At 69.9% G+C, this 57,671-nt stretch carries 47 protein-coding genes (2 of these 47 only partly in view); 20 read left to right on the plus strand and 27 right to left on the minus strand.

Annotated elements, in window-relative coordinates; genetic code table 11:
• The 3 genes from BHS09_RS36555 to BHS09_RS36565 form a co-directional block, all read right to left on the minus strand.
• Positions 1-168 carry the beginning of a hypothetical protein gene (locus BHS09_RS36555; protein WP_140800380.1) on the minus strand. Its footprint begins 210 nt before the window's first position, so 168 of the gene's 378 nt are visible here — the first part of the coding sequence; the start codon lies at positions 166-168; its stop codon lies beyond the left edge, outside the window.
• Between the two features lie 3 nt (positions 169-171).
• The gene (locus BHS09_RS36560; RefSeq protein ID WP_140800381.1) at positions 172-1,068 is read right to left on the minus strand and encodes a hypothetical protein; all 897 of its coding nucleotides are present in this window, start codon (positions 1,066-1,068) and stop codon (positions 172-174) included.
• Between the two features lie 121 nt (positions 1,069-1,189).
• On the minus strand, positions 1,190-2,011 hold the full coding sequence (locus tag BHS09_RS36565; protein ID WP_174260620.1) for a CheR family methyltransferase: 822 nt from the start codon (positions 2,009-2,011) through the stop codon (positions 1,190-1,192).
• Between the two features lie 133 nt (positions 2,012-2,144).
• On the opposite strand from BHS09_RS36565, the gene BHS09_RS36570 reads away from it, so the two are divergent.
• From BHS09_RS36570 to BHS09_RS36590, 5 genes are all read left to right on the plus strand, one after another.
• Positions 2,145-4,202 (plus strand): M3 family metallopeptidase, encoded by a 2,058-nt coding sequence (locus BHS09_RS36570; protein WP_201800545.1) that lies wholly within the window; start codon positions 2,145-2,147, stop codon positions 4,200-4,202.
• Between the two features lie 405 nt (positions 4,203-4,607).
• Positions 4,608-6,149 carry a DUF1592 domain-containing protein gene (locus BHS09_RS36575; RefSeq protein WP_237077818.1) on the plus strand — a complete coding sequence of 514 codons (1,542 nt, stop codon included), beginning with the start codon at positions 4,608-4,610 and terminating at the stop codon, positions 6,147-6,149.
• Positions 6,146-7,486, plus strand: a complete 1,341-nt coding sequence (locus tag BHS09_RS36580; protein ID WP_140795964.1) for a DUF1552 domain-containing protein — start codon at positions 6,146-6,148, stop codon at positions 7,484-7,486. The genes BHS09_RS36575 and BHS09_RS36580 overlap by 4 nt, the downstream gene beginning before the upstream one ends.
• Positions 7,487-7,564: 78 nt before the next feature.
• On the plus strand, positions 7,565-8,242 hold the full coding sequence (locus tag BHS09_RS36585) for a CAP domain-containing protein (protein ID WP_140800383.1): 678 nt from the start codon (positions 7,565-7,567) through the stop codon (positions 8,240-8,242).
• 96 nt (positions 8,243-8,338) lie between these two features.
• A complete protein-coding gene (locus tag BHS09_RS36590) occupies positions 8,339-8,914 on the plus strand; it encodes a CAP domain-containing protein (protein ID WP_140800384.1) in 576 nt (191 codons plus the stop codon).
• Here BHS09_RS36590 and BHS09_RS36595 read toward each other — a convergent pair.
• From BHS09_RS36595 to BHS09_RS36605, 3 genes are all read right to left on the minus strand, one after another.
• Positions 8,908-9,738, minus strand: a complete 831-nt coding sequence (locus BHS09_RS36595; protein WP_140800385.1) for a dienelactone hydrolase family protein — start codon at positions 9,736-9,738, stop codon at positions 8,908-8,910. The two genes, BHS09_RS36590 and BHS09_RS36595, sit on opposite strands and share 7 nt — an antisense overlap.
• 167 nt (positions 9,739-9,905) lie before the next feature.
• Positions 9,906-10,688, minus strand: a complete 783-nt coding sequence (locus tag BHS09_RS36600) for an FKBP-type peptidyl-prolyl cis-trans isomerase (protein ID WP_140800386.1) — start codon at positions 10,686-10,688, stop codon at positions 9,906-9,908.
• Between the two features lie 197 nt (positions 10,689-10,885).
• Positions 10,886-11,818, minus strand: a complete 933-nt coding sequence (locus tag BHS09_RS36605; protein ID WP_140795969.1) for a heme-dependent oxidative N-demethylase family protein — start codon at positions 11,816-11,818, stop codon at positions 10,886-10,888.
• A gap of 199 nt (positions 11,819-12,017) precedes the next feature.
• Between BHS09_RS36605 and BHS09_RS36610 the strand changes: the two genes are divergently transcribed.
• From BHS09_RS36610 to BHS09_RS36625, 4 genes are all read left to right on the plus strand, one after another.
• On the plus strand, positions 12,018-13,562 hold the full coding sequence (locus tag BHS09_RS36610; protein ID WP_174259004.1) for a parallel beta-helix domain-containing protein: 1,545 nt from the start codon (positions 12,018-12,020) through the stop codon (positions 13,560-13,562).
• Positions 13,563-13,583: 21 nt separating this feature from the next.
• Positions 13,584-14,852 (plus strand): SO2930 family diheme c-type cytochrome, encoded by a 1,269-nt coding sequence (locus BHS09_RS36615; RefSeq protein ID WP_237080055.1) that lies wholly within the window; start codon positions 13,584-13,586, stop codon positions 14,850-14,852.
• 117 nt (positions 14,853-14,969) lie between these two features.
• Positions 14,970-16,016 (plus strand): ABC transporter substrate-binding protein, encoded by a 1,047-nt coding sequence (locus tag BHS09_RS36620; protein ID WP_140795972.1) that lies wholly within the window; start codon positions 14,970-14,972, stop codon positions 16,014-16,016.
• Positions 16,013-17,686: an ABC transporter permease gene (locus tag BHS09_RS36625; RefSeq protein ID WP_140795973.1), complete on the plus strand. Its 1,674-nt coding sequence runs from the start codon at positions 16,013-16,015 to the stop codon at positions 17,684-17,686. The genes BHS09_RS36620 and BHS09_RS36625 overlap by 4 nt, the downstream gene beginning before the upstream one ends.
• A gap of 69 nt (positions 17,687-17,755) precedes the next feature.
• Here the strand turns inward: BHS09_RS36625 and BHS09_RS36630 are convergent, their stop codons facing one another.
• Entirely contained in the window at positions 17,756-17,959 is a 204-nt protein-coding gene (locus BHS09_RS36630) for a hypothetical protein (protein ID WP_140795974.1), read from the minus strand.
• Positions 17,960-18,169: 210 nt separating this feature from the next.
• Between BHS09_RS36630 and BHS09_RS36635 the strand changes: the two genes are divergently transcribed.
• Positions 18,170-19,276, plus strand: a complete 1,107-nt coding sequence (locus BHS09_RS36635) for a hypothetical protein (RefSeq protein ID WP_140800389.1) — start codon at positions 18,170-18,172, stop codon at positions 19,274-19,276.
• Positions 19,277-19,283: 7 nt separating this feature from the next.
• Here BHS09_RS36635 and BHS09_RS36640 read toward each other — a convergent pair whose 3' ends face one another.
• Complete coding sequence (locus tag BHS09_RS36640; protein ID WP_237077821.1) at positions 19,284-21,134, minus strand: hypothetical protein; 1,851 nt, start codon at positions 21,132-21,134, stop codon at positions 19,284-19,286.
• Between the two features lie 18 nt (positions 21,135-21,152).
• Entirely contained in the window at positions 21,153-22,607 is a 1,455-nt protein-coding gene (locus tag BHS09_RS36645) for an MATE family efflux transporter (protein WP_140800390.1), read from the minus strand.
• 221 nt (positions 22,608-22,828) lie between these two features.
• Between BHS09_RS36645 and BHS09_RS36650 the strand changes: the two genes are divergently transcribed.
• Positions 22,829-23,890 carry a gamma carbonic anhydrase family protein gene (locus BHS09_RS36650; RefSeq protein ID WP_140795977.1) on the plus strand — a complete coding sequence of 354 codons (1,062 nt, stop codon included), beginning with the start codon at positions 22,829-22,831 and terminating at the stop codon, positions 23,888-23,890.
• Between the two features lie 13 nt (positions 23,891-23,903).
• Here BHS09_RS36650 and BHS09_RS36655 read toward each other — a convergent pair whose 3' ends face one another.
• Together BHS09_RS36655 and BHS09_RS38955 are read right to left on the minus strand one after the other, a co-directional pair.
• Complete coding sequence (locus BHS09_RS36655) at positions 23,904-24,323, minus strand: 2TM domain-containing protein (protein ID WP_140795978.1); 420 nt, start codon at positions 24,321-24,323, stop codon at positions 23,904-23,906.
• 260 nt (positions 24,324-24,583) lie between these two features.
• Entirely contained in the window at positions 24,584-24,721 is a 138-nt protein-coding gene (locus BHS09_RS38955) for a hypothetical protein (protein ID WP_174259005.1), read from the minus strand.
• 198 nt (positions 24,722-24,919) lie between these two features.
• Between BHS09_RS38955 and BHS09_RS36665 the strand changes: the two genes are divergently transcribed.
• Positions 24,920-26,341: an ATP-binding protein gene (locus tag BHS09_RS36665; protein WP_237080056.1), complete on the plus strand. Its 1,422-nt coding sequence runs from the start codon at positions 24,920-24,922 to the stop codon at positions 26,339-26,341.
• 13 nt (positions 26,342-26,354) lie between these two features.
• Here BHS09_RS36665 and BHS09_RS36670 read toward each other — a convergent pair whose 3' ends face one another.
• The 4 genes from BHS09_RS36670 to BHS09_RS36685 are packed head-to-tail and all read right to left on the minus strand — an operon-like array spanning position 26,355 to position 32,845.
• A complete protein-coding gene (locus BHS09_RS36670) occupies positions 26,355-27,536 on the minus strand; it encodes an aromatic ring-hydroxylating dioxygenase subunit alpha (protein ID WP_140795980.1) in 1,182 nt (393 codons plus the stop codon).
• On the minus strand, positions 27,533-29,200 hold the full coding sequence (locus tag BHS09_RS36675) for a GH3 family acyl-acid amido synthetase (protein ID WP_140800392.1): 1,668 nt from the start codon (positions 29,198-29,200) through the stop codon (positions 27,533-27,535). Before BHS09_RS36675 ends, BHS09_RS36670 begins: the two co-directional genes overlap by 4 nt.
• 7 nt (positions 29,201-29,207) lie before the next feature.
• A complete protein-coding gene (locus BHS09_RS36680) occupies positions 29,208-29,981 on the minus strand; it encodes a hypothetical protein (protein ID WP_140795982.1) in 774 nt (257 codons plus the stop codon).
• Complete coding sequence (locus tag BHS09_RS36685; protein WP_140800393.1) at positions 29,978-32,845, minus strand: FG-GAP-like repeat-containing protein; 2,868 nt, start codon at positions 32,843-32,845, stop codon at positions 29,978-29,980. The genes BHS09_RS36680 and BHS09_RS36685 overlap by 4 nt, the downstream gene beginning before the upstream one ends.
• A 173-nt stretch (positions 32,846-33,018) precedes the next feature.
• On the opposite strand from BHS09_RS36685, the gene BHS09_RS36690 reads away from it, so the two are divergent.
• The 4 genes from BHS09_RS36690 to BHS09_RS36705 all read left to right on the plus strand — a co-directional run bounded on the left by BHS09_RS36690 (position 33,019) and on the right by BHS09_RS36705 (position 37,973).
• The gene (locus tag BHS09_RS36690; RefSeq protein ID WP_140795984.1) at positions 33,019-33,645 is read left to right on the plus strand and encodes a hypothetical protein; all 627 of its coding nucleotides are present in this window, start codon (positions 33,019-33,021) and stop codon (positions 33,643-33,645) included.
• A 99-nt stretch (positions 33,646-33,744) separates the two neighbouring features.
• A complete protein-coding gene (locus BHS09_RS36695) occupies positions 33,745-34,782 on the plus strand; it encodes a DUF2169 family type VI secretion system accessory protein (RefSeq protein ID WP_140800394.1) in 1,038 nt (345 codons plus the stop codon).
• Positions 34,783-34,898: 116 nt separating this feature from the next.
• Entirely contained in the window at positions 34,899-35,363 is a 465-nt protein-coding gene (locus BHS09_RS36700) for a DUF4150 domain-containing protein (RefSeq protein ID WP_140795986.1), read from the plus strand.
• 75 nt (positions 35,364-35,438) lie between these two features.
• Complete coding sequence (locus BHS09_RS36705; RefSeq protein WP_161605195.1) at positions 35,439-37,973, plus strand: TIGR02270 family protein; 2,535 nt, start codon at positions 35,439-35,441, stop codon at positions 37,971-37,973.
• Between the two features lie 8 nt (positions 37,974-37,981).
• Here BHS09_RS36705 and BHS09_RS36710 read toward each other — a convergent pair whose 3' ends face one another.
• From BHS09_RS36710 to BHS09_RS36730, 5 genes are all read right to left on the minus strand, one after another.
• Positions 37,982-38,725 (minus strand): Imm49 family immunity protein, encoded by a 744-nt coding sequence (locus BHS09_RS36710; RefSeq protein ID WP_140795988.1) that lies wholly within the window; start codon positions 38,723-38,725, stop codon positions 37,982-37,984.
• 46 nt (positions 38,726-38,771) lie between these two features.
• Complete coding sequence (locus tag BHS09_RS36715; RefSeq protein WP_140795989.1) at positions 38,772-39,374, minus strand: imm11 family protein; 603 nt, start codon at positions 39,372-39,374, stop codon at positions 38,772-38,774.
• Between the two features lie 16 nt (positions 39,375-39,390).
• The gene (locus BHS09_RS36720) at positions 39,391-40,077 is read right to left on the minus strand and encodes an AHH domain-containing protein (protein WP_140795990.1); all 687 of its coding nucleotides are present in this window, start codon (positions 40,075-40,077) and stop codon (positions 39,391-39,393) included.
• Between the two features lie 17 nt (positions 40,078-40,094).
• On the minus strand, positions 40,095-40,652 hold the full coding sequence (locus BHS09_RS36725; RefSeq protein WP_140800396.1) for a DUF6484 domain-containing protein: 558 nt from the start codon (positions 40,650-40,652) through the stop codon (positions 40,095-40,097).
• Positions 40,653-40,723: 71 nt separating this feature from the next.
• Complete coding sequence (locus BHS09_RS36730) at positions 40,724-41,218, minus strand: CinA family protein (RefSeq protein ID WP_140795992.1); 495 nt, start codon at positions 41,216-41,218, stop codon at positions 40,724-40,726.
• Positions 41,219-41,522: 304 nt separating this feature from the next.
• Between BHS09_RS36730 and BHS09_RS36735 the strand changes: the two genes are divergently transcribed.
• Positions 41,523-43,367, plus strand: a complete 1,845-nt coding sequence (locus BHS09_RS36735; RefSeq protein WP_237080057.1) for a penicillin-binding transpeptidase domain-containing protein — start codon at positions 41,523-41,525, stop codon at positions 43,365-43,367.
• 38 nt (positions 43,368-43,405) lie between these two features.
• On the opposite strand, the gene BHS09_RS36740 is transcribed toward BHS09_RS36735, so the two are convergent.
• Entirely contained in the window at positions 43,406-45,979 is a 2,574-nt protein-coding gene (locus tag BHS09_RS36740) for a glycoside hydrolase family 15 protein (RefSeq protein ID WP_140800398.1), read from the minus strand.
• Between the two features lie 219 nt (positions 45,980-46,198).
• On the opposite strand from BHS09_RS36740, the gene BHS09_RS36745 reads away from it, so the two are divergent.
• Positions 46,199-46,726, plus strand: a complete 528-nt coding sequence (locus BHS09_RS36745; RefSeq protein WP_140800399.1) for a hypothetical protein — start codon at positions 46,199-46,201, stop codon at positions 46,724-46,726.
• A gap of 3 nt (positions 46,727-46,729) precedes the next feature.
• On the opposite strand, the gene BHS09_RS36750 is transcribed toward BHS09_RS36745, so the two are convergent.
• The 6 genes from BHS09_RS36750 to BHS09_RS36775 all read right to left on the minus strand — a co-directional run bounded on the left by BHS09_RS36750 (position 46,730) and on the right by BHS09_RS36775 (position 54,747).
• On the minus strand, positions 46,730-48,073 hold the full coding sequence (locus tag BHS09_RS36750) for a sensor histidine kinase (protein ID WP_140800400.1): 1,344 nt from the start codon (positions 48,071-48,073) through the stop codon (positions 46,730-46,732).
• The gene (locus tag BHS09_RS36755; protein WP_237077824.1) at positions 48,070-49,491 is read right to left on the minus strand and encodes a sigma-54-dependent transcriptional regulator; all 1,422 of its coding nucleotides are present in this window, start codon (positions 49,489-49,491) and stop codon (positions 48,070-48,072) included. Before BHS09_RS36755 ends, BHS09_RS36750 begins: the two co-directional genes overlap by 4 nt.
• A 78-nt stretch (positions 49,492-49,569) precedes the next feature.
• Positions 49,570-50,247 carry an ABC transporter ATP-binding protein gene (locus BHS09_RS36760; protein WP_011557063.1) on the minus strand — a complete coding sequence of 226 codons (678 nt, stop codon included), beginning with the start codon at positions 50,245-50,247 and terminating at the stop codon, positions 49,570-49,572.
• 7 nt (positions 50,248-50,254) lie between these two features.
• Positions 50,255-51,016 (minus strand): ABC transporter ATP-binding protein, encoded by a 762-nt coding sequence (locus BHS09_RS36765; RefSeq protein WP_020478064.1) that lies wholly within the window; start codon positions 51,014-51,016, stop codon positions 50,255-50,257.
• A gap of 57 nt (positions 51,017-51,073) precedes the next feature.
• Positions 51,074-53,503: an ABC transporter permease gene (locus BHS09_RS36770; protein ID WP_174260665.1), complete on the minus strand. Its 2,430-nt coding sequence runs from the start codon at positions 53,501-53,503 to the stop codon at positions 51,074-51,076.
• Positions 53,503-54,747, minus strand: coding sequence for an HlyD family secretion protein (locus BHS09_RS36775; protein WP_140796000.1), 1,245 nt, complete (start codon positions 54,745-54,747; stop codon positions 53,503-53,505). Before BHS09_RS36775 ends, BHS09_RS36770 begins: the two co-directional genes overlap by 1 nt.
• A gap of 182 nt (positions 54,748-54,929) precedes the next feature.
• Here BHS09_RS36775 and BHS09_RS36780 point away from each other — a divergent pair, with 182 nt between their 5' ends.
• Positions 54,930-56,498, plus strand: a complete 1,569-nt coding sequence (locus tag BHS09_RS36780; RefSeq protein ID WP_140800402.1) for an AMP-binding protein — start codon at positions 54,930-54,932, stop codon at positions 56,496-56,498.
• A gap of 101 nt (positions 56,499-56,599) precedes the next feature.
• Positions 56,600-57,671 carry the 5' portion of an ATPase domain-containing protein gene (locus BHS09_RS36785; RefSeq protein ID WP_140796002.1) on the plus strand. It continues 473 nt past the right edge of the window, so 1,072 of the gene's 1,545 nt are visible here — the first part of the coding sequence; it begins with the start codon at positions 56,600-56,602; its stop codon lies off the right edge, out of view.

Raw genomic sequence — 57,671 nt, forward strand, 5'->3', positions numbered from 1 at the left:
CGTGGCCAGCAGCGGTGCCAGGACCTCGCAGTCGCCCGCGGGCAGTGCCGAGAAGAAGTGGCGCACCACTGTCTCCGCGGCCCGCGTCTTCGACGCGTCGGAGGAACACCCGAGCGCGGCCAGCATCAGCCACCCCATCCACCTCGCTGGCGCGGACCGTCGTGACATGGCTCAGTAGCAGTTGGGGGCGAACAGCTCGTCATCCACGGCGGCGACGAACTGGTCATTGCACCAGCCGCTCACCAGGATGTGGCCGTTGCGCACACAGCTGTCGTGGTTGGTGGCGTCCACCGTGTATTGGGTATCCCCGCCGCACGTGCTGCCGCAGCGCCCAAAGCAGTTGCCCACCACCTTCGGCCGGTGCCAGTGGTTGGGCGAACCGCAATGCCAGGTGTCGCCGGCCAGAAAGAACTCGTCTCCGTCGCAGGAATAGTGGTCACCAAGCTGGGCCAGTTGCTGATTGCCGGGCCAGTCGAAGCCGCCCCGGTCGCAGTCGTGCGTCGCGTGGGCGTACCAGTTGTAACGGCCCTCGCAGCTCCCCGAGTTGCGCCCGTTGCACTGCGCATAGCTGCACAACATCGTGTAGCCACGCCCCTTCTCGCCCATCACCGTGCGCCGAAGTCCCACGGTGTCCGGGTACTGGGACCACACGCTCACCGCGCGGCGCAGGTACATGGCCGCGGGGGCCGCCGCGTCTCCGGCGGGGAGCGCCGCATCCAGTTCGCGATAGAGGGCGGTGAGCAGCGCGCGGTCCGCGACGCCCATCTGCGCGTCCGCGGCGTTCGCCTCCGCGAAGCCATCCAGCGTGGAGACGCCGCTGGCCGGCTCCATCAACCCGGTGAGCGTCAGTCCGCGCAGCCGGACCTCCAGGCGGTACACCCCTGGCTCCACCTCGCGGGAGGAGAACGTCACCGCCTCGTCTTCATGGACGAAGGTGCCCCGGGCGCCTCCTGGCGCGGCGGAGAGCGACAGGCCCGCCTGCCGCGAGTAGAGCTCATCGCCCGTCTTCGCGGCGCCGCCACACGCACACGCCGCCAGTACCACGCTCCACCACAGGTTCGTGCGCATCCTCGGATTCCCCCCGGCCAGGAGCGGGCCCGAGTCCTCCTTCCTGCTCACGTCAGGGGAGCACGGCCCAGCGACGCAGAATGCTCGCACCGGACGAATTCGTGGATAGAGCCCGGCGGTCTCAGACGTCTGTCCGCGCGAAGACAGGCAGCGGGCCGGCGGCACGCGTCAGGCCGAAGTCTCCTTCGGGCAGGGACTCGTGGCCGCCAATCACCAGCAGCCCGCCAGGGACCAGCCGCGCCACCAACCGAGACAGGACCTCGCGCTGAAGCGGCGGCGCGAAGTAGGTGAAGGCGACGTTGCGGCATAGCACCAGGTGGAAGGGCCCGTCGGGCATCTGTGAGCGCAAGTCCTGCCGGCGGAAGTCCACCGCCCGCCGGTACTCCGGCGCCAGGCACGGTTCGTCGCCAGGCCCCGGAAAGGCGCGCTCCGCCCACGCACGCGGCAGCTCGCGCAACGCCCCACGTGGATAGCAACCCCGCGCCGCCCGCGCGAGCAGGCCCGCGTCCGCGTCGGTGGCCACCAACGACAGCCGTGCTCCCGGAAAGCGCGGCTCGAGTCCCAGGTGGAAGAGCACTGACAGCGTGTAGGGCTCCTCACCGGAGGCACAGCCCGCGCTCCACGCCCGCAGCGTGGCCTCGCCCCGCGCGCGCAGCGACGCCAGCCGGGCGGGCAGCAAGTCCTGGCACAGGACATCGAAGACGCGTGCGTCCCGGTAGAAGCGGGAGATGGTGACGCGGCACAGCGCGTCGAGCACGTCCCACTCCGAGGGCTCGGCCTCCAGCCGGGCGCGGTAGGCCCCGGGGTCTGACAGGCCCAGCGCCTTCAGCCTACGGCCGATGCGCTTGCACACCTGCCCCCGAACGCGCCGGAAGCCCTCCCAGCGAAGGCGCAGGCGGGGCGCGGCCCACTGCAACAACTCCACGCATTCACGGTCCGTCATCGGGTCGGCCTCCTCCTGGATGTCGGCACGGACGCCGCGCCCGGGCAAGGGAAGGCCGCTTGCACCGAGCGGAGGCGGACGGGATGTGGCATGACGCTCCGGCGTTGTCATTGGACCCCAGAGGAACCCACCCTTGAAGAGACTGAGCGCCCTCACCCTCTCCGCGGCACTGGCGTCTGCCGGCTGCACGCACACCCCCGCCGCGGCCCCCGAGCCCACCGCACAGCAGGCCCCGGCCGCCGCCGCGCCCAAGCCCGTGCCGCCTCCCGAAGGCGCCAGCGTCCTCTCCGGCACCCTGGCCGACTTCACCGCCGCGTGTGACGCGGACCTGGAGCGCACCCGCACGCAGGTGGCGGCCATCAAGGCGCTGGACGCGCGCGCGGCCGGCCAGGCCGTGCTCGCCGCCTATGACGAGGCCCAGGGCTCGCTGTTCGCCGCGGCCAACCGCTCCAGCCTCGCGCGCGAGGTGCATCCGGACGCGGCCTTCCGCGACGCCGCGCGCGAGTGCGAGCAGCGCGTGGACTCCGCCAACGTGGCGCTGTCCCAGGACCGCGGCGTCTATGACGTGCTGGCCTCGGTGGACCTGTCCAGCGCGGACGCGGCGACCCGGTACTGGATGGACCGCGCGCTGCTCGACTTCCGCCGCGCCGGCGTGGACCGCGACGACGCCACCCGCGCCAAGGTGAAGTCGCTCAACGAGGAGCTGCTCAAGCTGGGGCAGCAGTTCAGCAAGAACATCGCCGAGGACGTCCGCAAGGCGACCTTCAAGCCCTCCGAGCTGGACGGCCTGCCGGAGGACTACCGCAAGGCGCACCCGCCGGGCGCGGACGGGCTGGTGGTCATCACCACCAACTACCCGGACTACTTCCCCTTCATGACGTACGCGAAGAACGCGAAGGCGCGCGAGAAGCTGTGGCGCACCTACCGTCAGCGCGCGTACCCGGCCAACCAGGACGTGCTGGCGCAGCTCATCACCAAGCGCCACGAACTGGCCACGCTGCTGGGCTACGCGAGCTGGGCCGCGTACACCACCGAGACGAAGATGACGCGCACGCAGCAGGCGGCCGCGGACTTCATCGACCGGCTGGGCGTGGCCACCGAGGCCCGCGCGAAGCAGGAGTACGCGCAGCTCCTGGCGCGCAAGCAGCAGGACGTGCGGGGCGCCAAGGTGCTGGAGCCCTGGGACCAGGACTTCTACGAGGACCGGCTGCGCGCGGAGCGCTACAGCTTCGACTCGCAGGCGGTGCGGCCCTACTTCGAGTACGGCCGGGTGAAGGCGGGGGTGATGGACATCACCTCGCGCATCTGGGGCATCACCTACAAGCCGGTGAAGGACGCCCGGGTGTGGCAGCAGGAGGTGGAGACCTACGACGTGTTCGACGGCGACACGCTGCTGGGCCGCATCTACCTGGACATGCATCCGCGTGACGACAAGTACAAGCACGCGGCGCAGTTCGACCTCGTCGCGGGTCAGGCCGGCAAGCGCTATCCGGAGGCGTCGCTGGTGTGCAACTTCGCACGCCCCGGCGAGCTGATGACGCACGACGAGGTGGAGACCTTCTTCCACGAGTTTGGGCACCTGCTGCACGCCATCTTCGGCGGGCACCTGAAGTGGGCGGGCATCGCGGGCACCCGCGTGGAGTGGGACTTCGTGGAGACGCCGTCCATGCTGCTCCAGCAGTGGGCAGGCAACCCGGAGGTGCTGAAGGAGTTCGCGAAGCACCACGAGACGAACCAGCCCATCCCCGCGGAGATGGTGGAGAAGCTCCGCGCGTCGAAGGAGTTCGGCCAGGGCCTGTGGGCGCGGCGGCAGCTGTTCCTGTCCGCGGTAAGCCTGGACTACTACTCGCGCGAGCCGGGCTTCGACACGACCGAGGCCCTGGTTGCCCTGCAGACCAAGCTCAGCCCCTTCAAGCACGAGCACCGTGACGGCACGCACTTCGAGGTGGCCTTCGGGCACCTGGATGGTTACTCGGCGGCCTACTACACGTACCTCTGGTCCTCCGTCATCGCGAAGGACCTGGAGACCGAGTTCCAGAAGAAGGGCTTCCTCGACCAGGAGACGGCGATGAAGTACCGCCGCACCGTGCTGGAGCCCGGCGGCTCCAAGCCCGCCGCCGGGCTGGTGAAGGACTTCCTCGGGCGCGAGTACGGCTTCGACGCGTACCGCGCGTACCTCGACGCGAAGTAAACAGCCCGCGGCACCCACGCGAACGCAGCTTGCACGCCGTAGGCTGCGTTCGCCCGCGGTTCCCTCGCCGGGAACTTCGCTACCTACTCGCGCCAATCTCTTCCCAGCGCGCTTCCGGGTAGCCAACGCCGTCCTGCCCCCTGAAACGACGAAGAGGTCCACCAGGCTACGTTCCTGGGTGGAGAGCACATTGCTACGGCTTCGGCTGTCCCGGCTTCGGATGGGGCAGTGTGGAGGGGGGTAGCCGACGTGACACCCATGCATCGACGAAGAGGGGGCTGGCTCTTCCTTGCGGGCGCAAGTCTCGCCCTGCTGGTGACCAGCTGCACCGATGACGGCCCAATAGCTCGGATCAAACCCGACGAGGAGGTGCCAGGAGAACCGGGTCCACCGGGGCAGCCCCCGGTGGCAGGCGAGTGCGAGAACGCGCCCCAGACTCCGGGGCGCGTCACGCTCCACCGTCTCAACCGCGCGGAATACAACGCCACCGTGCGGGACCTGCTGGGAGATACCACCCAGCCGGCCAAGGACTTCCCTATCGACGACCACGGCTACGGCTTCGACAACATCGCCGACGTGCTCTCGCTGTCGCCGCTGTTGATGGAGAAGTACTCCACCGCGGCGGAACGGCTGGTGAATGACGCCTGGACGCGCGGCGCCTTCAACTCCTGCGCGCTGGACCCGCTCAACCCTGCGCCGTGCGCGCACGAAATCCTCTCCAACTTCGCCCGCCGCGCCTGGCGCCGGCCGGTGCAGCAGGAAGAGGTCGACAAGCTGATGACCTTCGTCAACCTGGCGAGCCAGCACGCGGACCCGCCCGAGGTGGGCGTGAGGCTGGCCCTGCGCTCGGTGCTCGTCTCACCGCACTTCCTCTTCCGGGTGGAGAAGAACGCGCCGCCAGGAAGCACCGAACCGTACACGCTCGACAACTTCGAGCTGGCCAGCAGGCTCTCCTACTTCCTGTGGAGCAGCATGCCGGACGACGCGCTGTTCGCCGCCGCCGAAGCGGGGAAGCTGAGCGACCCCGCGGAGGTGGAGGCCCAGGTGCGGCGCATGCTCGCGGACCCGAAGGCACGCGCGCTGGTGGAGAACTTCGCCGGCCAGTGGCTCTTCACCCGCGCGCTGGGTACCGCCGTGCCGGACGGCACGCTCTATGGCGCGTTCAACGAGGAGCTGCGCGCCGCCATGCGCACGGAGACGGAGCTCTTCTTCGCGGAGTTCATCTCCGGCGACCACAAGCTGAAGGACCTCATCGACGCGCCGTTCACCTACGTGAACGACCAACTGGCCGCCTACTACGGCCTGCCATTGCCCGGCAGCCCCACGCACAAACGCGTGGAGCTCACGGGCCACCCGGAGCGCAGCGGCATCTTCGGCAAGGGCTCGCTGCTCATCGTCACGTCCAACCCGGACCGCACCTCACCGGTGCAGCGCGGCGTCTGGGTGTTGGAGCAGCTGCTGTGCTCCGCGCCGCCGCCACCGCCGCCGGACGTGGAGAACCTGCCGCCGCCCATCACGCCGGACATGACGATGAAGGAGCGCATGGCGCTCCACCGCAGCGCGCCGGCGTGCCAGGGCTGCCACCGGCTGATGGACCCGCTGGGGCTGGCGATGGAGAACTTCGACCCCATTGGCCGCTGGCGCCTCCAGGAGGTGAGCGGCGCGCCCGTGGACGCCACGGGGGACCTGCCCGACGGCGCCATCCTCGCCGGTGTGCGCGACATGCAGAGCTACCTGAAGAAGGACCCGAAGCTGACCAACTGCATCACCGAGCACATGCTCACCTATGCCACGGGCCGTGGCCTGAGTGAGGCCGACCACTGCGCGGTGAAGGATGTCGCCGACAAGGCCGAGGCCCGCGGTGGGCGACTCGTCGACTACATCCTCAGCATCGTCTCGAGCAGCCACTTCACACAGCGTGGCGCCGAGGAGGAGCAGACGCCATGAGCAAGAAATTCAGACTCTCGCGACGGACCGTCTTGCGGGGGACGGGAGCGCTGATGGCGCTGCCCCTGTTGGAGCAGATGCTTCCCCGCAACGCGCATGGCGCGCCGGGCACCGTGCCCCGCAGACTGGCCGTCTTCTACACGCCCAACGGCATCCACATGCAGAAGTGGACGCCCACGATAGAGGGCCCCGCGTGGGAGCTGACGCCCACGCTGGAACCCCTGGCGGCGGTGAAGAACGACCTGCTGGTCGTCACCGGCCTGGCGAACCAGCCCGCCTTCCCGGATGGTGACGGACACCATGCCGCCGCCACCGGCGCGTTCCTGTCCTGCGCCAAGGTGTACAAGACGGAGGGCAACAACCTCCGCGTGGGCATCTCCATGGACCAGGTCATCGCCAACCACATGACGGCGACGCGAGCCACCCGCTATGGGTCCATGGAGCTGGGCATCGACGCGGGCCGCGGCATCGGCAACTGCGACTCCGGCTACGCGTGCCCGTATGCCAACAATATCGCGTGGTCGGGGCCTCGAACACCGGTGGCCAAGGAGACCAACGCGCAGGCCGCGTTCAACCGGCTCTTCGCGGGCGGCATCCCCGGAGAGACGCAGGCACAAATCGAGAAGCGGCGCGCGTACGGCAAGAGCATCATCGACGTCGTGCGCGATGACGCCACCGCGCTGAAGGGCCAGCTGGGCACCTCGGACCTGCAGAAGCTGGATGAGTACTTCACCAGCGTGCGGGAGTTGGAGAAGCAGGTGGAGGACGTGTCCGTCCCATCCATGACCTGCGCTTCGGGAGCCGCGCCCATCGTGTCCGAGGACCCGACGGCGAAGACCAAGGCGATGATGGACCTCATCATCCTCGCCTTCCAGTGTGACCTCACCCGGGTGGCCACCTTCATGCTGGCCAATGCGCGTGCCAACAAGGTCTACCCCTTCCTGGGGCTCAGCGGCGCACACCACACGTACTCACACCACCAGAAGTCGCAGTCCAACTACAAGGCGCTCGCCACCATCGACAAGTGGGAGGTGACGCTCCTCCAGTACCTGCTGGAGCGCATGAAGTCGGTCATCGAGGTCAACGGCCTGTCGCTGCTCGACAACTCGATGGTCTACTTCTCCAGCGAAATCGGCGACGGGGACTCTCACAACCACGTCAACCTGCCCATCATCCTGGCGGGCAGGGGCGGCGGCGCGCTCACGCCGGGCCGGCACATCGTCTACCAGCAGGACCCGCTGGCCAACCTGTACATCTACCTGATGCAGGCCATGGGCGTGCCCAACGTCACCACCTTCGGTGACGACGGGACGGGCCCGCTGCCGGGCCTTGTGTAGCCCCGGCAGTCCCGTGCGCGGCGGAGCATGCGAGGCGGGCGGCCCACCGCACGCAATGCCCCGCCGCGCACGCTTCACATGCATGAGCGGGCGTCCTGGCGCATCATCCCCCTCATGCCTTCCTTCTCCCGCGCCTCCCGCTGGTCCGCCTTGCTCCTGCTGCCGCCGCTGCTCGGCTGCGGGAGCGGTGGCACCCAACAGGGGCGGCGACAGAACGCCACCTCCCAGCAGGCCGTGGCCTCCAGGCAGCCCGCCGCGTCCGCGAAGCCGAAGGAGCCACGCGCGGCCCCTCCTGATGCGCAGGACTTCTCCCGGGACATGGTGACCGCGCACAACCTGGCGCGCTCCCGGGCCCAGCCCGCACCCAAGCCCGCGCTGCCGCCGCTGGCCTGGTCCACCCAGGCCGAGCGCAAGGCCGCGTCCTGGGCGAAGGCCTGCAAGTTCGAGCACAACCCGAACCGGGGCGACTTCGGAGAGAACCTCGCCGCCGCCACGCCCGGCGCGTGGACCACGTCCCAGGTAGTGAAGAGCTGGGCGGACGAATCCGCGGACTACGACTACCGGCGCAACACCTGCCAGAAGGGCAAGGTGTGCGGGCACTACACGCAGGTGGTGTGGCGCAAGACGGCGGCCGTGGGGTGCGCCACGGTGATGTGCAACAAGAACTCACCGTTCGGCGCGAAGTTCCCTACCTGGCAGCTCTGGGTGTGCAACTACGCGCCGCCGGGCAACTGGGTGGGTCAGCGGCCCTACTGACCGTGCCGCGCCCCGCGGGGCCGGTGCGTCCCGGGTGCCGGACACTCACGCGGCGGGGGGTGACGGCCCTCCGCCTGGCGGCGGATAATCCACCCCATGCCCCGCCCCACGCCCCGCCACCTTCGACCGCTTGGCCTGCTCATCCCCCTGCTCCTCACCGGCTGTGGCTCCGACACACCCGGAGAGGAAGACGGCGACACCGAGCCGCTGGTCATGACGCAGTTCGACCGCGACATGCTGGCCGCGCACAACGCCGCTCGGAGGAGCGTGTCGCCCGCGGCCTCCCCCGCGCTGGAGGACCTGACGTGGGACGAGCAGGCGACGCGCACGGCGAAGGCCTACGCCGCGCGGTGCCAGTTCTCGCACAACCCGAATCGCGGCAACCTGGGGGAGAACCTCACCGCGGCATCGTCCAGCGCCATGGGCGCCCAGGGCGTGGTGCAGGGCTGGGTGGACGAGGCCGCCCACTACGACCACACCGCCAACACCTGCGCGAGCGGCAAGGTCTGCGGCCACTACACCCAGGTGGTGTGGCGCAACACGCGGGCCCTGGGCTGCGCCGTCCAGGAGTGCACGACGAACTCGCCCTTCGGTTCCCAGTTCCCCAAGTGGTCGCTCTGGGTGTGCAACTACGCACCGCCGGGCAACTACGTGGGCCAGCGCCCCTACTGACGCAGGTGCTGGTCCAGGAAGGCCGCCACCTGCTGCCAGGCCCCCGCGGCGGCCTGCGCGTCGTAGCGCTCACTCGACGGGTTGGCGAAGGCGTGCTCCGCTTCGAACTCCAGGATGTAGTGCCGCACGCCCGCCTCATCCAAGGCCTGCCGGAAGGCCTGCACCGTCTCCAGGGGGATGGACGGGTCCTTCGTACCGAAGATGCCCAGCACCGGCGCGCGGATGGCGGCGAGCTCCCGCGCCTCCGTCACCGGGTTGCCGTAGTAGAGGACCGCCGCGTCCAGTTCCGGCATGGCCATGGCCGCGTGCAGTGACCAGCTCCCCCCGAAGCACCAGCCGATGGTGCCCGTGCGCGGCGCCTGCACCCGCGCGTCCTGCCGCAGGAAGGTGTGCGCGGCCGTCAGCGTCTCCTGTGCGCGCGCCGGATCCACGGCCTTCAGCAGCGCCAGCGCCTCATCCCGCGTGGTGGCCACCTTGCCACCATACAGGTCCACCGCCAGCGCGGCGTAGCCCTCCGCGGCCAGCCGGTCCGTCCAGTGGCGGATGTGGTCATTGAGCCCCCACCACTCATGGATGACGATGACGGCGGGCAGCGGCCCCTGGGCCCCCTGGGGCAGGCTCAGGTAGGCCTTCGTGCCGGCCACCTCCACCTCCTGGCCCTTGAGCGCTGGCGGCGCGTCCTCGCGCAGCGTGTGCAGCGCCTTGAACTCCGACTCGGAGACAGCGCCCGTGGCGGACGGCTCGCGGAGCACTTCCCGGGCACGGCCCTGGACGCAGGCGCTCAGCAGCAGCGCTCCCATCATCAACAGCAGGCCCTGGCGCATGATGTGTCGACCTCCGTGGTTGGCCCGTCCCCGAGGCGGAGACGCTGGCGACGGGTGGACTACCCCGAGGCAGCGCCCTCCGCCACCCCGGTGCCCGCGAACGCGAAGAGGGCTGGGAGGGAAGAATCCCCCGCCAGCCCCCTGGGCGTCCTGCGTGAAGATGGTGACTACTTCTTCTCGACCGCGGAGGGCTTGCCCGCCGGCGGCGTGCCGCCCATGGCCGGCATCTCCGGCGGCTTGACGATCTCCAGCAGCTCCACCTCGAACACCAGGGCGGCGCCACCCGGGATGTTCGGCGGCGCGCCGCGGTCACCGTAGGCGATGTCAGACGGGCACACGAGCTTGGCCTTGCCGCCCACTTTCATCTTCTGCACGCCCTCGGTCCAGCACTTGATGACGCCCTGGAGCGGGAACTGCGTGGGCTCGCCACGCTTGTGCGAGCTGTCGAACTCGGTGCCGTCCGGCAGCGTGCCGCGGTAGTGCACCTTCACGATGTCCGACGCCTGGGGCGACGCGCCCGTACCGGCGGTCAGCTCCTTGTAGATGAGGCCGGACTCCGTCTTCTGGGCGCCCTCTTCCTTCGAGGCCGTCTCCAGGAACGCCTTCGCTTTCTCCTTCTCAGCCTCCGCCTTGCGGGTGCTGCGAGCGCGCGCCAGCTCCTGAAGCTTCGGGCCGTACGTCTCCAGCTCCACCGCGGGCTTCTCGCCCTTCACCTGCGCGGTGATGCCCGACTTGACGTACTCCAGCTCCTCGGGAGTCATGTCGAACACGCTCACGCTGCGGCCAATGGACAGGCCGAGCGCGTACAGCGTCTTCTGGTCTTCCGTCTGCGGATTCGCGCTCGCGCCAGGCGCCGTCGCCGTCGCCGCCGTCGTCGTCGAATCCGTCTTGCCCTGCTGCTGGCAGCCCGCCAGCACCAGCATTCCCGCGACCAGCCACGTCTTCTGCATGTCGTTGCCCTTCCTTGCTTTTTGGAGCGGCAGTGAGACATCGCCGCAGTCAGTTCTGAGGGGCGACTTACTACAGAAATGGCCTGACTTCCGGTTCGACGGCACCCCGGAAGCATCCCTGTTCCTGAACGACACCCCGCCCGCCCCCAGGGCGACCTCGTGTCTCCCCCTGGAGGTGGGGCTTTTCATTACCCGCTTTACCCGGCGTCAGCCTCGCCCGCCTCCAGGTAGCCCAGCAGCGGCGCCAGCACGGGCGTGACGCGCTTGTAGGTCGCGGTGTCGGCGGGCACGGTGCGCAGCACGCGGGCCAGCCGCTGCCGCCGGCCGGGCGCTTCCACTTCCGAGGCCACCGGGGCCACGTAGGTGTGGATGGTGAAGAGGATGGCGCGCGTGCGGGGCAGCCGGGTGAGCGTCTGACGCTCCAGGCGGAGGAAGCAGCGCTCGCCCGCATTGTCCGGGGTGATGCCGTCGAACAAGTGCCGCCACTCCGGCAGCGTGCGCGGCTCCAGGTCCAGCCGCTCCGTGACGCTGATGGCCCAGTTGCAGCGCGTGACGGGACGCCCGGGCTTCAGGCCCTCCATCAACTTCAGCGTGGAGGGCCCCAGCTTCGCGTTGAACTGGGGTACCGGCTCGTGGACGGCCAACAGCGGCCGGCCCAGTTTGTCCCCCAGGCACCACCCGGAGGGGAAACACAACTGGCCCGCCACCAGCGGGAAACCCTCGCGCGTGCCGTCCAGCAGCAGCAGGTCCTCCTGAACCTGCCGGCCAAACCAGTCCAGCGGCGCCAGCGGCAGGCTCGCCGCGTCCCCCGGCGTGAAGTGCGTCCGAGTGCCCAGCAGGTGGTTGTGCCAGCACCAGCGCGTGCCCTCCACCTCCAGCGAGAAGTGCTCCGGCGATTGACGCGCCATGGCAGGCAGCAGCACCGTCAACGTCTCCCATTGGAGCTCCTCTGTTCCGGGCCCTCCTTGGAAGCGCTCGGCGTGCCCCGCCGCCAGCAGCGCCGCCTTCAACGCCACTTCGTCCGCATAGCGCGGCGCGTCTACCTCGATGAGTGTCTCTTCTGGCCTCAGCGCACGCACGCCCAGCGACATTGAAAAGACATCCTGCTCGAAGGGGAAGTAAGGCAGCACCGCGTCGACCTCTCATGAAGGATTGAAGTAATTTATCAACCGTGTCGCAGAACGCATCGCGTCACGAAAGCGTGGCTGTTTTTTGATGTCTCACCCTTGAGGTTGTCCATCTTCACGGGGAGGATTCGCACTCTGGGCCGCGCCCTGGAGCCTCGTGCTCAGAAGCCAGAAGGCGCAGCACTTCCACAGGAGATACCTGATGCATCCTCTGCCGCTGTCGCGCGCGCCCCGTGCCGTGCTTCTTGCCCTCGTGGGCCTGATTGTCCTTCCCGCCTGTTCGGATGACGGCGATGACCGTCCGGACGCGGGCCAGCCGGACTCTGGCATGCCCGCGGACGCAGGCAGTGACGCAGGCAGTGACGCCGGCAGTGACGCGGGCACCCCGGACGCCGGCGGCTCCATGGCCTGGCCGCAGGACTTCTCCTGCGAAGACACGGAGCGGACCGAGCTGACGTTCAACCCGGGCCAGGAGCAGGAGCTCCAGGACGCGGTGAACGCGCTGGGCGATTGCACCACCATCAAGCTGGGCGCGGGCACCTTCCAGTTCGACAACGCCATCACCATCCGCGCCAACGGCATCACCGTGAAGGGCGCGGGCAAGGGCACCCAGGGCGAGGGCACCGGCGGCGAATCCAGCACCGTGCTGGACTTCACCCACGCGGCGGCGAACACCAACGGCTTCGACGTGGTGGGCAAGCTCTTCACGGTGAGCGACCTGGCCGTCTGGAACGCGAAGAAGGATGGCCTGCGCATCGAGTCCTCCATCAACGTGAACATCCAGCGCATCCGCACCGAGTGGGCCCAGGAGAGCCAGGAGAGCAACGGCAAGTACGGCATCTACCCCGTGAAGTCGACGTACGTCCTCGTCGAGGACTGTGAGGCGTACAACGCCGCCGACGCGGGTATCTACGTCGGCCAGACGCTGCACACCATCGTCCGGCGGAACGTGGCGAAGAAGAACGTGGCGGGCATCGAAATCGAGAACACGAAGTACGCCCACGTCGCGAACAACATCGCCCAGGACAACACCACGGGCCTGGTCGTGTTCGACCTGCCGGGCAACCCCATCCGGGGCACGGACATCTACATCGCCCACAACACCATCACCGGGAACAACCGCCCCAACTTCGCCTCCGTGGAGAGCAGCAGCAGCACCGTGTCCCAGGTCCCGGCCGGCACCGGCACCTTCATCCTGGCCTCACGCCGGGTGGAGATGGAGCACAACACGTGGGGCAACAACAACACGGTGGACATCGCCATCCTCAGCGGTCTGGCCATCGAGTCCGACCCCATCCAGTGGGCGGCCGGCTTCTTCAACTACCCCAGCCAGGACATCTCCATCCACGACAACACCTTCACCGGTGGCAGCGGCCGAATGGTGGACAACGGCACGCCGGACCTGGAGTTCCGTCCGCTGGGCGCGCTGGTGGGCGCCGTCTACCAGTACGGCGCCGCGGCCCACGGCGTGACGGGCGTGGAGCACGTGCTGTGGGACGGCATCGACCCGGCGCCTCGCAATGAGAGCCTGGCCAACCCCATCAACATCTGCTTCACCCGCAACACGCTGCCGGAGGGCACGCAGGCCTCGGTGGTGGACTTCGACCTGCAGGCCGTCGGTGGCCACCTCGAGGCGGGCCCCTCCCCCGCAAACATGGCCGCCGCCTGGGGGGAGACGCGCCGCTATGTCCAGGACGCCGAGCCCTTCAACTGTTCGGGCTTCACCCCGGCCCTGACCATCCGCTGAGACATCGTGAAGAACGGACGCATGTACAGGCCGTTCATCCCAGGACTGGGCCTCGCCGCGGTGCTGATGACCGCGGCGTTGGCCTCGTGCTCGGGTGACGAGGACGGCGTGACGCCGACTCCGGACGGCGGAGGCGACCCCAGGGTCGACTCCGGGCTTCCGCCCGAGGACAGCGGCACCCCGGACGCGGGTTACGACGCGGGCACGGGTGACGCGGGCGCGGACGCCGGCACCTCAGAGGACGCGGGGACGAACGAGGACGCGGGGACGCCAGACGCGGGAGCTGCGTTTCCGCCCAATACCCTGTCGGGCTTCGGCCTCTTCACGGGGACGCCCGCGTCGGGCGGGCTGCGGCCGGTGGCGGGGAACATCCCCTACGAGCTGACCACGCCGCTCTTCTCCGACTACTCGGTGAAGTCGCGCACGCTGTACATCCCGCCGGACGCGCCGGCCGGGTACACGGCCAACGACGTGCTGAACCTGCCGGTGGGCACCATCATCACCAAGACGTTCGCCTTCCCCGCGGACCTCCGCGTCCCGGAAGAGAACGTGCGCGCCATCGAGACGCGCGTGCTGGTGCACAGGCCCGGGGGCTGGGAGGCCTTTCCCTACTTCTGGAACGAGGCCCAGACGGAGGCCACGCTGGCCAACGGCGGCCGCGTCGTCCGCGGCGTGAGCTTCATTGGCGAGGACGGCGTGGAGCGGACGCTGGACTACCTGGTGCCCAGCAAGAACCAGTGCCTGAAGTGCCACCATCTCCAGGACGCACAGGAGAACCAGGTGCTGCTGCCCATTGGCGTGAAGGCCCGCTACCTCAACCAGGACCATGACTATGGCGACGGGCCCATCAACCAGCTTCAGCACCTGGCCAACCTGGGCCGGCTGACGGGGCTGCCTCCGGTCGACCAGATTCCCCGCGCGCCGAACGCGTTCAACGCGGAGGATGGCACGCTGGAGCGGCGCGCACGCGCCTACCTGGACATCAACTGCGCGCATTGCCACAACCCCAAGGGGACGGCGGGCACCACCAGCCGGCTGTTCCTCAACGTGGACAACACGGAGGAGTTCACGATGGGCGTGTGCAAGCGGCCGGGCTCCGCGGGCGGTGGCGTGGGCGGTGAGTTCGACATCGTCCCCGGCAGCCATTCGGTGTCCATCCTCTGGTACCGCATGCACACCGAGGAGTCGGGGAAGATGATGCCGGAGCTGGGCCGCGTGCTTCGCCACGACCAGGGCTCACAGCTCATCGCCGACTGGATTGACGCCATGCCGGCGCGCGCCTGCAAGTAGGTCCGTGGTCAGACGAGCGGCCCCTCCGTGCCTGGTGCGCGGAGGGGCTTCTCGTTTCCGCAGCGTGACGGCCGCGCCGCGTGACAGGGCGCGCGCGTGCCGCATAATCGCGGGCCCATGTCCCTGCCCATGCTGCTCCGGGCCGCGGGGGTCGCCGCCGCGCTCGTCCTGCTCGCCGCCTGCCGCATCGAGTCCGCCGCGCCCGCGGCCGGGCCCACGCTGGCGCGCGAGGGCACGCCGTCCGGAGACGTCTGGGTCTACACGTCCATGTACCGGCACGTGTTGGACGCGCTGGACCCGCTGCTGAAGGCGCGGCTGCCCGACGTCCAGGTGCACTGGTACCAGGCGGGCAGTGAGAAGGTGGCCAGCCGGCTGGAGGCGGAGCGCGCCGCCGGGGCCATCCGCGCGGACCTGCTGGCCACGTCGGACCCGTTCCTCTACGAGCGGCTGGCCCGTGAAGGCGCGCTGCTCCGCTACGCCTCGCCCAACGTGCTTCGGGTGCCCCGCGCCCTGGTGGACCTGGACGCGCGCTACGCGGCCCTGCGCCTGTCCACCATGGTCCTGGTGCACCGGCAGGACGGGCCACCGCCGCCCACCTCCTTCGCGGCGCTCGCGGAAGGTCCGTGGACGGGACGCGTGGCGATTGGTGATCCGCTGACGTCGGGCACCGCCTTCACCTGGGCCGTGTTCTGCGACGCGAAGTACGGCGAGTCCTTCTTCCCCGGGCTGCGCCAGCGAGGCGCCATCGTCGCGGGAGGCAACGCGGCGGTGCTCCAGAAGGTGGAGAGCGGCGAGGCGGATACGGGCGTGCTGCTCCTGGAGAACGCGCTCGCGGCCCAGGCCCGCGGCAGTCCCATCCAGGTGGTGTGGCCCACCGATGGCGCCGTCGTCATCCCCGGCCCCGCGGCCCTCTTCGCGACGACGCCCAACCCCGTCGCCGCGAAGGCGGTGGTGGACGTGCTGCTGTCGCCCGAAGGCCAGCGCATCATCGTGGAGAAGGGAGACATGCACGCGGTGGACCCCAGGCTCGCGGGCCCTCGGGGAGAGGCCGGTGTCTCGGAGTTGCTGGAGCGCGCGCGCCCATGGACGCCCGAGTTGCTCGAACGCGGGCTCACACAGGGCGGCGCCGTGAAGGAGCGCTTCCGCCAGGCATTCTCACAATGAGCGCGGCGGCGCCCAAATCCCAGTGGCTGGGGCTCGGCCTGTGGTTGGTGCCGGTGCTCTGCTTCTCCGTGCTTCCGGTGGCCGCGCTGCTCTGGCGAGGCCTGGGTCCCGCCGGGACGGGCGGCTTGGACTGGTTGCTCGCCGAAGGTGGAGCGCTGGGGAACACGCTGCTCATCGCCACGGGCGCGGCGGTGCTGGCCTTCGTCCTGGGAGCGCCGCTGGCGCTGGTGCTGCAACGCACCGACCTGCCCCTGCGCGGGACCTTCACGGTGCTGTTCACCCTGCCCTCCGCCGTGCCCGCGTTCATCTGGGGCATGGGCTGGCTGTCGCTCGCGAGCCCTCGCGCGGGGTACCTCAACCGGCTGCTCGGCGATGACACCTTCGACATCTACGGCCCCGCCGGCATCGCCTTCGTGGAGGGCGTTTCCGGCCTCCCCCTGGTGCTGCTGGCGGGCGCGGCGGCCCTGCGGCGCGTGGACCCGGCGATGGAGGAAGCCGCGCGCGTCTGCGGAGCTTCGACGCCCCGGGCGCTGCTGACCACGACGCTGCCCCTGGCGCTGCCCTCCCTGCTGTCTGGCGCGGTGATGGTGTTCCTCATGGCGGCCTCGTCCTTCGGCGTGCCGTACCTGCTGGGCGTGTCGGCTTCACCGCCCACACGGGTGCTCACCACGCGCATCTATGAACTGGTGCTGATGGGCGGTGACGAGGGCCTGGCGCGCGCCGCGCAACTGGCGACGTCGCTGCTGCTGCTCGCCCCCATGGCGATGCTGGTGACCTGGGCGCTGGGCCGGGCCGGCCGCGTCCGCCTCAGCGCGGGCAAGGGCCTGTCGTCCCGTCCCTTCCCGTTGGGGCGCGCACGCGGGCTCGTCCTGGGCGCGGTGAGCCTGACGGCCGCGGTGCTGGTGCTGCTCCCGCTGGGGGCCATCCTCCTCACGTCGCTCCAGCGCAGCTTCGGCGCGGCGCTGACCTGGGAGACGTTGACGCTGACGCACTGGGCGGGTGTGCTGCTGGAGCCGCGCACGCTGCACGCCACGGGGCGCAGCGTCCTGCTGGCGGCGGGCGCGGGTGTCCTGGTGTGTGGGCTGGGGCTCGCGGCGGCGGTGCTGCGACGCGGGCTGCGCCGCCTGGGCACGGGCGTGGAGGCGCTGGCGGTATGGCCCTACGCGGTGCCGGGGACGGTGCTGGCCCTGGCGCTGCTGCTCGCGTTCTCCCGGGACTTGCGCTTCATCCTGCTGGACCGCGTCGCCTTCGTGCTCGCGCTGGCACACACGCCGTGGCTGCTGCTCATCGCCTACGTGGCGAAGTACCTCGCGCTGGGCGCGCGCAACAGCGAGGAGGCGCTCGCGCAACTGGACGCCTCGCTCACCGAGGCCGCGCGGGTCGGTGGTGCCGGCCCCTGGCGCGCGTTCGTGGATGCGCCCCTGCCCTTGCTGCGGCCGGCGCTCACCGCGGCCTTCGTCCTGGCGTTCCTCGCGTGCGCGACGGAAATCACGATGTCCGTCCTGCTCGTGCCCGCGGGAACCGAGGTGCTCGGGACGCTGCTGTTCGAACTCCAGAGCTACGCGGACCCCGCCGCCGCCGCGGTGCTGGCATGCGCCTTCATCGCGCTGGTGGTGGTGGGACAGGCCCTGCTCGCGCTGCTGACCCGGCGGACCTTGGACACGCGGTGATGGCGGAGGTGTCCGACATCGCCAGGGAGCCGGCGGCTTCCTGGCGATGTCTTCAGGACCTGCTCGCCATTACATGCACGCGCAGTACATGCCCCGGATGCAGTGCCCGAATCCCTCACCACAGAAGTGGTCACAGTCCGAGTTGCGCTCACAGATGGACTGCGTGAACTCAGGAGCATTGGCCTCCGCCGTGGACGGCATGAACGCCATTCCGAAACCCGCCGCCAGTCCCACACCCAGCGCCATCAGCATCGCAATTCCATTCTTCTTCATCGCGTGACTCCTTTCGGGGAGCCTCCAGCCTAACTCCAGGCTCAGACACGAGGCAGCCAATCCGCACGCCGCGTGCTTCCGCGACGCAATGACAGACGTCGTGACACACAGCGACATGGTGTTCCGGACACGACCTCGAAGCGTCGTCGCGCCAAAGCCGAGGGACTCACGGCAAACGGCGGCGGCCAGGGTAGGCTCCGCCACCGCCGCATGAGCGACTTCCGACGCGCCACCCGTGACGACAACACCGCGCTGCTCGACCTGTTCGGCGCGGTGCCCATGCAGGGCGACCTGGTCCTCTCCTCGCAGCGAGCGCCCGACTACTTCGGCCTCTATGCCATGCAGCGAGGAGAGACGGAGGTCTGGGTTCACGGCGAGCACGGCCGGCTGGACGGAATGGGCGCCGTGCACGTGCGCGACGGATGGTTGGAGGGCCGTCCGTGCCGGGTCGGCTACCTGGGTGACCTGCGCACCCGCTTCTCCGCGCGCCGGAGCCGCGGCCTCGCGCGCTTCTACGGGCCCATGCTCGAGGAGAGCGCCCAGCGCCTGGGCGTGGACACCTTCCTCACCGCCGTCATGGCCTCCAATGCCACCGCGCTCCAAGCGCTCGTGCGGAGGAGGCCCGGACGCGTGAGTCAGCCGCACTACGCCCTGCTCCGCCGCTTCTCCGCCGTGTCCATCCAGTTCCTGCATCGCCGCCGTCCCCGGCGAAGCGCCTTCGCCGTGCGGCGCGCCACGCCCGAGGACGTCCCCGCCGTCTCGGCGTTGCTGGCTGCCGACCACCGCGCCCGTCCCTTCGGCTACCGCTTCGACACGGGCGAGTTGGAGCACCGCCTCGCCCACTGGCCTGGGCTGCGAATCGAAGACACCTACCTGGCCTTTGACACGACAGGCGCGCTGGTGGGGTGCACCACCGCCTGGAACCCCGAGGCCGTGAAGCGCTACCGGGTGCACGCCTACCGCGGAAGCATGCGCTGGGTGCGGTGGGGCTGGAACACGCTGGCCACCGCGGTCCGCGCGCCGCGCCTGCCCGCGCCGGGCAGCGACTTCCGCTACTTCTACCTCTGCAACACCAGCGTGCGTGGAGAAGACCCGGCCGTCCTCCGCGCGCTCGTGGAGCGGGTGTACGCGGACTTCCACGGCCAGGGCTTCCACTTCTTCACGCTGTACCAGGACGAACTGGACCCGCTGGCGCCCGCGCTGAAGGGCTTCCTCCAGCGACGGCTCGACTTCCACCTCTACGCCGTGACGCCCGCCTCACGTCCTCGGGACACCTTCCCCGCCGGACGGACCGGCTTCGAAATCTGCCTGCCCTGACGCACGCTCACTCCGCTTGGAGCGTGAAGCGCCAGGGGACCTGATTCAGGCCGGAAGCACCGGCGAAGGTCAGCACATGAGGGCCGGAGCGGTCCGCGACGAACCGTCCGGCCCGCGGGTTCGACAGCAGGCCACCGGGAGCCATGAGCGACACCTGAAGCGCTCCCGCATCCAGGTCCAACCGGTAGGCACGGCCCGCCTCCAACCCGACGGAGAACACATCCGCGTCGATAGCCGTCTGAACCACGCCCGACACCGAGGCCGGCAGCGTCAGGGCATGGGCCGTCCCGCTGTGGTCGCCGTAGTCATCGACGGCCACGTGCTCCAGCAGCAAGGAGAACGACTCCGCGTCATTCAGGGGTTGGAACATCATCGTGACAGGCGCCGCGTTCCAGGCACTGAAGAGGTGGCGGCCGTCGCCCAGGTCCAGGATGCCCACCGCGCCTCGCGGGTTGAAGGACAGGTTCGGAGAGGGCGCGTAGGACGCGAGGTAGATGCCACGGTCCTCGGCCTGGAAGACGACAGCGTCCGTGTCTTGCGGTGTCTCGAAGAGGCCCGAGACCGGGGTTCCTGGCGTGATGAGCGTCGCCGTCTGCGGCGAGTCCCCGTGGTCATCCACCCCAGCGTCCACCAACGTCAGCAAGAAGGAGTGAGCCCAGAGGTCACCGCCATCGACGAGGAGGTAGTACGTCCCGGCGAGCTCCACCCGAGCCCGCAGCCGGTCCGTGTCCGACAGGGCCACATTCACCCCGTTCGCATCCACCACCTGGGCCGACCACCGCCCGGCCCCTTCCGTCCGCACGGTGTAGACATGCCCGGGCGCCCCGGTGAAGGAGAAGACATCCACGTCCTCACTCGACTGGAGGGTGACTGGCACCGGGATGCCCGCCGTCACGGCCGTGGCGGTGGCCAGTGTGTCGCCATGCTCATCGGGGCCCAGGTCCTCGAAGCGGCAGGTGGCATCCACCGGGGGGACGCCCTCCGGCCTCATCACCACGAACCAGTCACGCTCGGACGTCGAATGCAGGCTCACCGCGAGCTGCGCCCCTGACGAGCCCTGCGCAACATCGGTGACCGCGCCGACAGAGGACAGCAGCATCATCTGAGGAAGAAGCCCGGGAGCCTGCGCGCAGATGAAGCGGTAGCCATGCCCCACCCGCGAATGAAAGGTGAACACATCCACGTCAGCGGACGAGGAGAGCCGCACCGGGAACGGCGTGCCAGAGCCCTCCAGAAGGAGGGTGGCTTCTTCCAACGTATTCCCGTGGTCGTCCGCGCCCAACGACATCAGGTGATACGTGTAGCGGCCGTGTGAGCTCGCGCCGGAGACCTCGAAGTACCAGGTGCCCGCGGCGAGCGTGGGCAACCACATGGTCGTGCCACCCTCGACATCGACGGGCATGTCCTGCGGGTTCCCAGCCGCATCCAGCAACCGCACCCGGCACTCCGCCAGGGTCAGCCGCGTGCAAGCGAAGCGGTACATGCCTCGCTCCTCCACGGTGATGGCGAACACGTCCCGGTCCCGCATGTCCACGCGCAGGCCCTCCTCGATGCGGCCCTCGCGGGGCGACATGGGGAGCGTCAGCACCGTCGCGCTGTCAGGCGCCCCCCCATGGTCATCCGGCTGCTTGAAGGCGGCGACCGAGCACGTCACCCCCGCGGCCTGCTCCCACGGTCCGCAGCGGCACATGGGCTGCCCCGCGTTGGAGAAGCAGGTGCCCGCGGTGCACTGCAGTCCCGCGCAGGCCACGTCATCCCCGGGCACCTCCACGGTGTTGCACGAAGCCAGCCCCAGGACGAGGAGCAGGACCACCGGAAGCAGCCCCGGGGTCCGGGCGGAACGCCGTGCATGGGCCATGACGCTCCGCCCTCCCATTCAGACCACCCGGTGCTTCCAAGTCCCACGTCGGAACAGGACGACAGCCACCAGCGCCATCACCGAGAAGGCCACCGAGATGGACAGGAATGCCCCCGGCGGCCCCAAGCCCATGGGGCCAGAGAGCACCCACGCCAGGGGTAGCTCCAACAGCCAGAAGCAACAGATGTTGAGCACGGTGGGCGTGGTGGTGTCCCCTGCTCCGTTGAAGGCCTGCGTCAACACCATGCCGAAAGCATAGAACAGGAAGCTGGCGCTCAGGATGCGCAGGGCGAGCACCGCGTCCTTCATCACCGCGGCGTCGCTCGTGAAGATGCCCACCACCGGATTGGCCGCGAGGACGAACAGCAGCCCCAGCGAGCCCAGGAAGACGGCGTTGATGCGCCCCGCCGTCCACACCGCGTGCTCGCCCCGCTCCGGCTTTCCCGCGCCCAGGCTCTGCCCCACCATGGTGGCCGCCGCGTTGCTCAGCCCCCACGAGGGCAGCAGCGCGAACAGCACGATTCGCAACGCGATGGTGTAGCCCGCCACCGCCGCGCTGCCGAACGTGGCCACGATGCGCGCCAGCACCACCCAGCTCGTCGTGGCCACCAACGCCTGGGCCGTGCCCGCGCCCGACATCCGCAGCATGGCCAGCATCGTCCCCGGTTCCAAGCGCAGGTGCTCGCGCCGCAGCCGCAGCCGGCCGGAGCCCCGCGCCAACCGGTAGAGCTGGTACACCACGCCGCAGGAGCGCCCGAAGGTGGTGGCCACCGCGGCGCCCATGACGCCCAGCTCCGGGAAGGGCCCCACGCCAAAGATGAGGAGCGGCGCCAGCACGATGTTGATGGCGTTGGCCAGCCACAGCACGCGCATGGCGATGGCCGCGTCCCCCGCGCCGCGGAAGATGGCGTTGATGAGGAACAGCAGCAGGACGCTGCCCATGCCGCCCAGCATCACCTGCGTGTAGCGGATGCCGTGCTCCAGCACCCACGGCGAGCCGCCCATCAGCGCCATCAACGGCCGCGCGAAGTAGACGCCCGCCACCGACAACGGAATGGACAACACGACGCCCAGCCCCAGCGCCTGCACCGCCGTGCGCGCGGCGCGCTCCGGGTCCCCTTCACCGATGCGCCGGGACACCAGCGCCGTGGCGCCGATGCTCAGCCCCGCGGACGCCGCGTAGATGATGGTGAGCAGCGACTCCGTCAGGCCCACCGCCGCCACCGCGTCCGCCCCCAACCGGCCGACGAAGAAGACGTCGACGACGGCGAAGACGGACTCCATCATCATCTCCAGCACCATCGGCACTGCGAGCAGGAAGATGGCGCTGCGAACCGGAAGCCGGGTGAGGTCCCTCTCGGTTCCGTGAATGGCTTCCTTCACCGAAGCCCAGAACCCCTGAGGCCCCTCTTCGGGCGGACCTCCTGCTTCCGCCGGCACGGGTTCGAACCCGACCGGGGATGACTCAGACATGCCTGCCTCCGTTGGCGCCCTTCTGTCAGGAAGGCGGAAAGAGGTCCAGGGACGCCGCGCCCCATGACACCTGACGCCTCTCCCCTCCCGGTCCCCTGCGCGGCGAGCGGGCAACCGCGTCCAGGGCAAGGCCCGGCCCTGAGAGCGTCGGACGCTGGACAACCTACCTGCGCCGTCGGGCCGTCGGGCCGCCGAGCGCGTGGGTGTAGGGTGCCGCGTCAATGGTCATCAGCTTGCCGCACGGAAGTGCGCCCGCGGTGCCTGCCGGGGGGGACGCGCACTTCAGCCTCTCCAGCAGCGCGCGGGTGCTGGGAACTCTCCACCTGGGTCCTGGAGCCAACATCGCGCAAGGCGCGGTGGTGCGCTCGCATGACGGCGCCGTGCGGTTGGGCGCGGGCTCGGCCGTGTTGGAGAATGGTGTCATCATCGGACTGCCGCAGCAGCCCGTCACGGTGGGAGAGCGCACCTTCCTAGACCACCGCAGCCTCGTGCTGGGCGCGGAGGTCGGCGCGCTCTGCGATGTGGGAGGTGGCTCCATCCTCATGCCCGGCGCGCGCATCGGCACGCGCTGCCTGCTGGCGGAAGGAACGCTCATTCCAGCGGGCACCGTGGTGCCGGACGACTCCGTCGTCGTGGGCCGCCCCGGCCGCATTCTCCGTCGAACCACCGCGGATGACCTGGAACGGCTCCGGAAGCGCCGCGGCGGAAGCCTCGACCTCCCGGGCCAGCCACTCACCGCTTTCTCCGCGAGAGATCGCGCAGAGGACGCTCCCATGGGACAGCTCTATACGTTTCGCGACAAGCACCCACTGGTGCACCCCACCGCCACCCTCTTCTCCTCGGCCGAGGTGACAGGGGACGTCATCATCGGCCCGGGCTGCATCATTGGCCCCGGGGTCAAAATCCTCGGGGATGGCAATGGTCCAGTCCGCATCGGCGCGGGCGTGCAGGTGCTGGCCAACACCGTGCTGCACCGGCTGTCGGACCACACGCTGACGCTGGAGGACGGCGTCATCATCGGTCCGGGCTGCACGGTGCATGGCAGCTTCGTGGGCGCGAACACCGTGGTGGAGCCGGGCGCCATCCTCTGTGACGGGACGCGGCTGGGACGCGGCAGCTTCGTGGGCGCGGGCAGCCTGGTGAAGCAGGGCAGCGCCTTCGCGGATGGTGCGCACATCGAGGGCTTCCCAGCGACGCAGACGGGTACGTTGGCGTCGCTGCCGCCAGTGCCCCGCTGGGCGCTGCGGCCGGAAGACCTGCCGGGGCTGCGGCGCATCGGCTAGCGCGCCCGCCCGCTCACCGCTGCTTGTCCGCGTGATTGAAGGCCGCGAGCAGCGTGCCCATGGCATGGAACGCCAGTCCCATGCCCCAGCCGATGGCGGGGTACTGCACCCACCAGCCCGGCCCCGAAAACAGGTTGATGAGGGTGAGCCCTCCCATGACGATGGTGTAGCTCGTCGCGTGTGACGCAAGGCCCATGTAGGCCTTGCGCATGCGGCGCTGCGCCTTGTCGCGTCCCGCGCGCGCGGAGATGGCGCTCTCCACGGCGGCTTCGCTCACGCCCATCTCCCGGGCCATGGCGAGCAGGTCCTCCCGGGTGAGCGAGCGATCCACGCCCTTGCCCGCCAACGCGTGAGCCGTGGCCTCGCGGATGATGTCCGCGGCCTCGTTCTGGGAAAAACTCGGAGGTGCGCTGCGCTGCCGTGTGTCCGCCATGGGACTGGGACGCTAGCGCGGCGCATCCGCCACGAAAAGAGAAGGAATCCCCCCCACGCCCGTTCTCGCTGGCGGCCCACCTGCTTTCACAAATTGCGAAGGGGGAACTCATGCTTCATGGCATTCGCAGGTCCATGAAGCCTCGGCACGCCAGCCCGAGGGAAGCACGCGCGCCGCGGCGGAGGCACCGGCCCGGACGCGGACGGCTGGCACCAGGAAATCGGCTGCGACGGCAGCCCGGGCCAGAGCGGCTCGCCCATCTACTCGTATGACGCGCCCGTCTCGGGGCCGGTCGTGGTGGGCCAGTACAACCAGTACTCCTGCGACGCCACGGGCTGCGCGGGCAACGCCTTTCCGAACAGGATGGGGCACCTGACGCCCGCGTGGAACAAACCCATCAGCTACTTCATCCGTAAGTGACGCTCCGGGACACGCGTCCGTGGCAGGGGCGCGCGTCCCGCGGCCATGCGGTGAACCCGAGTCAAGCGCGCCAGCCCACCAGTGACGGCTTCCGTGCGCTCCGCTGCCCCCGGGGGTCGTTCCGCGTCGAAAGGCCCCGACAGAATAATGAGGCGCCCACGCACATGGTGAGGACGATGCCTCCATCCGACGCCGCGACTCTCGGGAGCAGCCACCGGCAGCCTGCCAGCGAAACACCCGTCGGGTATCCCCTGGAGCATGACCACACGGTCCAGTTCTATGAGGACGAGGCATTCGTCATCGACATCGTCGAGGCCTACATCACGGGCGGGCTCGAACGAGGAGACCCGCTCATCATCATCGCCCAGGCGAGCCACCGTCAGCAGCTCATCGCGCGGCTGGTGGCCGCGGGCGTGGACACCGCGGCGGCCATCGCGAGCGGGCAACTCACCCTGCTCGATGCCCGTGAGACACTGGCGCGCTTCATGGTGGGGGGACGCCCGGACTGGGAGCGCTTCCGCCAAGTCATCGGCACCGTGATTGAGCACAGCCTCGCGGCCACGCGCCCCGGCGCCAAGGTACGCGCCTACGGCGAGATGGTGGATGTCCTCTGCCTGGATGGGAAGCCGGACGTGGCGGTGGAGCTGGAGGCACTGTGGAATGACCTCAGCGTGCTCTACCCCCTGTCCCTCCTGTGCACCTACGCCATCGGCCACTTCGGCCAGGCGGCGCACGCGCGGCCCTTCCTCGATGTCTGCAAGGCGCACGCACACGTCATTCCCACCGAGCGCTACACACGGCTCGCGGATACGGAAGGACGGCTGCGAGAGGTCAGCCTCCTCCAGCAGCGCGCCCAGGCACTGGAGGCGGAAGTCCAGCAGCGGCAGCAGGCGGAGCAGGCCCTGCGCGAGGCACTCCATCGCCGGGATGAATTCCTGGCCCTGGCCGGTCACGAGCTGAAGACGCCCCTGACCGCGCTCCAACTCCAACTCCAATCACTCCCCTCCGCGGCGGCGCGGAAGGATGGCAGCGGACGCCTGCTGGAGCGGCTGGACAAGGCCATCCGCCATACCGAGCGGCTCGCCACGCACATCGACGGGTTGCTCGACGTCTCCCGCATCGGAGAGGGCCAGGTGCCCTTGATGATGGAGCCGCTCGACCTGTCGCGGCTCGTTCGGGAAACGGTTGCCCGCGCCATGACTCCGGCGGCCGAGGCGGACTGTCCCATCCAGTTGATGGCGGATGTCCCTATCGAAGGCGTGTGGGACCCGCTGCGGATTCAGCAGGTGGTGGGCAACCTCCTGGTCAATGCCTTCAAGTACGGCAAGGGCCGTCCCATCGAGGTGCGGGTGGAAGGCGCACCGGACCACGCGCGCATCACCGTGAGAGACCACGGCATCGGCATCGCCCCCGAGCACCAGGAGCGCATCTTCCACCGCTTCGAACGCGCCGTTCCATCGAGCGCCTTTGGAGGGCTGGGCCTGGGGCTCTACGCGGCCCGCCAGGTCGTGGTGGCGCACGGCGGCACCCTCCGCGTGGAGAGCGAGTTGGGCCAGGGCGCCACCTTCATCGTGGAGTTGCCCTACCGTCCGCAGTAGCGCGGCGGCGGCCTCAAATCCAGAAGGCCATGTCGCGCTCGGCGTCCTCGGGCCCCGAGCCCTGGCCGCCCTCCCGCAGCCAGCGGCGATACGCCTCGATGTCGGCGTGGTGCAGATCCGCCTCCGTGCCGGAGTAGACGCCTCCGCCCGGGCCGTCCAGCAGGGCCTCGCGCTGGATGTCCATGATGACCACGTCCTGCTGGATGACCTGCCGCGTGTACCACCGCACCAGCGGCATCATGGCGCGTCCCACCAGCGCACCGGGGACATCCACCGGCAAGCGATAGCTGATGGCCGTGTAGACAAGGCTGTCCGTGGGCCCGACGGGCGTGCACTGCGAGTTGATGACGAAGCCGTGCTCGCCCCACAGGTAGTCCACGCGCGTGACATTGGGGACGTAGAACTTGTCGGTGTGGAGCAGCGGCAGTCCGCGCGGATTGAAGAGCCGGCCCAAACCCGTGACGGTGTCCTGTGCCTGCTTGTACGTCACCAACACGCTGCCCGCCGTGCGCCGCACCGTGGCCGGCACTCGCTTGCTGGCGGGCCTGCGGAACCAGCCCGGATGCACGAAGAGCGTGTGCGGGACGTCCATGAAGTTCTCGACGAGGTTCGTCACCCCGTTCGGGAAGCGCGTCACCATGAAGTAGACGGTCCACCCCTCCTGGTCCCAGTAGGGCACGCGGAACGGCGCGGACCGCGCGGGCTCGGCGCCGCCCATGTAGACGAACACGAGGCCGTCCTGCTCCAGGGTGGGAAAGCGCGTCAGGCGCCCCAGCGCGCAGGGCGCGGTCGCCAGTCCTGCCCGTGCGCAGGCGTCGGCGTCGAGCAACTCGCTTCGCTGCGAGGGCCCCAACGATGGCACCTCCACCACGGCGCCCGAAGCGTCGTAGACCCAGCCGTGATACGGGCAGCCGATGCGGCCATCGAAGACCGCGCCCCGGGACAGCCGCGCGTTGCGGTGCAGACACCGGTCCCGGAGAGCGGTGGGCTGCCCATGTACGTCACGGAAGAGGACCACCCCCGTGCCGAAGAGGGTCCGCGCCAGGGGCTCGCCAGGCTTCAGCTCGGTGGAGAGACACGCGACGTACCAGAAGTCCTTCAGCGCGCCACAGCGCGTGAGGTCGGCTTCGGCCTCCAGGTCCACGTTGGGAGCGGGCGAGGTGTCGCGCGAATGCAGGCGCAGTGGCGGTCTCATGTGGCGGCTCCGGAGAAATGGTCCGACCAGCCCGTCAGGCGGTGCAGGTCCACGGGCTTGATGTCGCCCGCGCGCTGGCCCAGCGCGACGCAGCGAGCCTCGTAGCGGCGAGCCCCCTCCTCCACGCGCATGGCACGCACCGGACCGAGCTGTCCCAGGGCTCGCGCATAGCGGTAGTGGTGTCCCTCGCAGAAGGCGTGCTCCACGGCCTCCGCGGCGGCGGCGAGCCGTGAGGCGGGGGCGTCCGTCTCCAGGAACAAGACGTAGGACGGCGCGGGAGTCCACTCGGGCGCCAGCATGGAGAAGCCGGGGCGCGCGCCGCCAAAGAAGTCCGGAAGCACGGCATCCAGCACGTCTCCCACGCGCGTGCCGGCGAGCTTCTCGCCCACCAGGTCACAAACGGCGTCCGCTCGGCCGACGAAGCGAAGGCAGGGCGTCGCGTGTTGGAAGCCCTCCACGCGGACCAGGTCGCCCAGGCGGTAGCGCAGCAGGCCGCCCGAGGTGGACAACAGCACCGTGTACGTGCGGCCCTGCTCCAGCTCGTGTGCGAGGCGAGGTCGCGAGATGGGGTGCTCGCTGTCGATGAACTCGAAGAAGTGGCTGCGCACCGCGAGCACGGGGGCGGGCGCATCGAAGAAGGGCACGGTGACGACGCCCTCCGTGGCCAGCAGCCCCTTGCCCTGCACCTCCACGCCCGGAAAGCGGCGGCATGCGGCGGGAAGCGCGTGGGCTGCCTGTGCGTCCGTCCACATGCTGAGAAGCGACAGTCGAGGCCACAACGCGCGGGCGCTCCAGCCACCTCGCAGCACCTCACGCAGCAGCGAAGCTCGCTCCGGGCGCGGAGAGAAGCGCATCCGGGCCAGCACCGCTTGCAACGCGGCTTCATCGTGCGCGGCGCCGGACGCAGGCGGCCGGCAGCGCCCTCGCGTCAGGTCATCGGCCAGTCGCTCCCCGTGCCGCTCCAGCGCGTCCATGAGGAGCGTGAGGAAGCTGGGGTTCCACACGCTGATGAGAGCCAGGTCCTCGCGGGCGACGAGATGCCAGAGCGTCACGTAGCGGCAGGACTCCACGTCCGGCAGGGCCCCCACTTCACCGGGCACCGCGAAGATGCGGGACAGCAAGGGGCGCAGCACGCGCGAGAAGTAGGCGCTGTCCTCCGCGCTGCCCACGGGAATGCCGCCCGCCGTGCGGGCCTGCTTTCGCGCCAGTGGGGAGATGGACCAGTAGCTGGCGCCCTCGCGCAACGCGGGCCGGCGGTGGAGCAACTCGAAGAGCATGGGGGCCAGGGCGCGCTGGAACTCGGCCAGGAGACCGCGCGTCATGGGCACCCGCTTGCTGGCGCCCGAAGAGCCGCCTGAGAGTTCGAAGCGCAGCACCGGCTCACGCGTGAGCACCCGGGCCTCGCCCGCGGCGATGCGCTCCACGTCCGGACCCAGCGCGTCCGGCGTCACCCACGGCACGGCATTTTGGAAGTCACGGGCGTCGCGGATGCGGCGGAAGTCAGGGATGCGCTCCGCCTGCACGCTGCCCACGGCCGAACGAAGCACCCGCTGAAGACACACCGCCTGCGCGGCCTCGGGGTCGCGCAAGGCCCGGTGGAAGCGCAGCGCGGAGGGAGCGAGCACCACCCGCAGTCCCTCCAGCGGCAAGGAGGAAGCACTCACGTCAGCCTCACGTCCGCACACGGACGCCCGCGTGTCTCAACCCGCGCCGGGCCCAGCCGCGAAGCTGTCCGGACACGCTCCGCCCCAGTGCCAGGCAGAGGTCCCACCAGCGAATCTCCACCAAGCACACCAACTCCTCGCCCTCGCCATGGCGCGGATTGCGCTCGGCGAAGAAGGCGATGTCGGGGTGCAGTGCCGTCGCGCGGTCGATAGGCGCGACGCCATCCCGCACGCGATAATGCACGCCCTGGAAACGGAGCGTGCCCCGCGACGCGTCGTACTGCGCGCCGAACCAGCGGGCGGCCAGCGCGTGCAGGAAGTCGGCGCGTCCGGGGGGCGGCGTCCAGTCCCGCCGAGGCATCGTCCTGGGGAAGTAGTTCACCGCGAGCAGGTACGTCTTGAAGCCGGCGCTCAACAGCAGCCAGTGCACCGGCCGCAGGGGATGACGGAGCTTGCGTGACAACACGAAGCGCCCGAAGCACACCTGCAACACCTTGTGGCCCCACCAGTCGGGGTGGATGACCGTGTCGCCCGAATACACCACCTCCACCCGCTGCCCGCCCGCGAGCTCCTCGGCGACGCGCAGCGTGCTGAAGCCCACCAACTCCCCGCCTCGGCGCGTGTGGAGGAGGATGACGTACTGCTTGGCCTCCAGGTCCTCGGCGAAGCGCTCCGGCGACACGCCCGTGTAGCAGAGCTGCATCAGCGCCAGCATCTGCCCACGCTGCGCGTCCGTGAGCGCATCACGCCGCACCGTCGAGCCCTTGAGCGGCGACATCATGGCCGGGCACGCCCTTGCAACACCTCCGCGTCGGGAGGCTGCCGAAGCTCGTGCGTGCGGTCCGGCGTCAGCGACACCTCCTGCACGTCGCCCCCGTACCAGTGCACCCGCGCCGTCACGGGCCCCGAGTACCGGCCCAGCCCGAAGTGCAGCCGTGCGTCCGCCGCCGCGGAGAAACCGCCCATCAACCCCACCTCCTGCACCTGCTCCACGCGCTTCCCCGCCTCCTCGTAGGAGACGACCACCCGGGTGCCCACGGCGCTCCGGTGCGTGCGTCCACCGTGGCCCACCAACGTGAGTCCCACGAAGTGCGCATCCTGGCGTTCCTCCGAGCGCAGCGTGTTGCGATACAGCGACACCGGTCCGTGCTGATTGGTGATGAGCGCGTCCACGTCACCGTCCCCATCCAGGTCCGAGAGCAGCACGCCTCGCGAGTTGTCCGGGTCGTCCAACCCAAGCTCTCGCGCCAGGTCCACGAAGTGTCCGGGCTTCGCATCCCCCAGGTTGAGATACGCGCGGCGCGCTTCATTCGGATAGATGGTGCGGCCCCGGATGTCGCCCCACTTGTCCGCGTACGTGTGGATCTCCGGGCCGGACTGCATCAGCTTGTGGTTGACGTACCAGTAATCCTTGCGCTGGCCATCGGGGATGCGCCACCGCGCCGCATCCAGGCGTTCATCCACCATGCCATTGGCCTGCACCAGGTCCGGCCAGCCGTCGTTGTCCAGGTCTCCCGCCGCCGCGCCCCAGCCGAAGCGCCGCTCGTTGAGCGCGCCACGGAAGGTGGCCTCGTCCCGGAACTCCGGCGTGAAGGCGTCCTTCCCGGGGCCCACCATCCACAGCAGGCTGCCCTCCGCCTGGAGCGAGTGGTGGACGTTGGAGACGTACAGGTCCAACCAGCCGTTGCGGTCGAAGTCCGCCACGGAGGCATTCATCCCCTTGTATGTGTCCTTTCCAATCTCACCGAAGAGCCGGCCCGCCACGCGGCGGAAGTGCTTGCCGCCCTCGTTGAGGTAGACGTCGTCCGGCCCGAAGTCGTTGGCCACGTACAGGTCCGTCCACCCGTCGCGGTTGAAGTCCACCGTGCTCACCGCCAGCGACCAGTGCGTCTCCGGCATGCCCATGGCGGCGATGTCCACCTTCTCGAAGGTGCCGTCTCCCCGTCCCCGGTAGAGCGCGTTGAGCCCGCCGTTGGCCGCGTTGTGCCAGCCGTCATGCATGAAGCGGAACATGCGGCGGTCCTCTGCGTGCTCGGGCTCCGGCAGACGGAAGAGGTTGAGCGGCACCGGCGGCTCGTAGCCCGGCAGGTGCGTGGTCATCACGTTGAGGACGAAGAGGTCCAGGTGCCCGTCCCGGTCGTAGTCCAGGAAGGTGAGGCCCAGGCTCACCGCGTGGTCCGTCACGCCCGCGGCCTCCGTCACATCCTCGAAGCCCGCGGTGCCCGTCTCGCGCAGCGTGTTGCGCAGCAGCCGGACGGGCCCGAAGGCCACCGCCACCGCGAGGTCCAGGTCACCGTCACCATCCCAATCCACGAAGGTGCCGCCGCCCGGCAGCCCCTCTTCCTTGTAGCGCGTGGCGAAGCGCTCCAGCGCGGGCACGGGCACCCGTTCGAAGCGGAGGTCGCCCAGGTTGCGATAGAGGACCGCGTGGTCCTCGGGCCGAGCCAGCGGGTGCGTGAGGAACAGGTCCGGCCGACCATCCCCGTCGTAGTCCCCCACGGCGACCGCGTCCCCCACCGCCACCAGCCACTTCGCGACGTGCCCCAGCCGAGGGTCCAGCTCCTCGAGCGTGTGGCCCATGGTGGAGTCGAGCCCCGCGTCCCGCGCCTCCACGCGCTCCATGCGGAAGTCCAGCGGCGTGGTCCGGACTCCGGGCGTGGCGGCCAGGGTGTAGCCACCCACCATGAGACCTCCCAGCCCGCCCACCACCGCCGCGCGCTTCAGCCAGCCCGACGACACCAGCGTGTTCAAGGACTCGCGCCACCCGCGCTGCCAGGCGGCTCGCGCGTGGATGAACAGGAAGCGGACCGTGGCGCACGTGAGGGCCGCATAGAAGAACGTGTAGACGCTCTCCTTGAAGTGCAGCACCAGGTCCACCAGCGTCACCGCCAGCGCCAGCAGTATCTGCCCGCGCCGCGTGCCCGGAGACGTGGCCGGGTCGGTGAGCATGTAGAAGACGAAGATGAAGAACGACGGCGCGCCCAGCGTACCGAGGAAGAGGACCTCCGGCGGCAGGTGGTGCCGGAGCACATAGGCGCGCAGCGCCGTCTGGAGCGCGTAGAAGAAGAGGAAGCTGACCACCAGCCACCCGCGCCCCACCCGGAAGAAGAACAGCACCAGCGCCGCCATGAGGATGAAGGCGGAGAGGGCCACCTCGCCGTTGGCCCACTGATAGGCGGGCGCGGCGGTGATGAGCTCCCGGGTGAAGAGCAGCGACATGGCCACGCCGAACATGGACGGATTGAAGACGTGGCGGCCCTGGAAGGTGAGCACGTACTTCGAGCCGATGGCGATCCACACAGGAAGGAGGAGCAGCCAGCTCGAATGCGAGTAGTTGAGCAGCAGCGCCAGCGAGCAGCAGGAGATGTACGCGCTCAGGGGCACGACCTTCTGCCGCTTCAGCCCCCAGCCCAGCGCGACGTCCAACACGCTGCCCGTCACCACGATGGCGGCCATCTGCCACGGGCTGCGGTTGAAGCCGAAGAAGGTGAAGCCGAGCACGCCGTAGAGCGTCAGCAGGAAGGCGAAGGGCAGGCGCGGGTCGTTCCAGCGAGGCCAGACCCAGCCCCAGCGTTCGACACGTGGCGCCGTGTGCAGCGGGACATACACCTGTGCAGCCGGGCTCACCCCGGGACCAACGCTCATGGAAGCCCGCCTCCCGCCAAAGCGCGTCGCCGCGCGCGTGCGGAGCGTGCCCCGTGGAGCGCGCCCTGTCCAATCACGTCAGGGGCTTGCAAGAGCCCCTCCTGTCCATGCATCCATGCCATGTCCAGGACGCTGCAAACTCCGGGCGCAGGTCCTTCAGCGCGCGCTTTCCGATGCCCTCTCCGCACACCCGAGCCCTTCTCGCCATCCTCGCCGCTGTCTGCATCGTGGCGGCGGGCTGGTTCCGCCACGCCCAGAACGTGAAGGGCTCGCGAGGCGGACGCATCTCCGGCCCCAAGCTGGCGTGGCTCTTCTACGCGGTGTTCCTGTGGTTCCTCGCGTGCCCGCTGGTGGCGCTGGACGTGGCGGTGCCGGAGGAGGCGCGAGGCGTGCTGGGCGCGTTCGCCGCCTTCATGTGGCTGCGAGGCGTGGCGGAGCTGTACCTGCTCTACGGCGTGAAGCGCTGGCGGCCCCCGTATGGCGTGGCCCATGACGTGGCGTGCATCGCGCTGGTGCTGGGGGGACTGTTCTGGGGCCGGACGCGGTGGCTGGGCGTGCTCGGTCCTGAAGACTTGTGGGCCCTGGCCTTCCTGGGCCTGGTGCTCGTGAGCCTGTTCGTCGAGGTCGCCTACGCGGCCCTGTTCTTCCACGCGGTGGAGGGCCGCACCACGGGCGAGGACGGCATCTGGTTCGCGGACGAGGAGCAGGCCCGCTTCCGCCGCATCAACCGGTTGACGCTGGCGCTCAACGTGCCCCTGTACGCGGGACTGGCGGGCCTGCTCGCGGTGGGAGCGTGGTAGGCGCGGTGTCGACACGCACGAAACAGCCAGGGGCATGGCTGCTACACTGCGCGCATCCGCTGGCGCAGCCCGGACCTCATGCCGCCGGGTCGAAAAGACATGGGACATCCCACCCTCGAGAATGAAACGCCCTTTGCCTTCGACATGATGGGCCTCGCCGACGAGGACGGCAGGCCCCTGCTGTTGCTCGTCGTGAAGGCCACCTATGCCTTTGGCCCCTCCGGATTGAAGCTCGCCGACACGCAGGTGCCGGTGACGTGGAGCGGTGAGTCCTGGGGCAAGCCCGGCGAGTCCAGCGACAAGTTCGAACCCGAGAGCGCCTTCATCAAGCTGGCCACGGACGTGGCGCTGATTGGCCATGCCTACCCGCCCCAGAAGGGCGCCACCGAGGCGCTGGTGGCACTTCAGGTCGGGCCGCTGAAGAAGGCCGTGCGCGTCGTGGGCGAGCGGACCTGGTTCAAGAGCATGGGGCGTATCGCGGCCACCAGGCCGCTCCCCTTCGACAAAATCCCGCTCACGTGGGAGCGCGCCTTCGGCGGCTGGGACAAGACAGACACCGCGAAGCCGGCCTTCGAGCCGCGCAACCCCGCGGGCGTGGGCTTCCGCGCCAGTCCTCGCCACTTCGAGGAGGGGCTGAAGCTGCCCAACCTGGAGGACCCCGCCACCGAGCCCCTGCGCGACTTCGGCCAGAAGGTGGTGCCCGCGGGCTTCGGCTTCACGTCTCCCCATTGGCAGCCTCGCGCCCGATACGGCGGGACCTACGACGAGGCCTGGAGCAGGACGCGCAAGCCCTTGCTGCCCAAGGACTTCGACCGGCGGTTCTTCAACGCCGCCGCGCCGGGCCTCATCGCTCCTGGCTACCTGAAGGGGGACGAGCCGGTCATCATCGCTGGCGCGTCCCCCAAGGGCCGGCTGTCCTTCGCGCTCCCCGGGCAGTCCGCGCCGGGCGTCACCGTGGCGCTCGCGGGGGGCGAGGACGCGACACCCGTCATGCACCTGGACACCGTGACCCTGGACACCGACGAGGAGCAGGTGACGCTCCTCTGGCGTGGACACGTCACCCTGGTCGAGGGCCTCCACGACGTGCGGGGCCTGAAGGTCACCGCCCAGGGTGTGAGCGCGCCCAAGGCGGCCTGAACGAAACCGGCGTAGGGGCATGTATCCAGCGGCGGCGCCGCGCTCCAGCTTCGCGGTTGCCTGGCTCGCACCGCGTGGCCCCGCCGGGGTATTCTGTTCCCCTGGAGGTGGCTGGCATGGCGGTCAATACCGGTGTGAACAAGATGTCCGTGGTGACGAAGGACAGCGGCGGCGTCACCGTTGCCTTCCCGGACGTATGCAAGACACCCAGCCCGGCCGGGCCCGTGCCCATCCCCTACCCCAACGTGGCCCAGTCCTCGGACACCGACAAGGGCACGAAGAAGGTCTCCGTGGCTGGCAACCCGGTGTGCGTGAAGGACTCCAACTTCAAGATGAGCACCGGCGACGAAGCCGGCACCGCGGGCGGCGGCGTGGTCTCAGGCAAGACGAAGGGCAAGGCGGAGTTCGTCAACTTCTCCTTCGACGTGAAGTTCGAAGGGAAGAACGTGGCGCGCGCCTTCGACCTGATGCTCCACAACGACAAGAACACGCCGCCGTTCCCCGTCATGCAGGGGCCCGTCATCGCCATGGGTGGCAATGAAGGCACGCCCCAGTGCCTCGTCTGCGAAGAAGACATCTAACAACACGCCACGATGTCACCTCCTCCCGGTAGCCCCCTTCCCTCCGAGCGACACGACGCATCCATTCGGATGGACATGGCCAGAGACTTCCTCGCGGACGCGTCCTTCTTCTGGACGCTGCGTGAGCAAGGGCTCCTCGCCCCCGACTACTCTCTTCAAGAGTTCCAAACGGGGCCCGAGCAACGATTGCTCGCGTGCCTGGACGCGTTGCAGCTCGGAGGTCCCCGGGTCACCCGGGAGTTGCTGCTGCCGGCGCTGTCCTCGGACGAGCCAGAGCAGGTGGCCTGTGCAGCCAGCGTCCTCTTGTCGCAGCCCGGGCAGGAGCACCTCGACGCCGTGCTCTCCACGTTGGCGGACGAAGGCGGCGCCAATCCTTCGAGCCAGGGGGCCGCATGGGCACTGGAGCTCCACCCCAGCCCTCGCGCTGTTCCCCAGCTCCTCGCCTTGTTCGACGAAGGCGCCCCCGTCGTGCAGGCACGGGTGATGGACATCCTGACGGCGTGGGGGACGGCTCCTTCCCGGAACCTGGATGAGGCCGTTACGTCGAAGGACAGCGCCCTGGCCCAGGCGGGACTGCGCGCCGCCCGTCGCTTCCCTTCCCGACTGGAACGCGCCGCGCTTCAACGTGCCCTGGAGTCCAACGACGCGGAGGTCCGCAACACGGCGCTGGAGACAGCCTTGCGTCTGGGCCACGGCTCCGCATGGACCGGCTGTGTCGACGCCGTCCGTCGCAAGGATGCAGGCTGGGGGCCCTCCGCGGCGCTCCTCGCGATGGGGGGCGACCCCCAGGATTTGGACCTGCTCCTGAAGGCACTCCAGGAGCCAGCGCTGCGAAAAGAGGCGCTCTGGGCGCTGGGGCTCAGCGGGCGCGTCGCCGCCGTAGGTCCCCTCCTGGAGGCCATGAAGGACGAGTCGGTCGCGCAGGTGGCGGCGGAGGCCTTTTGCGCCATCACCGGCCTCGTCCTCACCGGACCGTTCGTGTCGGAGGCGGAGCCCTGGACCCCCGATACACCTGAAGATGAAGCAGCGCCGCCCCTGGGCCCGGAGCACGCCCTTCCCGTGCCCGCGCCGGAAGCCGTGGCGAACTGGTGGCAGCAGGTCCAGAAGGACTTCTCGCCCCAGGTCCGATACCTCGGCGGGAAGCCCTTCAGCACCGAGACACTCCTCGATGCTCTGATGACAGGCCCCATGCGCAGACGCTCAGCGCTGGCGCTCGAGCTGGCCATCCGGAGCCAGGGCGCATTCCAGCTTCGCGTCCGGGATTGGGCCCCGAGGCAATGGAAGACACTCCAGGCAGCGAAAGCGGGCTTGCAGGGGCGATTGCCGCTGGCGCCATTCCGCGCCTTCTCGCCCTCGACCGTCCTGGCCGACGAGTCCCCCGTCCAAGCGGACGCGCTCTTTCCGCGCGTGGTCTGGCAGCGCCCGCCCCCTCCAGGTGCGCTCGCCATCACGGGCCTGGGGATGGTGTCGTCGCTGGGCGATGGCGTGGTGGGGAGCTGCGCGGCGGCGCGCGTGGGCGTGGCCCGGCCAGGCGCGCTCGAGGACCTCACCTTCGTGGACGAGGACTCGGGTGAGTCGCTCCCCGTGACGGGGCATGCCATCCCGCATCTCACGCAAGGGTACGCGGGCGTGGGGCGCCTGGTGCGGCTGGGAGCGGTTGCCCTGGCGGACCTCCAACACCACTCCGGCATGCAGGCGGGGCCGCGCACGGGCATCTTCCTCAACCTTCCCAGCGGCTTCCTCCTGGAGGCCGCGGAGCGACAGGAGCGAAAGGCCGCCAGCGAAGAGGCGGAGCCCGACGGCGAGGCTGAGGACGCTGATGCATCCTCTGATTTCGACGAAACGCCGCTGCTCGCTGCGACGCTTCGCGAACGCTACGCAGAGACACTCCTGCCCCGGCTGCTCGCGCAGGCCGCCGTACCAGGGGGCGTCACCCAGCAGGCCGTCTTCTTCGGAGACTCCCCCGGCTTCGTCACGGCCCTGCGTGCCGCGGAACGCGCGCTGAGGTCCGGCGCGCTGGACCGATGCATCGTGGGAGGCATCGACAGCATCGTTGAGCTCGAGTGGCTGGACGCGCTGGACGCGCTCCGAATGCTGAAGACGCGCGAGCGGCCCACCGGGCTGATGCCTGGCGAGGGCGCGGCCTTCGTGCTCCTGGAACTCGCGGACGCGGCCTCTCGCCGGGGCACACCGGCCGTCGCCTACGTCGACGCCATGGCTGCGTCCTCCGAACCCGAACACCTGTTCGCAGGCAAGCCGCACGTCGGCGTGGCCCTGTCCTCCGTCATCGCGGAGGTGCTCGGGAGCCTCGAGGACCGTGGCCAGACGACGGGGCTCGTCATCGCGGACCTCGACGGCACCGCGCCCCGCTCCCAGGACTGGGGCTACGCGCAGCTACGACTGAACAGCGCGCCGCTGAAGGAGGCTGTCACCTGGTACCCCGCGGATGCGTGGGGAGGGCTGGGCGCGGCGACCGGTGCCGTCGCGGTCTGCATGGCGGCACGCGGGTTCGCGAGAGGCTACCTACCCACGTCCGGCGTCCTGACCTGGCTCTGGGGATGGAACGGGGAGCGGGCGGCCTTCCACCTGCGGCCGCCCTCCGCGCGCTGAGGCGGACTTCAGCGCGCGAGCCGAGGGAGCATCCGGTACTCGGGGTGGGTCCGCAATCCACGGCCCTCCGCCAGCCGGAGCAGGGCCAGTCCCTCGACGAAGATGTGGCGCTCGGTCTGGAAGCGCTCTGGGTGGGACGGCACGCCCGCGTCCTTGAACTCTCGCGCCCGTTCGACCAGCAACTCTTCTAGCGTCAGGTCGAACGCGTCCTGGTCCGCAGACGCGAGGGCTTCGCACACGGCGAGCCGCGTGGAGCCCGTGTCGGCGGAGCACTGCTGGAAAGCGGCGAGGGCACGCTCGGCCCCAGCGGAGAGCCCCTGGGTTCCCGCGAGCAGGAGTTCGTGGAGGAAGTCCGCGTAACGGAAGTCATCCTCGAACTCGTCTTTCTCCGACCATTGGCGGGGCGAATGCCGGGCGATTTCCTGCGCCAGGCCGGCCTCGCCCGTGGCGAGCGCATCGAACAGCGGATCCGTACGGCTGGCACACGCAAACCGCCCTGGAGTCACGTCCGAACGCGCGTGGGCTTCGACCAGCAAATCCCTGCGGGCGGTGGCGGACTGGCGCAGGCATCTCCGGAAGGCGGGCGTGTCCGCCTCCACCAGCAAGGTGCTGATGGCGGCGATGCGAAGGTACGTAGAGAGCCGCGTCAGGAGCGTCTCTCGCTGGATCGCTGTGAGCGGCTGCTTCAGCCCCTTCTCCAGCTCCTCAACCGCAAAGAACGCATTCTCGCGAATGAAGTCCATCTTCAGCATCGACGAGCTCCCGCTGACGGATCCAACCTCAAGGTGAGTACTCGACTCAGGCCCGCCCGCGGAACTCGGAGCCGAAGTCCTCCATCTCCTGGAACAACACGCCCAGGCAGTCCTCGTCCACGATTCGCTGGCCCAGGTCTTCACGAACCAGGATGAGACTGGTCTGCTCCGCGAGCCGGAAGATCTTCACGTCCTTGGGGATCTTCTTCTCATTGAGGACCAACCGCCGGAAATGCAGCACCTGATTCTTCAGGATGGCGTTCATGCTGAAGTCGGACTTCTTCGCATCCATGCACGCGACCGTCCCCAGCACGTTGGCGATGTAATAGGGCATGGTCAGGACTTTCTTACGGGGCGTCCGGAGACGAATGGGCAGGTATTCGATGGAATCCGCTGGCGTCTCCTGCTCCAGGATGCCCTTGAGCTTTTCGGAGACCACCAGCATCCCGAACGTGTTCGGGATGCTGTCCGTCAGCGTGCTGCCTCCCTCCTTCGACAAGTCGAAGACCAGGCCCTTCGGGAACCATTCCTCACAGCGGACGCCCTCCGTGAGGAGGTAACCGCGCCCATCCAGTTCTTCCTTGCGGGAAGAGTCCAGCCACGCGAAGGACTCATCCTCGTCGTCGTCCACCCAGGGGTAGTAGCTCACGGCAATCCGCTCCACTTCAGCGCTTCTTCGCGATACCCCGCTTCTTCGGAGCGGGCTTGGTGAACAAGTTGATGTTGATGGGGCCTGCCGCGGACACCATGTCCCAGTAATCCGCCTGGAGGCGCATCAACATATCCTTGACGTCTGTCGGAGGATTCCACTCCTTGTGCTTCTTGTCCTTCGCCAGCGCGGAATCCAGCGAATTGCGGACGATGCGCATATCGGCACTCGCCTGTTTCGAATAGGCCGGATGACTCCCCATGTGGTGGGGCAAGCTGTGGAACTCCGAGTCGCGCGCCACGGCGGGGAGGAAGATGATGTTCTCCCCATTGTTGATGTTGTAGTCCACGCCCCGAAGCATCCGCATCTGGTCACTGGTGAAGTTCTTATCGGAGAAGGCCTCCTCCGGAAGCAGATGGTGTGCCTGGTTGATGTACGGGGACTGGCCAATCTTGAAGTTCTGGCCGTGGACAAAGGTGTATCTGCGCGCATGCGTCAGGCTGCCAGGCTTGATTCGCTTGTCCCCGCGCACACGGGTGCCTCGCGCCTGGAGCACACCCTGGATGATCTCAAGGTTCGCGTAGATCTTGTTCCGGCCGCCATTGCCCTTGATGTGCTTGTGGCCTTTGTCCCGATAGTCACGCGAACGCCTGAGCCGGGCCTTCAGCTTGCCCATTCCAGAGAGATGATCTGCCTTCGCCATGCGTGCCCCCGTGGAGCTCAGTTCAACTCAATCTTACCACCGCGGATGAGCTGGAGCCCCGAAGCCCGGCTCTCTACTCGAACCCCTCGAAGAAGGATGGTGCCGTCTCGGCGCAGCGTGATGCTTGCCTCGCCTACACGCAACACGATTTCCTTCTCGGCGCCGAGCACCAGCCGGTCCTCCTTCGGGGTGTCCTTCGCCTCCGGCACAGAGGGCGCCGGAGCACCAGCAGCGCCCTCGGGACGGCTCGCCACCTCGAGCAACTGCTCCAGCAGCGAAGGAGCGCTGGGGGCTTGGGCCAGCGCGACCAGCAGCGGACGTGCGGGGTCACCGTCCTCGAACAGCAGCACGACCTCCCGGCGCTCTTCCACCGCCGAACGCAGTTGCTCGGCCCCGAGCGCGACGAAGCTCCGGGCCGCGACCGGCATGGACGTCGGATTGCCCGCGAAGTCCACCAGCGCCAGCCCCTCCGGATTCACTCCCATGAGCCTGCCAACACGAGCCCCGGTGATGGGCTCCCGGTGAGCGGCGTGGAGCGTCTTCTCGGGCTTGGCGCCATCATCATTCGAGGCCATGGGCCCTCCAATTCGACGTCATGACGCGCAGTGAGACCTTCGCCCCAAGGAGACGGCGGACCTGAACGATATCAGGCCCTTCCCAACCACTCCACCAGCAGCGCCAGGCTACGGCCCACGATAGCGCGCCGGACCTCGGCTCTGTCCCCGGGGAAGACGTGCCGCTCCACCGTCGCCTGTCCTCCCCGCTGGAGCACCGCGAGGTAGGCCAGACCCACGGGCTTTTGCGGCGTGCCGCCTCCGGGTCCCGCGATGCCTGTCTCCACCAGCACCCAGTCCGCCGTGGAGCGCGCCAGGGCGCCGTGGGCCATGGCCTCCACCGCCTCCGCGCTGACGGAGCCATGCGCTTGCAGCAACGCCAGCGGCACGCCGAGCTGCTCCACCTTGGACTCGTACGAGTAGGGAATGAAGCCACGCTCGACCACCGCGGAGGCGCCTGGCACCTCCGTCAACGTCGCGCCCAGCAGTCCTCCCGTGCAGGCCTCCACCAACGCCAGGCGAACACCCGCCGCGCGACACCGCTCCAGCGCCTGCCGCGCCAAGGCCTCCAGGGATGCTTCCGTCATGCGCCCCACTCCATCGCATCCGCGGCAGACCTGCACGCCCAAGAACGGTCGCGCCGTGCGTTCCCGGCCGTGTCCTCGCTCGGGGTGCGGCACCGCGTCCGAACCCACCGTAGCAGCCGAACGTGGAGCCCTGTGGACGAACCAGGGCGGGGGCACCGTCCACGGTCACGCAGTCCGTTGACCGCCATACCCTGGCCACACTCCGGGTGCCCTCGGCGGCGGATTCCTTGACCCATCCGCGCTCGTGCGCAACAGAGTGCCGCCCGTGTCCTGGCGAGCGTGGAAGGTTGGAGTCCTGGCCCTGATGGCCGCGTTCCTGGCAGCCTGTGCGTCCAGGCCGGTGGCCCCTGCCCCGTTGCCAGTCCCCGAACCCGTCGTCACGGGCCCGGTCGCCGAGGCCGAGGCCTATCTGCACGCCTGGGCCGCGGGGGATGTCGCCTCCATGCGGCGCGCGGTCGTCAACCCGCCCGCGTACTTCGAGGTGATGCACCAGCAGTTCCGCGACGGGCTGCGCATCGTCTCCTCCCAATTCGAGCTCGGACCCTTCCAGCGCGATGGCGACGCCCGGGTGGCCACCTACCGCGCAGTGCACCTGCTGCGCGGGCTCGGGGAATGGGAGCTGGATGGCGCGCTGCGCTTCGTCCGCCACCAAGGCCACTGGCGCGTCCAGTGGACTCCCGCCGCGCTGCACCCTGAAGCCCGCGAGGGTGACTTGTTCTCCCGCACCCGCACGGCCCCGCAGCGGGCCGATATTCTCGACGCGAAGGGGACACCGCTCACCCTGCAAGGCGAGGTCATCACCATCGGCGTCGACCCCTCCCGCGTCCGGAACCGTGCGGACGTGGCGGCGGCACTCCAGGCCCAGGCCGGCGTGAGCACCGCGCAGTTCGACGCTGCACTGAACGCGGCGGGCACGGCGACGAGCCGCTTCGTGCCCATCATCGACCTGCCCCCCGAGCGCTACCAACAGGTGCGCCCGGCGCTGGCCCCCGTGCCCGGCATCTTCTTCCGCCGCAAGAGCGCCCGTACTTCGGAGGACGGCTTCGCGGCGCACACCCTGGGCCGCATTGGTGATGTGACGGCCGAGCTGCTGCCCCAGATGGGTCCCACCTACCTGCCTGGAGACCTCGTGGGCCTGTCCGGCCTGGAGCGGGCATACGAGGTCCAACTCGCGGGCAGTCCTTCCGGCGACGTCCTGCTCATGCGCCCCTGGGGCAAGACGCAGGTCCTCTTCCACTTCGAGGGTGAGCCGGGCGCGCCCCTGTCCACCACGTTGCGCCGCGAGGTCCAGGCCGCCGCGGAGGCCGCGCTCGACGGCGTGGCCCACCCCGCGGCCCTCGTCGCCGTCGACAGCGCGACGGGGGCCATCCTCGCCGTCGCCAGCCGGCCGCTCTCGCAGCCGCTGCACCGTGCCCTCACCGGCCGCTACCCGCCCGGGTCCACGTTCAAGGTCGTCACCACGGAGGCGCTGCTCGCCCGAGGCATGCGGGTGGACTCCCCTGTCGCGTGCCCGCCGATGACGATGGTGCGCACCAAACCCTTCCGGAACTTCGAAGGGGAGTCCCTGGGTGACACCACGCTGCGGCAGGTGTTCGCCCACTCGTGCAACACCGCGTTCGTGACGCTCGCGACGGGGCTCGGCGGTGATGCGCTGAGTGCCGCGGCTCGCCGGTTCGGCTTCGATGTGCCCTACTTCCCCGGGCTGACTTCCGCCGGTGCATCATTCCCCACGCCCGCGGATGCCATTGAGCTGGCGGCCGCAGCCATCGGGCAGGGGCGGGTGCTCGCAACGCCCTTGCACATGGCCTCGGTCGCGGCGGCTGCGGAGTCAGGCGAGTGGCGCGCGCCCTATCTTGTCGAAGGGCTGGACGGCGGACCGAGCAGCCTGCTCTCGAACGGCGTCCGGGCGCCTTTGTCCGCGCTGATGCGTGCCGTCGTGATGGAAGGCTCCGGGAAGGCCGGCCGGCAGGTGCCCGGGCTCGGCGGCAAGACAGGCACCGCCGAGTTCGGCACCGTGGCGCCGCTGCCCACGCATGCGTGGTTCATCGGGTTCCGAAAGGGCGTGGGATTCGCTGTCCTGGTGGAAGGCGGGGGCGTGGGAGGGCGCGTCGCCGCGCCCATCGCCGCGAAGTTCGCTGGCGCGCTGTAACGCGCCTGAGAACCCCTCCCGCCGCGCGCCGCCAGCGCTCAGGCTCCGCGACGGCGCAGCGCCACTGCCAGTCCCGCGAACGCCAGCACCACCCACAGCGCCACCGCGCCCGGCCCCGTCGCGTTGCAGCCGCCACCGCCCACGTCCGCGCCGTTATCCCGCGACGTGCCCGCATCCGGCGTCTGCGGCCCGGCGTCCGGGTGCTGCGTACCCGCGTCCGGCGTGCCCGTACCCGCGTCCGGCTGCTTCGTCAGCGTGCTCTCGTCGAAGTACGCGCCACACGCCGGGTCATTCACCCCGGCCGCGCGGTGGTCCAGCGCCAGTGCATAGGCGCCCGCGCCGAAGCCCGCCATGGGTGTGTTGTACTTGTAGGTGCCGTTGAACTCGTCATACGTCTCCGCCACGGCCAGGTAGTTCTTCAGCGACTGGTCCGTCACCCACTTCAGCACGCGGTCAGCACGCGCCGCATCGCCGCCCATGCGCTTGGCCACCGCGCCGCGCAGGCTGACGATGACCCACTCCGCGCTGTCGTACTCGCCACCCCAGGGGCTCATGTCCGCGCCATCCGGGTGGTCATACCGGTCATCGTTGCGCTGCCAGCCCGCACCCGCCGGTGAGGACAGGCGCAGGTCCAGTCCACGATAGGTCGCCTGGGCAATCTTCCCCGCCGGGTCGAACAGCTCGAAGGCGAACGCGTCGAACACCGCCGCGTCCCAGTAGCCTCTGCCCTTCCTCAGTTCCTCCAGGTTCGAGGCCAGCGCGAAGTTGCTGTCCGTCAGCTTCTCCGCCATCGCCCGGCGCAAGGACTCGCCCGCCTGCCGGTAGCGCTGCGCGCGCTCCGTGTCCCCCACCCGCTGCGCCAGCTCCGCCGCGTCACACAGGCCGCGCGCCGCCGTGAGGCTGGTGTACGTCCACGACCGCTGCCGCCCCTTCCAGTGCGTCTCCCAGATGGACGAGTCCGGACGGATGAGCCCCGTCACCGGGTTGATGAGCGCCACCAGCGCGTCCCCCACCTTCGTGGACACCGTGGGCCAGGTCTGGTCCACCAGCGTGGTGTCACCCGTCGTCCGCTCGTAGTGCCGCAGCGCCCACAGGAAGAGACCGAAGCCGTCGAACTCGATGTTCGGCCCCGCCTCGTTGAAGTCCGTCTCCTCCACGCCGAAGCCGTGGTAGCGCGTGAGGGTGATGATGTACGGCGGCATCGAATACGGCTCCAGCTCACGCCAGTGCTGGAAGCGGCCACTGTCCGCGTTGAGGTAGTAGGACAGCCCGTCGCGGGCATCGCTCTGCATGCCCAACGTGGCCATGGCCGCCACCGCGTAGGCCCCGTCCCGAATCCAGGCGTACGTCCACTGCCCGGGCGGCAGGCTCGCCAGCACCGCGCCGTAGCCCGCGTGGCGCACCACGCCTGGCAGCGTCGCCGGCGTTCCGTCAGGCGCCTTGAAGCGCGTGCGGCGCGGCTCGCCATCCCGGGACAGCGACTCGCGCAGGTAAACGTCACGCGAACGCACCTGCGCCATGTGCAGCACCACCGCCGAGTGCCGCAGCAGGGACTCCTCGTCCGCCGACATGCCCGCCGGCACCTTCACCGTGTCCGTCTGGAACGCCGCCCACCGCGCCACTTCCGCGTCCACCAGCGCCTGGGCGCCGGACGCGCCCGCGTACTCCGTCAGCCACTGCCGCACCGTGGCCCCCGCCGCGGGGTCACCATGGTGCGCGAAGGCCACGCCCACCCACCGCTCCGCGCCCGCCGGGATGTCCCCCAGGTTGAACTGGTACGCCGTCGCCCAGCCCGTGCCCGCCGAGGGCTGCGCCGTGAAGTCCCGCAGGTCCTGCCCGCCGCCCCCATTCACCACCGAGTAGGCGTTCTGTGAGCCCGTCGTGGTGGACAGCCACGCCGACTTCCGGGCCACCGTGCCCAGCGGCCGCGCCACCAACACACCCGCGAAGCCCTTCTCCACGAAGTCGTTGCCGCTCAACTCCACCGTCTCGCCATTCTCATCCAGGTCCGCCATCACGCCCGGACGGCCGAAGCCCAGGTGGAAGTTGTGGAGCGAGAAGGCACTCACGCCGGTGACGGCCGACGTGCCGGTGTTGCGCACGCGCAGCGCCATGACGAAGGACGCGTGCGGCAGGCCCTGCGGCGCGAAGACGAACGTCGTCGCCTCCAGCGTTCCCACCCGCTGCACCAGCGCGCCCAGCCCCGTACCGCCCGTCTTCTCCGGCGCCCACGCCGCGTAGCCGCTGGCGTCCCGGTCCGCCTCCTGCGTGCTGAGCCAGCGCTGCGTGCCCCCGGAGCGCAGCCCGAAGAACGCGTCGAAGAGCAGGTCGCGGGAGTGAATCACCTTCGGATGGCCATTCTCGAAGACGTCATTGCCCGCCGCGTCGATGACGGGCTCCTCGGTGGCGAACAGGTGCTCGCGGAAGTGCGTCACCTTGCGCTGCTCCACATCCAACATCACCGCGCCATGCCCGTTGGACGACGGCAGGCGCAGGAAGGAGCGCTGGATGGGGACTTCCGCGCGGGCGCCAGCGCCCACGGCGCACAGCAGCGCGAGGAGCAGCACGGGCGGCTGGCCGCGTCGGTGAGACAGGCGGGGGGTGGGAATCATCCGGCGGATTCTGGGACCCTTCCCGTCTCAGTCCAACGGGTGTGAAACCACCCCTCTTGCTGACCTTCCCGGAAAAGGCTGTTTCGAACGGGGTTTCAGCCGGGCTTCTGGCGCCTCCGCGCAACCACCTGTCGCCACCCTCCTCCCAAGAAATGGGACTCATCACGTACTGACTGGTGACGCGGCACCGGACGACCCACCACCGCCGCAGGGGACCTCATGACTTCGCTCGCCCGGCCCGCGAGGCTGACCTGGCAGAACCGCGGCACCTTCCTTCGCGTCCTGCTGACGCAGGTGCTCTACGTCGCCCCGCTCTTCTGGTTCATGGAGCTGGCGCAGAACGTGGCCTGGCGGTGGATGAATGGGGACTGGGGTTGGGTGTTCCCCAAGTCGCCGTACCACTGGTTCTCCTTCGGGAGCCTCATCCTGTGGGCCGGCTGCGTGGCGCTCCTGTGGAGCCTGCACTTCTTCTGGTTCTACCCGCGTCGCGTGAAGGTCTGGCCGCGGCTGGCCATTGGCGCAGTGGTGTGCTGGGTGGGCGAATGGGTGGGCGGCTACGTCGCGGCCAACGTCTTCAACCATCCGCTCCAGGTGTGGCCCGGCTCACCGCTCGTCTACGTCCACTACAGCGCCCTGTTCTTCTGGGTGAGCAACTGCATCGTCTACCACCTGCTCACCAACGACGTGGTGGACCTCACGCCCGACTACGACGCGCCTCCGACGACGACGCGCGCACAGGTGGCCTGAGACTCACGCGCCCTGGGGCAGCTTCAAGCGCGCGCGGCAGCCCCTGCCCTCGGGGCGGTTCTCCAGGCGCAGGCTGCCTCCGTGGGCCTCCGCGATTTGCCGGCTGAGCGCCAGACCGATGCCGCTGCCCTGGGGCTTGGTGGTGAAGAAGGGCACGAAGAGGTTGCCCGTGTCCGTCATGCCGGGGCCCTCGTCCTCCACCCAGACCTCCACCGCGCCCGGCGACAGCACGGCCCAGGACACCCAGACGTCCCCCACGGCCTCCGGCGCGGACAGCACCGCGTCCACCGCGTTGCGCACCAGGTTGATGAGCAGTTGCTCCAGTTGGTCCACGTCGCCCCGCAGCACCAACCCGGGGCCCGCGCGCACGCCCACCCTCCGGCGCTTCTCCAGCGCGGCCACCCGGCGCACCCACGCGTCCACCTCCACGGCGCCTGGCGTCGGAGGCGGCAACCGCGCGAGGCTGGCGTAGGCGGACATGAAGCGCGCCAGTGATTGGGAGCGACGGGCGACGATGCCCAATCCGCTCTTCGCGTCCTCTTCCCAGTCGGACGGACGCGGCGCCATGAGCAACGTGTCGCGCAGCGCCTCCGCGATGGAGCCGATGGGCGCCAGCGAGTTGTTGATTTCGTGGCTCAGCACCCGCACCAGCCGTTGCCAGGCCTCGCGCTCCTGCTCACGCAATGCCAGCCGCAGGTCCGCGAGCACCACCAACTGGTGCGGCAGGCCGCCCTGCCGGAAGGAGCCTCGCCGCAACTCGTAGGGGCCGCCCTCCTCCGCGAAGGAGCGCGTCAGCCTGCGAGGCACGTCGCCTTCCAGCAGGTCCGTCAGGCCCAGGGCTCCGGCGCCCTTTCCCACCAACTGCGAGCGTGACGCGCCCAGCAGCCGCTCGCCCGCGCGGTTCACCAGCCGCAGCGTGCCCGCCACGTCGAAGGCCAGCACGCCGACGTCAATCTCCTCCATCACCTGCTCCAGGAGCGCGCCCGCCTCCAGCACTCCCAGCCGCTGCTCACGCAGGGTGTCCCCCAGCGCGTTCACCTCCAGCAGCACCTCGCCCAGCGCATCCCCCGCCCGCGCCCCCCGGCCGCGCACGGAGTAGTCCCCTTCGCGCAGGGCGGCCAGCAGGTTGGCCACCGCGTGCAGCGGCCGCATCACCCGTTCGCGCACCAGCAGGCCCACGCCCAGGAAGGTGCCCACCACCAGGGAGGTCAGCGTCCACTGCACCTTGGAAGAGAAGTCCCCCAACCACACCAGCACGAGCGCGGCCACCGAGCCCGGCAGGCCCGCGAGCCACGCGAGCCCGAGCACCTGCAGGTCATGCGGCGGTAGCCGGCGCTCCTCGCTCACCGAGCGCCCTTGATGCCGTAGTACTGGAGCCGCCGGTACAGCGCGCTGCGCGACAGCCCCAGTCCCTTCGCCGCCTCGCTCACGTTGCCTTCGTGCCGCGCCAGCGCCCGCTCGATGAGGTAGCGCTCCACCTCCTCCAGCGTCATCTCCTCCAGCCGCGTCATGCCCTCGCGGCCGGCCCGCTTGAGCAGCAGGTCCTCCTGCGTCACCTCGTCACCCGACGCCATCAGCATCGCGCGCTCCACCGCGTGCTCCAGCTCGCGCACGTTGCCCGGCCACGCATAGGCCAGCAGGGCCTCCAGCGCCTCCGAGGACAACCGGACGTTCGGCCTGCCGTAGCGCCGGCCCTGTTCGGCCAGGAAGTGCGCGGCCAGCAGCGGGATGTCCTCGCGACGCTCGCGCAGGGGCGGCAGTTGCACCTCCACCGTGTTGAGGCGGTACAGCAAATCTTCCCGGAAGCGGCCCTCCGCCACCGCCCGCGACAGGTCCACATTGGTGGCGCTCACCACGCGCACGTCCACCCGCCGCGTCTTCGACGAGCCCACCGGGTGCAGCTCGCCCGTCTGGAGCACGCGCAGCAGCTTGGCCTGCTGCGACAGCGGCATGTTGCCAATCTCGTCCAGGAAGAGCGTGCCGCCGTCCGCCAGCTCGAAGCAGCCGATGCGGTCCGTCTTCGCATCCGTGAAGGCGCCCTTCACGTGGCCGAACAGCTCGCTCTCGAAGACGCCCTCGGACAGGCCGCCGGAGTTGACCGCGACGAAGGCCCGCTCCGAGCGCGTGGAGCCCCCATGAATCAGCCGCGCCACCACCTCCTTGCCCGTGCCGTGCTCGCCCGTCACCAGCACGTTGGCGCCAGACGGCGCCACCCGCTCGATGAGCCGCCGCACCGGCTGCATGGACCGGGACTCGGACACCAGGGCGAGCTGATTGCCCTGCCCCCGGCGCAGGTGCTGGTTCTCCTCCTCCAGCCGGCGGCTGCGCTTCAGCGCCCGGCGCAGCTCCAGCTGGGTGCGCAGCGTGGCCAGCAGGCGCGTGTTGTCCCAGGGCTTCTGCACGTAGTCGCGAGCACCGGCGCGCATGGCCTCCACCGCGCCCTCCACGCTGCCCCACGCCGTCATCACCACCACCGGCAGGGACGCATCCTGCGCGCGGATGCGGCCAAGCAGGTCGATGCCCTCCTGCCCGGAGGTGGTGTCGCGCGCGTAGTTCAGGTCCATCAGGACCAGGTCCACGTCCTCGGCCTCCAGCGTGGCGAGCGCACCCGCGGGCGACTGCGAGGTGACGACGGTGAGTCCGTCCCGCTTGAGGAGCAGCCGGAGGGCCTCCAGGACGTCCGCCTGGTCGTCGGCGACCAGGACACACGGAGGCCGCGCGGCGGCGCTGGGAGCATTCGGGAGGGAGGGGGCGGATTCAGACACGGGGGACACCAATAGGGGGGGGAATGTGCCAGAAACAACCGGCGGCGGTCGCGCGGGAGTTGTGGGCGGCCGGGGACCTCAGGCGCCCTGCAACCAACCATCCGCGAGCTGGATGACGCGGTGGCCGTAGGCGGCGTTCGCCTCCGAGTGCGTCACCTGGATGATGGTGGTGCCGTCCCGGTTGAGGCCCTGGAAGACCTCCATGATTTGCTTCGCCTGCTGCGAATGGAGGTTGCCCGTGGGCTCGTCCGCCAGCAGCACCTTGGGGTTGGCGATGAGCGCCCGGGCGATGCCCACGAGTTGCTGCTGCCCACCGGAGAGCTGCGAGGGGAAGAGGTCCTTCTTCCCCACGAGTTGGAAGCGGTCCAGCATGTCGCCCACCAGGGCCTCGCGCTCGCCGCGCTTGAGGTCGCGGTAGGACAGCGGCACCTCCAGGTTCTCCGCCACCGTCAGGTTGTCCAGCAGGTGGTACTGCTGGAACACGAAGCCGATGGTGCGCCGGGAAAGCTCCCCGCGCGCCTTGGGCTTCATCGCATGTACCGCCTGGCCATCCAGCAGGTACTCGCCCGTCCAGTCCACGTCCAGCATGCCCAGGATGGACAGCAGCGTGGACTTGCCCGCGCCCGAAGGCCCCATCAGCGTGACGAACTCGCCCGGCTGGATGTCCAGGTCGATGCGGCGCAGCACCCAGGCCCGGCCGCCAGCCAGGGGGTAGGACTTCTCGACGTTCCTCAGGGAGATGAGCGGAGATGGCATGTCCGTCTCAGCGGCGCTGTTCGTCCTGGACGATGCGGCCGTCGAAGAGGCTCACCGTGCGGGTGGCCACGCGCGCGTGCGCCGGGTCGTGCGTCACCATGCAGATGGTGGCGCCGCCCTTGTGGAGCTCCGTCAAGAGCTGCATCACCGCCTCGCCGTTCTTCGAGTCCAGGTTGCCCGTGGGCTCGTCCGCCAGGAGGATGAGCGGGTCGCCCGCCACCGCGCGCGCCACCGCCACGCGCTGCTGCTGACCACCGGAGAGCTGCCCCGGCATGTGACGGGCCCGGTGCGCCATGCCCACCTTCTCCAGCGCGCGCTCCACCCGCTGCTTTCGCTCGGCGGCGGGCATGCCCCGGTACGTCAGCGGCAGCTCCACGTTCTCGAACACCGTCAGGTCGCCGATGAGGTTGAAGCTCTGGAAGATGAAGCCGATGTGCCGGTTGCGCACCAGCGCCCGGTCCGTCGCGGACAGGTCCAACACGCTGCGCCCGTCCAGCAGGTAGGCCCCGCGCGTCGCCGTGTCCAGCAGCCCCAGCACCGCCAGCAAGGTGGACTTACCCGAGCCCGACGGGCCGACAATCGCCACCCACTCTCCCTTGCGCACGTTGAGGTGGATGTTGGAGAGCGCGTGCGTCTCCACGTCCTCGGTCTCGAAGACCTTGGTCAGTCCGTCCAGGTGGATGAGCGCCTTGCCGGGCTCCGCGCCCGCGTCCTCCTGCGCCACCGCGCCTTCCGGGGAAGCAGCCGTCTTCGTATCGTTCGTCATCATCGCAGCCTCACCCGCTCCACCGCGTTCCACGCGGTCATGTCTGAAGTCTCCATCGGGCTACTCCGCTCGCAGGGCGATGGCCGGGTCCACGCGCGTGGCCCGGCGCGCCGGAAGCCAGGCGGCCAGCACGGCCACCGTGCCCAGCAGCAACGCCACGCCCGCGAACGTCCACCCGTCGTACGCCGCCACCCCATACAGCATTGCGTCCAGCAGCCGCGCCAATCCCAGCGACAGCCCCAGGCCCAGCACCACGCCCAGCGCGGTGAGCCGCAGGCCCTGCCCCAGCACCAGCGTCAGCACGCGGGTCCGCGAGGCCCCCAACGCCATGCGGATGCCCATCTCCCGCGTGCGCTGCGCCACCGAGTAGCCGATGACGCCGGAGATTCCGAGCGCCGCCAGCAGCAACGCCGTGCCCGCGAACAGGCCCATCAGCAGCGCCGACACCTGGCGGGAGCTGATGGACTCATCCACCAACCGCGTCAGCGGCGCCACCGCGTACAACGCCAGGTTGCCATCCACGGCGCGCAGCTCCGCTTCGATGGCGGTGCGCAGCGCCTCCGGGCTGCCGCCGGACTTCGCCCGGACCGCGAGCGCCAGGAAGGGCGTGGGCACCTTCGCCGCCGGGTAGTACGCGGCGGGCCGCGCGGGCGTATCCAGGCCCCATTCGCGCACGTCGTCCACGATGCCCACCACGGTGGTCCACTGCACCGCGTCCCAGTGCAGCTTCAACCGCTGGCCCAGAGCATCCCCCTGGGGCCAGTAGAGGTCCGCGAAGGTCTTGTTGATGACCACCTGCCAGGGCGCGTCCGGCCCCTCCATCCCGTCTCCCTCCAGGAGGTGTCCCTGGCGCGGGGTGACGCGCAGCGTGCGCAGGTAACCCGGGCTGACGGCGCGGAACTCCACCGCGGGCCAGACTTCATCCGGCGCCCGCGGCCGTCCCTCGATGTCGAAGCTGCTGTCCGAGCGCCCTCCCAGCGGCAGCAGGTTGGTGACCCCCACGGCCTCCACGCCCGGGAGCGCCTGGAGCCGGCCCAACAGCTCCCGCTGGAAGGCCACCTTGTGTGCCGCGTCCGGGTAGCGCGCGGAGGGCAGCACGAGCTTGCCCGTGAGCACGCCCTCGGGCGTGAAGCCCGCGTCCACCGCGCGCAGGGCCAGGAAGCTCTTGGTGAAGAGCCCCGCGCCCACCAGGAGCACCAGCGCCACCGCGACCTGCCCCACCACCAGCCCCGCGCGCATCCGGCCCGAACCATGGCCCTCCGTGCCCCGGCTGCCCTCGCGCATGGCGACGCTCAAGTCCTCCCGGCTGCCATGCAGCGCCGGACCGAGCCCGAAGAGCACGCCCGTGAGGAGGCTCACGCCCATGGTGAACACCAGCGGCCGCGCGTCCAGCCGCACCTGGCTCGCGCGAGGCAGCGCCTCTCCCACCAGTGCCACCAACGCGTCCGTGCCCCACAACGCCAGCAGCATCCCCAGCACCCCGCCCGCCAGGGACAGCACCAGGCTCTCGGTGAGGAACTGCGCCACCAGCCGGCTCCGGCTCGCCCCCAGCGCGGCACGGATGGACACCTCGCGTCCGCGCGCCGCCATCCGAGCCAACAGCAGGTTGGCCACGCTGCTGCACGCCGCCAGCAGCACGAAGCCCACCGCGCCCAGCAGCAGCCACAGCGTGCCGCGCACGTTGCCCACGACCTTTTCGTCCAGCGACGTCACCGAGAAGGACCAACCCACCTTCCGGTACCGCGAGGGGACGGCCTCCTCCATCTCCAGCGCCACGCGCGCCAGGTCCGTGCGCGCCGCGGCCTGCGTCACGCCGGGCTTCAACCGCCCCACCACCGACAGGAACCGGGCGCCGCGCTGGTCCTCCTGCCGCTGTGTCTCGGTGGGCACGAAGGGCACGTACATCTCCGCCCAGGCGGGGTAGGCCACCCCCGCGGGCAACACGCCCACCACCGTGTACGGCTCGCCATCGAGCTGCATCGTCTGGCCCAGCACGTGCGCGTCCCGGGCGAAATGCACGCGCCACGCCGTGTCGGTGAGCACCACCACCCGCTCACGCCCCTGGACGGCCTCCGCCTCCGTGAAGGCGCGGCCGAGCACCGGCGACACGCCCAGCGTGGCGAAGAAGGACGGTGTGGCCGCCACCGCGGCGAGCTGCTGGGGGGTGTCCCTGCCCGTGAGCGTCAGGTTGCCGCCCCGGTAGGCCGCCACCGATTCGAAGGCGCGCGACAGCGTCGCCAGGTCGAAGTACTCCGGCACGGACAGGGAGATGTCCTGGAGCTCGGCCTGCGCGATGTTCCCCTGGAGGTGCACCACCCGCTCGGGCTCCGAGAAGGGCGGCGGCGTGAGGAGCACCCCGTTCACCACGCTGAAGACGGCGCTGTTGGCGCCAATCCCCAGCGCCAGCGCGAGCACCGCCACCAGCGCGAAGCCGGGGCTCTGGCGCAGCGAGCGCAGCGTGTACCGCACGTCACGACGAAGTGCGTCCATCATCGCAGCCGCACCCGCTCCACTGCGTCCCACGCGGCCATGTCCGACAACACCACCTGGTCACCTTCTTGAAGGCCCTGCAGCACCTCCACCGCGTTCACCGAGCCCCGGCCCAGCTGCACCGGCACGCGGACGGCTTCATCACTGCCCGGCATCAAGCGGAAGAGGGCCATGGTGGCATTGGGCTGCGCGCCAGCCGGGCGCCCCACGGACAGCACGTCGCCCAGCCGCTCCAGCTCCACCGTGCCCTCCACCGTCAAATCCGGCCGCGCGCCGCGGGGCAGCTCCGCGGGCAGCGACACCTCCACGCGCACCGTGCCCTGGCTCGCCGCGGGCGCCACCCGCGCCACCTGGCCTTCCACCACGCCGTTGCGGGTGTCCACCAACGCCTTCAGCCCAGGCTGGATGTCGCGCGCCTGCGTCTCCGCGATGCGCAGCTCCGCCTTCAGCCGCTCCGGCTTCACCACCTTGGCCAGCAGCACGCCCGGCGTCACCCACTGCCCCAGCTCCAGCGGCAGGTCCTGGAGCACGCCATCCTCGCCCGCGAGCACCTTCATCGACTCCACCTGCGCGCGGCGGAAGCGGGCCACCGCCTTCAGGCGTTCCACCTGTCCCTGCTGCGCGGTGAGCTGCTCCTTCATGCTGGACGCCACCACCTGGAGCTTCTTGCGCTCCAGCTCCAGGCGACGGCTCAGCTCCGCGGCCTTCTCGCGCGTCTGCTGCATCTCCAGGTCGCCGATATGTGCCTTCTGGTGTAGGGCCTCGTTCGCGGCGGCGCGGCGTCCCGCCTCGGAGGACTCGTTGATGAGCGCCGCCACGGTGGCCTCCTGGGCCAGCCGCTGCGTCTCCAGCTCCATGCGCACCTGGATGAGGTCGGCCTCCACGCTGGCCAGCTGACGCTCGGCCTCCAGGGCCTGGAGCTGCACGTCCGGGTTCGACAGCTCCAACAGGAGCGTGTCCGCCGTCACCGTGGCCCCAGGCCGCACGTGGATGCGCTCCACCCGGCCCGCCGTGTCCGCGGTGAGCCAGCGGATGTACTCCGGCACCAGCGTGCCCGCGCCCTTCACCTGGCGCACCATGGGTCCGCGCTTCACCGTGTCCAACCACACCGAGGCCCGCTCCACCGTGGGCGCAGCCGGGCGCAGCCGTGACAGGCCCACCGTCACCAGCAGGAGCGCGCAGGCTCCACCGATGGCGAGCACCCAGGGCTTGCGACGCGGCTTCTTGGCTTTGGGAATGTCCACGCCCCTGCCCAGAGCGAGGCTCGTGCCAAAGCCATCTCCCACGTCAACCCCCTGGAATTGCTCGGGATGAAGGACTGCCTCGCGAAGGCCGTGCCCACTTGCGGAAAGTGCCGTCCCAGAAGCGGACAGCGGCCGGAAGGGGGTGGAGGCCCCCGGGGGCGCCGGCGCTAAGGTGCGCGCCCATGTCGGCCTCCCTTCTCGAAGTGTTCCTGGACCACGCACACCGCGCGCCCGAGCGGCCCCTGCTGACGTTCGAGCAGGAGCGCTTCACCTACGGGCAGTTCGCCACGCACGTCACGGCCTTCGCCCGGGGCCTCAAGCAGCGCGGGCTCCAGCCGGGGGAGCGGGTGGCGCTCTTCCTGGAGAACAGCGCCCGCTTCGCCATCGCCTACCTGGGTGTGCAGGCCGCGGGCGGCGTGGTGGTGCTGGTCAACACCGCCTACCGGCAGGTGGAGCTGGCCCACATCCTGTCCGACGCGGAGGTCTGCGGCTGCGTCACCGGCGCGGCGGGCGCCGCGGAGCTGGTGCCGCTGCGGGCCCAGCTGCCCTCGCTCCAGTGGCTCCTCACCGTGGAGCGCCCCACCACCGCGCTGCCCGAGTCGCTCACGGAGGTCCCCTTCGACACGCTGCTCGCGGAGGGCACCTCCGCCGCCGCGCCGCTGGTGATGCCGCGTCCGGAGGACCTGGCGGTGCTGGGCTACACCTCTGGCACCACGGGCCGCTCCAAGGGCGCCATGCTGATGCACCGCAACCTGCTGGCCAACGTGCGAGCCGTCACCGAGGCGTGGCGCTGGACGGAGCAGGACCGGCTGCTGCTCACCCTGCCGCTGTTCCACACCCACGGCCTGATGGTGGGCCTGCACGGCACGCTGTTCACCGGCGCCAGCGTGGACCTGCGCCGCCGCTTCAACGCCGCCGAGTCCCTGGCCGCGCTGCGCGATGACGCCTCGCTCACGATGTTCTTCGGCGTGCCCACCATGTACAGCCGCCTGCTGGAGGAGGCCCGCGCGTCACGCGTGAAGCCGCGCGCGCTGCGCCTGTGGGTGTCCGGCTCGGCGCCGCTCAGTCCCCAGCTCTTCGCGGACATCGAGGCGGAGCTGGGCGCCCGCATCCTGGAGCGCTACGGGATGACGGAGACCATCATGAACACCACCAACCCCTACGAGGGCGAGCGCCGCCCCGGCACGGTGGGCGTCCCCTACCCCGGCCAGGAGGCCCGCGTGGTGGACGTGCGCACGCGCCAGCCGCTGCCGCGCGGTGAGACGGGGGAAATCGAGGTCCGGGGCCCCCACGTCTTCGCCGGGTACTGGCGCCGCCAGGACGCCACCACCGAGTCGTTCGACGCGGACGGGTGGTTCCGCACGGGCGACCTGGGGGATGTGGACGCGGACGGCTACCTGCGCATCACCGGGCGGGCGCGCGAGCTCATCATCAGCGGCGGCTTCAACGTGTACCCGCGCGAGGTGGAGGAGGTGCTCGCCATGCACCCGGGCGTCGCGGAGGTCGCGGTGCTGGGCCTGCCTGACGCGGACCTGGGCGAGCAGGTGGTGGCCGTGGTGGTGCCTCACCCGGGGGCGACCCCGCCGGAGTCCCAGTCCCTGGTGGACTGGTGCAAGGACCGGCTCGCCAGCTTCAAGAAGCCGCGCCAGGTCGTCTTCACGGATGCGCTGCCGCGCAATGCGTTGGGCAAGGTGCAGAAGCACCTCCTCCGGGCAGCCCTGGTGACACCCGGCACGCGCGAGTCACGGTGAGCCGCGCGTCCACAGCACGGTTCCGAACAGACGCCGCGCAATTGCGTGGCGTGGGCACCTTGCTGGCCTAGGGTTCGCGCCCTGGACGGAAGGAGCATCGTGTGACGGACACCTCTGAGCGGCCGGACGAACCCGACGCGCGGGTTCCCAGCGGCGTGCCAGGGCTGGACGCGCTCCTGCGCGGCGGCTTTCTTCGCGGGGGCACGTACATCATCACGGGGGCGCCGGGGACGGGGAAGACCATCCTCGGCAACCAGTTCTGCTTCGCCACCGTGGCCCAGGGTGGCCGTGCCATCTACCTCACGGTGCTGGGGGAATCCCACGCGCGGATGATGATGCACTTGCGGAGCATGCGCTTCTTCCACGCGGAAGAGGTCGGCCGCGCGCTGAGCTACGAAAGCGGCTCCGCCGCCCTCAAGGCGGAAGGGCTGGCGGGCCTCAGCAAGCTCATCTTCCGCGCGGTGCGCGAGCACGGCGCCACGGTGCTGGTCGTGGACGGCCTGGTGGCCATGGAGGAGCGCTCCGAGGACCCGCTGAGCTTCCGGGAGTTCCTCCACGGCCTCTGCGTCCACAACGCGCTCGCGGGCTGCACCACGCTGCTGCTCACCGGGCAGCGCGGCGACCCGTCCGACCCACGCTACGCCATGGTGGACGGCGTCGTCGCCCTGGCCCAGGAGCGCGTGGGCGTGAAGTCGGTGCGCCTGGCCGAGGTGACGAAGTTCCGCGGTGGCCCCCAGGTCCCCGGCCGTCACGGCTTCGAGATTTCCGATAACGGCCTGTCCATCCATCCCCGCATCGAAGCCCTCCACACGCGGCTGCCCACGCGCACGCCCTCGACGGACGCGCGGCTCACCTTCGGCATCCCCGCGCTGGACGAGATGCTCTTCGGCGGCCTGGTGCGGGATTCGTCCACGCTGGTGGCGGGCCCGCCCGGCAGCGGCAAGACGCAGCTGGGGCTGCACTTCCTGGCGGAGGGCGCACGCCGGCAAGAGCCCGGGCTGTACCTCGGCTTCGTGGAGACGCCGGCCCGGCTGGTCAACAAGGCGGAGCGGCTGGGGCTGGGGCTGGGCGGACCTGTGGACGCGGGCCGGGTCCACCTGGTGACCCGCGTGGCGGCGGAGACGCAACCGGACGCGCTGGCCGAAGAGCTGTTCGGGTGGGTGAAACAACACG

Origin of the sequence: Myxococcus xanthus (assembly GCF_006402735.1) — a bacterium.
GTDB classification, from domain to species: domain Bacteria; phylum Myxococcota; class Myxococcia; order Myxococcales; family Myxococcaceae; genus Myxococcus; species Myxococcus xanthus_A.

Excerpts from the sequence above, each read along its gene's own strand:
- BHS09_RS36625 (WP_140795973.1), top strand. The coding sequence starts at position 16,013 with ATGAGCGCGGCGGCGCCCAAATCCCAGTGGCTGGGGCTCGGCCTGTGG.
- BHS09_RS36565 (WP_174260620.1), bottom strand. The coding sequence starts at position 2,011 with ATGACGGACCGTGAATGCGTGGAGTTGTTGCAGTGGGCCGCGCCCCGC.
- BHS09_RS36680 (WP_140795982.1), bottom strand. The coding sequence starts at position 29,981 with ATGATGTCGCCGCTCAAGGGCTCGACGGTGCGGCGTGATGCGCTCACG.
- BHS09_RS38955 (WP_174259005.1), bottom strand. The coding sequence starts at position 24,721 with ATGGGTTTGTTCCACGCGGGCGTCAGGTGCCCCATCCTGTTCGGAAAG.
- BHS09_RS36745 (WP_140800399.1), top strand. The coding sequence starts at position 46,199 with ATGACTTCGCTCGCCCGGCCCGCGAGGCTGACCTGGCAGAACCGCGGC.
- BHS09_RS36760 (WP_011557063.1), bottom strand. The coding sequence starts at position 50,247 with ATGCCATCTCCGCTCATCTCCCTGAGGAACGTCGAGAAGTCCTACCCC.
- BHS09_RS36670 (WP_140795980.1), bottom strand. The coding sequence starts at position 27,536 with ATGAGACCGCCACTGCGCCTGCATTCGCGCGACACCTCGCCCGCTCCC.
- BHS09_RS36615 (WP_237080055.1), top strand. The coding sequence starts at position 13,584 with ATGTACAGGCCGTTCATCCCAGGACTGGGCCTCGCCGCGGTGCTGATG.
- BHS09_RS36645 (WP_140800390.1), bottom strand. The coding sequence starts at position 22,607 with ATGTCTGAGTCATCCCCGGTCGGGTTCGAACCCGTGCCGGCGGAAGCA.
- BHS09_RS36620 (WP_140795972.1), top strand. The coding sequence starts at position 14,970 with ATGTCCCTGCCCATGCTGCTCCGGGCCGCGGGGGTCGCCGCCGCGCTC.
- BHS09_RS36770 (WP_174260665.1), bottom strand. The coding sequence starts at position 53,503 with ATGGACGCACTTCGTCGTGACGTGCGGTACACGCTGCGCTCGCTGCGC.
- BHS09_RS36720 (WP_140795990.1), bottom strand. The coding sequence starts at position 40,077 with ATGGCGAAGGCAGATCATCTCTCTGGAATGGGCAAGCTGAAGGCCCGG.
- BHS09_RS36695 (WP_140800394.1), top strand. The coding sequence starts at position 33,745 with ATGGGACATCCCACCCTCGAGAATGAAACGCCCTTTGCCTTCGACATG.
- BHS09_RS36590 (WP_140800384.1), top strand. The coding sequence starts at position 8,339 with ATGCCCCGCCCCACGCCCCGCCACCTTCGACCGCTTGGCCTGCTCATC.
- BHS09_RS36765 (WP_020478064.1), bottom strand. The coding sequence starts at position 51,016 with ATGATGACGAACGATACGAAGACGGCTGCTTCCCCGGAAGGCGCGGTG.
- BHS09_RS36635 (WP_140800389.1), top strand. The coding sequence starts at position 18,170 with ATGAGCGACTTCCGACGCGCCACCCGTGACGACAACACCGCGCTGCTC.
- BHS09_RS36665 (WP_237080056.1), top strand. The coding sequence starts at position 24,920 with ATGCCTCCATCCGACGCCGCGACTCTCGGGAGCAGCCACCGGCAGCCT.
- BHS09_RS36710 (WP_140795988.1), bottom strand. The coding sequence starts at position 38,725 with ATGCTGAAGATGGACTTCATTCGCGAGAATGCGTTCTTTGCGGTTGAG.
- BHS09_RS36630 (WP_140795974.1), bottom strand. The coding sequence starts at position 17,959 with ATGAAGAAGAATGGAATTGCGATGCTGATGGCGCTGGGTGTGGGACTG.
- BHS09_RS36700 (WP_140795986.1), top strand. The coding sequence starts at position 34,899 with ATGGCGGTCAATACCGGTGTGAACAAGATGTCCGTGGTGACGAAGGAC.
- BHS09_RS36690 (WP_140795984.1), top strand. The coding sequence starts at position 33,019 with ATGCCCTCTCCGCACACCCGAGCCCTTCTCGCCATCCTCGCCGCTGTC.
- BHS09_RS36560 (WP_140800381.1), bottom strand. The coding sequence starts at position 1,068 with ATGCGCACGAACCTGTGGTGGAGCGTGGTACTGGCGGCGTGTGCGTGT.
- BHS09_RS36780 (WP_140800402.1), top strand. The coding sequence starts at position 54,930 with ATGTCGGCCTCCCTTCTCGAAGTGTTCCTGGACCACGCACACCGCGCG.
- BHS09_RS36600 (WP_140800386.1), bottom strand. The coding sequence starts at position 10,688 with ATGCAGAAGACGTGGCTGGTCGCGGGAATGCTGGTGCTGGCGGGCTGC.
- BHS09_RS36730 (WP_140795992.1), bottom strand. The coding sequence starts at position 41,218 with ATGACGGAAGCATCCCTGGAGGCCTTGGCGCGGCAGGCGCTGGAGCGG.
- BHS09_RS36740 (WP_140800398.1), bottom strand. The coding sequence starts at position 45,979 with ATGATTCCCACCCCCCGCCTGTCTCACCGACGCGGCCAGCCGCCCGTG.
- BHS09_RS36705 (WP_161605195.1), top strand. The coding sequence starts at position 35,439 with ATGGCCAGAGACTTCCTCGCGGACGCGTCCTTCTTCTGGACGCTGCGT.
- BHS09_RS36640 (WP_237077821.1), bottom strand. The coding sequence starts at position 21,134 with ATGGCCCATGCACGGCGTTCCGCCCGGACCCCGGGGCTGCTTCCGGTG.
- BHS09_RS36685 (WP_140800393.1), bottom strand. The coding sequence starts at position 32,845 with ATGAGCGTTGGTCCCGGGGTGAGCCCGGCTGCACAGGTGTATGTCCCG.
- BHS09_RS36725 (WP_140800396.1), bottom strand. The coding sequence starts at position 40,652 with ATGGCCTCGAATGATGATGGCGCCAAGCCCGAGAAGACGCTCCACGCC.
- BHS09_RS36650 (WP_140795977.1), top strand. The coding sequence starts at position 22,829 with ATGGTCATCAGCTTGCCGCACGGAAGTGCGCCCGCGGTGCCTGCCGGG.
- BHS09_RS36580 (WP_140795964.1), top strand. The coding sequence starts at position 6,146 with ATGAGCAAGAAATTCAGACTCTCGCGACGGACCGTCTTGCGGGGGACG.
- BHS09_RS36655 (WP_140795978.1), bottom strand. The coding sequence starts at position 24,323 with ATGGCGGACACACGGCAGCGCAGCGCACCTCCGAGTTTTTCCCAGAAC.
- BHS09_RS36585 (WP_140800383.1), top strand. The coding sequence starts at position 7,565 with ATGCATGAGCGGGCGTCCTGGCGCATCATCCCCCTCATGCCTTCCTTC.
- BHS09_RS36595 (WP_140800385.1), bottom strand. The coding sequence starts at position 9,738 with ATGCGCCAGGGCCTGCTGTTGATGATGGGAGCGCTGCTGCTGAGCGCC.
- BHS09_RS36735 (WP_237080057.1), top strand. The coding sequence starts at position 41,523 with ATGGCCGCGTTCCTGGCAGCCTGTGCGTCCAGGCCGGTGGCCCCTGCC.
- BHS09_RS36610 (WP_174259004.1), top strand. The coding sequence starts at position 12,018 with ATGCATCCTCTGCCGCTGTCGCGCGCGCCCCGTGCCGTGCTTCTTGCC.